This is a genomic window from Streptococcus infantis (genome assembly GCF_047460825.1).
Taxonomy (GTDB): Bacteria; Bacillota; Bacilli; order Lactobacillales; family Streptococcaceae; genus Streptococcus; species Streptococcus infantis_V.
In genome coordinates this window covers 1-49,105 of the sequence record NZ_JASHFO010000013.1, presented here as the reverse complement: position 1 = coordinate 49,105, position 49,105 = coordinate 1, and the positions used below count along the sequence as shown (strand labels likewise).

Sequence of the window (49,105 nt, the reverse complement as noted above, 5' to 3'; positions counted from 1 at the left end):
TATTGTAGACTATATTGATTATTACAACAACAAACGAATTAAGGTAAAACTAAAAGGACTTAGTCCTGTGCAGTACAGAACTAAATCCTTTTAATAATTATTTGTCTAACTTTTTGGGGTCAGTACATTCGAGAAAGGAGATTTTTATTTTATGGTCGTCCACCAGGGCCTCCATTTCCTTGAGGGCCACCGCCAGGTGCCCCTCCGCCTCCATGCATAGAACTGACAATCTCAGTTTGTTTTTCACCATTGAGATAGATATCTCCGCCTGTGTAGGTCGCTGTTCCATCAAAGTCAAAACCAGTTTGACCAGTCATTTTGATGGTTCCTCCATTAACTGTAATATTACCATTTGAGTCAATTGGATCCGTGTCCCCTTGACCAACTTCAACCGTCAAGTTCCCACCATTCATAGTGAAGAAAATTTCACTTTGTTGAGCATTTTTGTTGGCTGCATTGACACCATCATCCGTTGAATAGATGGCGATATCTCCACCGTTGATAGTAATTGACTTACCTTCAAGCCCTTCTGTAGAATTCTTAACGGTATAGGTACCACTATCAATAACCAAATCACCTGATGCGTGGATACCATCATCTCCAGCAGTAACAGTGATGGTATTGTCAGAGAGATACATGGTTCCTACAGATGTGTCCTCATCATTGTCGACCTTAACTCCGTCTTCCTTGGCATCGATAGTCATAGTTGTGCCGGTAATGTTGAGTTCATCATTAACATTAAAGGCATCCCCGACTGCTGTGATGTTGTAGCTTCCACCTGTGATGTGAAGTGTATCATTTGCCTTGATACCATTGTTTTTCTTACCATCTACATTGAGAGTTCCTTTACCGTTGATGGTCAAGTCCACTTTAGAGAAGAGCGCTGCATCCGCTTTTTCGTCACTATTAGTTGCTGAATCTGATAGGCTATTAGTTGTGCCATCTGCTAGAGTTAGGTAAACATGACCGGCTGATGTTGCAGATATAGCAGCATTGGTATTGGTCATGGTCACACCCTTTAGAACAATATGTACATCATCAGTCTTTTCGGCTTCAATCTTGATTTGAACTCCGTCGGATTGACCAGATATGACATAGGTTCCTGCCTTGGAGATTGTAACGGTAGATCCTGATACGGCAACTCCATCACCTGATACCTTCGCTGTTGATTCTGACAAGGTTACAGTTGCTGCTGTCTTTTCATCATAAGAAGTATCATAGTCCTTGTCTGTAAAATAGCTAGTTTTCTTAGCTTCTGTAGTTGATGTCGTTTTCGTTGTCGCAGTATTGCTAGCTGTTGTATTTGAAGTTGACTGGGTACAAGCTGTTACTAGTGCTAGAGTTGCTATACTCGTTAATAAGAATGTCCATTTTTTTGCTTTCATGCTCGTTTCCTCGACTTTCATTTTACATGCTCTTAGTCTACGTGACTTTCCTAAAATAAGCCTAAACTTTTTCTGAAAGTTTTCTTAAGTTTAGTTTCAATTAAGTTAAATTTAACAAAAGTTTTAGATAAACTCTTTAAAATCCTAGACAAACAAGCTCGTCCTTGTTTAAAAATAGTATAACCTAAGATTAGAGGAGAAGGACTTATGAAACCAATCGAAACAACTTTTAAACGGATTGAAACCAAATATGTTGTCTCCAAAAAAATATTAGACAAACTGGTTCAGGATTTAAAGAAATATTTGGTAGAAGACGACTATCCAATTTCAACAATATCAAATATCTACTTTGATACAGAAGACTTTGATATTCTCCAAGATGAGCATCTTGGCGACAAACGAAAAGAAAAGGTACGGATGCGGACCTATCTCAGCCAAGCTAAAATAGATAGTCAAGTTTTTTTAGAAATCAAAACTAAGGACCAAGAAGGGATTGGTCGCAAGTACCGACTGCTCTCAACTCCTAGTTCCATCATCAATTTCATAACCAAAGGGCACTTGGATGCTAGCATTACTGATACAGTCGTCATTGAAAAAGTGAAAAAACTTCAGCATGATTACAAACTCGCTATCAAGCCTCGTATGTACATCTACTACGATCGTTATTCATTAAAAGAAAAAAAATACATCGAGGGCTACGACTATAATAAAATTCGTATCACCATTGACCAAAATCTAATCTATAGAGATGAAAATGTCAGTCTCTTTGCAGGAAATCAAGGGGCCCCTCTATTAGATGACAATACTGTGATTATGGAGATTAAAGCTCCTGGAAACAAACCTCAGTGGTTACAAGATATTCTAGACAAGTATGGTTTGATGGAGCACAAATTTTCAAAATACAGTTGTGCTTACCACAAATCTCAAGGGCTTCCTTATGCACCACGTCCCAGTATAGAAAGCGCAGGTATCGCTTATGCTTAATCTATTTAATTCCATTTTCAACAACGCCACTGCAAGTGCAGATCCCTTCCAACTACTGCTGGCACTTCTAGTCAGTCTAGTCCTCGGTTTGGCACTTACTTGGACCTACAAATATCGGACCCTCTACACCAGAGAATTTGCTATCAGCTTGACTCTGCTTCCCTGCCTTATGACCTTGGTTATTTTTCTGGTCAATGGGAGCTTGGGTACGTCAATTGCTGTAGCCGGAACCTTTAGTTTGATTCGTTTCCGTTCTGCAACGAGTGGTTCAAGAGAACTGATTGCTATTTTCCTAGCCATGATTATCGGTTTGGCTTGTGGAACAGGCTATCTCTTCTTGGCTATTCTCTTCACCCTCTTTATCTTGGGTGTTTGGTTCCTTTTGGAAAATCAACAGGTCAAAACTGACAATCAACGCCGTAGACTTTTAACAATCACGGTAGCTAATCAAGAGAAGATTCAAGATGCTATCCAATCTGCTCTTGACCAATTCTGCTCAGAAATTGACATGATTACGATCAATAGCACAAATGCAGGGGACAATCTTAGCATTGTCTATGAAGTCGAGCTAAAAGCAGAGGTCGATGATTTCCAAGTGACTAGCTATCTTACACAAAATATTGATAAATGCGATGTGGCATTGACTAAAAAAGCTAAAAAGAGAAAAAATCTCTAAAGACGAAAAACGAGGCTGGGATAAAAATTCCGACCTCGTTTTTTGCTAGCAATAAGTTTTTGATACTGAAACTGGTTAGGCTTTTCGATTTCAAAGAGCTCTTTTGAAAAAGACTTCATTTTCTCTTTCTACAACCTTTAATTTTCTTTAACTGGAATCTCTTTGATAACTCGTGCTGGATTTCCTGCCAGAACGACATTATCTCCAAAAGATTTAGTAATGACCGCTCCTGCTCCTGCAACGACATTATCCCCTAAAGTAACACCCGGTAGGACAATGACACCACCACCTGCCCAAAAGTTCTTGCCAATCGTGATTGGTTTCCCAAATTCTAATCCCGAGTTTCGTTCATCGGGATCCAGCGGATGAAGAGGTGTTAAAAACTGACAATTAGGACCAATCATGGCATTATCACCAATAGTAATCGGACATACGTCCAACATGGTCAAATTCCAATTGGAATAAAAATTTTCTCCCAGATGAATATTGACCCCGTAATCTACCATCAAGCGAGTGTTGATGTAGAGATTTTCACCAGTAGAACCAAACCATCCTTTGATGATTTCCATACCTTTTACTGGATCTACCTCTTCATTAAAAGCGGCTTGCTTTTGTCGCGCTGTTTGTGCTAGAGAACGGAGGTCTGGGTCGAATGGGTGATAGGGTTCTCCCACGATCATTTTTTGATATTCTGTTTTCATGTTTTAATTTCCTTGCTTTTTTAGATGATTGTAGCATAGTATTGTATCTCGAGCAAGTTAAAATAAGTCGCTCTTTATGAATTAAAAATGTAGGTAGAACGCAAACCTAACATTAAATACAAAAAGCGAACAAATCCAGTTTTCTGACAATCAGAATTCTGCCTTGTTCGCTTTTTTACCTAATATATAGTGTTTAAGAATCTATAGTGAATGATTAATCTTTTCATCTCAGATCTTAAGTAACATCTACTTATTCACTTACTTCAACAGTTTCAACGACTTCTTCTACAGTCGTATCAACTGGAGCTTCTTCTTGTGAAGATGCTAGGTAAGACTCTTCGTTGACTGCTTGTGGTTCAAGGTTACGGTAACGTGCCATACCTGTACCAGCTGGGATAATCTTACCGATGATAACATTTTCCTTAAGACCAAGGAGATGGTCTTTCTTACCACGGATAGCTGCGTCTGTAAGGACACGAGTTGTTTCCTGGAAGGAAGCTGCTGACAAGAAACTATTTGTTTCAAGTGAGGCTTTGGTGATTCCCATAAGGACTGGACGACCAGTCGCTGGCACTCCACCTGCGATGAGAACATCCTTATTAGCATCTGTAAAGTCGTTGATGTCCATAAGAGTTCCCATGAGAAGATCTGTGTCTCCTGGATCCATAACACGAACTTTACGGATCATTTGACGAACCATTACCTCGATGTGTTTGTCACCGATTTCTACCCCTTGGCTACGGTAAACTTTTTGTACTTCACCGAGGAGGTAAGTTTCAACTGATAAGACATCACGTACAGCAAGGAGACGTTTTGGTTGGATTGAACCTTCTGTCAATGCTGCACCACGAGAGACTTGGTCCCCAACTTCAACACGCATACGAGCTGTAAATGGTACCACGTATTCGCCTTCTCCAGTTTCACCTTTAACGAAGACTTTCTTAGTACGAGTTGAAGCATCTTCTTCAATCGCTGTAACTTCCCCTTTGACCTCTGTGATAACCGCTTCCCCTTTAGGATTGCGGGCTTCAAAGATTTCTTGGACACGAGGAAGACCCTGAGTGATATCGGTATTTGAGGCAACCCCACCCGTGTGGAAGGTACGCATTGTAAGCTGTGTACCAGGTTCCCCGATAGATTGAGCAGCGATTGTACCAACTGCTTCACCAACTTCAACCGCATCACCAGTCGCCAAGTTGATACCGTAACAGTGACGGCAGACACCATGACGAGTGTTACATGTAAATACTGAACGGATAGTTACTTCTTCGACACCAGCATTGACAATTTCACGCGCCTTGTCTTCTGTGATCAATTCATTTGGACCAATGATAACTGCACCAGTTTCTGGGTGTTTAACAGTTTTCTTAGTGTAACGACCATTGAGACGTTCTTCAAGAGACTCAATCATCTCTTTACCTTCAGTAATAGAACGGATCAAGAGACCACGGTCAGTTCCACAGTCATCCTCACGAATGATAACGTCTTGGGCAACGTCAACCAAACGACGAGTCAAGTAACCTGAGTCGGCTGTCTTAAGAGCCGTATCGGTCATACCTTTACGAGCACCGTGTGTTGAGAAGAACATTTCGAGTACTGACAAACCTTCGCGGAAGTTTGAAAGGATTGGCAATTCCATGATACGTCCGTTCGGAGCAGCCATCAGACCACGCATACCGGCAAGCTGTGAGAAGTTTGAGATGTTACCACGGGCTCCAGAGTCCATCATCATAACGATAGGGTTCTTAGGATCTTGGTTGGCAACCAAACGTTTCTCGAGTTTTTCACGGGCAGCACGCCATTCAGCTGTAACAGCATTGTAGCGTTCGTCATCTGTGATCATACCACGACGGAATTGTTTGGTAATTTGTTCAACACGTTTGTGTGATTCTTCGATGATTTCAGCCTTGTCTTCAACGACTGGAATATCAGCAATACCCACTGTCAAACCTGCAAGAGTTGAATGGTGGTAACCGAGGTTCTTCATACGGTCAAGTAGGGCAGAAGTTTCTGTCGTACGGAAACGTTTGAAGATTTCAGCGATGATATTTCCAAGGTTTTTCTTCTTGAATGGAGGGTTAAGCTCAAGTTTGCTGATAGCTTCCTTGATATCTCCACCTAGTGGCAAGAAGTATTTAGCTGGAACGCCTTCTGTCAAGTTGGCATTATTTGGTTCTTGCAAGTAGGGTAGACCTTCTGGCATGATATCGTTGAAGAGGATCTTACCAACAGTTGTAAGCAAGATTTTGTGTTTTTGCTCTTCTGTCCATGGTTTGTTAAGACTGTCTGTTGCGATACCAACACGTGAGTGGAGGTGAACATAGCCATTGCGGTAAGCCATAACAGCTTCGTCACGGTCTTTGAAGACCATTCCTTCACCTTCACGACCAGCTTCTTCCATGGTCAAGTAGTAGTTACCCAAAACCATGTCCTGAGATGGAGTAACAACTGGTTTACCATCTTTCGGGTTCAAGATGTGCTCAGCAGCCAACATCAAGATACGAGCTTCTGCTTGGGCTTCTTCTGAAAGCGGTACGTGGATGGCCATTTGGTCCCCGTCAAAGTCGGCATTGTAGGCTTCACAGACAAGCGGATGCAAGCGAAGGGCCTTACCGTCAATCAAGACAGGTTCAAAGGCTTGGATACCCAAACGGTGAAGGGTCGGTGCGCGGTTCAAAAGCACTGGGTGTTCTTTGATAACTTCTTCGAGGATATCCCAGATACGCTCATCTCCACGTTCCACCAAGCGTTTAGCGGCTTTAACGTTTTGCACGATATCACGCGCAACGATTTCACGCATCACAAATGGTTTAAAGAGCTCGATAGCCATTTCACGTGGCACACCACATTGGTACATCTTAAGAGTTGGACCAACGGCGATAACGGAACGTCCTGAGAAGTCAACACGTTTACCAAGCAAGTTTTGACGGAAGCGTCCTTGTTTACCTTTGAGCATGTGGCTCAATGATTTAAGTGGACGGCTACCTGGTCCTGTAATTGGACGACCACGACGACCATTGTCAATCAAAGCGTCAACCGCTTCTTGAAGCATACGCTTCTCATTTTGAACGATGATACCTGGTGCGTTCAACTCAAGCAAACGAGCCAAACGGTTGTTACGGTTGATAACACGACGGTAAAGGTCGTTCAAGTCAGATGAGGCAAAACGGCCACCATCCAACTGCAACATTGGACGAAGATCTGGTGGAATAACCGGAAGGATGTTAAGAATCATCCATTCAGGTTTGTTTCCAGACTTGTAAAAGGCATCCAAAACATCCAAACGACGGATAGCTTTGATACGTTTTTGTCCAGTTGCTGTCTTCAATTCTTCTTTAAGCTCAGCAATTTCTTTTTCAAGATCTACTTGTTTCAAGAGGTCTTGGATAGCTTCGGCACCCATTTTAGCAACGAATGATCCGTAGCCATATTCACGCAAGCGCTCACGGTATTCACGCTCTGTCATGATTGATTTGTGCTCAAGTGGTGTATCCTTCGGATCGATCACCACATAAGCTGCAAAGTAGATAACTTCCTCAAGTGCACGAGGACTCATATCAAGGGTCAAGCCCATACGACTTGGAATCCCCTTGAAATACCAGATATGAGATACAGGAGCTTTTAACTCGATGTGTCCCATACGTTCACGACGAACTTTTGTACGCGTTACTTCAACACCACAACGGTCACAAACAATCCCTCTGTAACGAATGCGTTTGTACTTACCACAAGCACATTCCCAGTCTTTTGTAGGACCAAAGATGACTTCGTCAAATAGTCCTTCACGTTCTGGTTTCAACGTACGGTAATTGATTGTTTCAGGTTTTTTGACTTCTCCATAAGACCATGAACGGACTTTGCTTGGAGAAGCTAGTGTGATTTGCATACTTTTAAAACGATTTACGTCAACCACTATTTCTTCCCTTTCTATTCTAAGTGAGCTACTTATTCTTGTTCAGTAGCTTCTTCTGTTGCTTCCGCTTTTGCACCTTCTTCAGCTTCAAAAGCAGCTTTTGCTTCTTCAGCAGCTTTTTTACGTGCTTTTTCAAGGTCATCTACGTGGATGACATCTTCGTCCATGCCCTCGTCAAGATCACGAAGTTCAACTTCTTGATCATCTTCGTCAAGAACACGCATGTCAAGACCAAGTGATTGTAATTCTTTAACAAGAACTCGGAAGGATTCTGGAACACCTGGTTTTGGAATTGGTTTTCCTTTTGTAATAGCTTCATATGCTTTCAAACGTCCGTTGATGTCGTCAGACTTGTAAGTCAAGATTTCTTGAAGAACATTTGAGGCACCATAGGCTTCAAGCGCCCAAACCTCCATCTCACCGAAACGTTGTCCACCAAACTGAGCCTTACCTCCGAGTGGTTGTTGCGTAACTGTTGAGTATGGTCCGACTGAACGAGCGTGCAATTTATCATCAACCATGTGGTGAAGTTTGATCATGTACATGACACCAACTGACACACGGTTGTCAAATGGCTCACCTGTACGTCCATCGTAAAGGATAGTCTTAGCATCGCTATCCATACCTGCTTCCTTAACAGTTGACCAAAGATCTTCTGAACTTGCTCCGTCAAAGACTGGTGTTGCGATGTGGATACCAAGAGTACGAGCCGCCATACCAAGGTGAAGCTCCATAACCTGACCGATATTCATACGTGATGGTACCCCAAGTGGGTTCAACATGATGTCGACTGGAGTTCCGTCCGGAAGGTAAGGCATGTCTTCTACAGGAACGATACGAGAAACAACCCCTTTGTTTCCGTGACGTCCGGCCATCTTATCTCCGACCTTAATCTTACGTTTTTGAGCGATGTAAACACGAACTAGCATGTTAACGCCTGATTGCAATTCATCACCGTTTGCACGTGTAAAGATCTTAACATCACGAACGACACCATCGGCACCGTGGGGTACGCGAAGAGAAGTGTCACGAACTTCACGAGATTTATCTCCGAAGATAGCGTGCAAGAGACGTTCTTCAGCTGAAAGGTCTTTCTCACCCTTAGGTGTTACTTTACCTACAAGGATATCCCCTTCTTTAACCTCAGCACCGATACGGATAATACCCATTTCGTCAAGGTCTTTAAGAGCATCTTCACCAACGTTTGGAATTTCACGAGTAATTTCTTCAGGCCCAAGCTTTGTATCGCGAGTTTCTGATTCGTATTCTTCAAGGTGGACAGATGTGTAGACATCGTCTTTCACCAAGCGTTCGCTCATGATAACGGCATCCTCAAAGTTGTAACCTTCCCAAGTCATGTAGGCAACGATTGGATTTTGCCCAAGCGCCATTTCTCCATTTTCCATAGAAGGTCCATCAGCGATAAAGTCACCTTTTTCTACAACGTCACCAACTTTAACAAGCGTACGTTGGTTGTAGGCAGTACCTGAGTTTGAACGACGGAATTTTTGGATATGGTAAACATCCAATGAGCCATCTTCACGACGAACTTCTACCTTGTCAGCATCGGCATAAGTAACTTTACCATCATACTGAGCAATTACAGCCGCTCCAGAGTCATGGGCTGCTTGATATTCCATACCAGTACCAACGTAAGGTGCTTTTGGATCAATCAATGGTACAGCCTGACGTTGCATGTTGGCACCCATGAGGGCACGGTTGGAGTCATCGTTTTCCAAGAAAGGAATACATGCTGTCGCAACAGCAACTACCTGTTTAGGAGAAACGTCCATGTAATCAACACTTGATGCTGGATATTCTTGGTTAACCCCTTGGTGACGTCCCATGACAACTTTTTCAGCAAAAGTGCCATCTGTGTTCAATTTAGAGTTAGCCTGTGCTACTGTGTACTCATCTTCTTCATCGGCTGTTAACCAAACGATTTCGTTAGTTACTTTTCCAGTTTCACGATCAACCTTACGATATGGTGTTTGAATGAAACCATACTTGTTGAGGTGTCCGTATGAAGACAAGTTGTTGATCAAACCGATGTTTGGTCCCTCAGGTGTCTCGATTGGACACATACGACCATAGTGAGTGTAGTGCACGTCACGCACTTCATATCCAGCGCGGTCACGTGTCAAACCACCAGGTCCTAAGGCAGACAAACGACGTTTGTGTGACAACTCAGAAAGTGGGTTGTGTTGGTCCATGAACTGTGACAATTGTGAAGAACCAAAGAATTCTTTGATCGCTGCAGTCACTGGACGGATGTTAATGATTTGTTGAGGTGTTAACACTTCGTTATCTTGAACAGACATACGTTCACGAACGTTACGTTCCATACGTGAAAGTCCAAGGCGTACTTGGTTGGCAAGCAATTCACCAACTGCACGGATGCGACGGTTTCCGAGGTGGTCGATATCATCCACACGACCAATACCTTCTGCTAAGTTGAGGAAGTAGCTCATCTCAGCCAAGATATCTGCAGGAGTTACGATACGAACCTTGTCATCTGGATTTGCATTACCGATGATAGTTACAACACGGTCTGGATCAGTTGGTGCAACAACCTTGAATTTTTGAAGAACAACTGGCTCTGTTACTACAGCCGCATCATTTGGAATGTAGACAATCTTGTTCAAATCGCCATCCAAATGGCTTTCAATGCTTTCAATCACGCTACGAGTCATAACTGTCCCAGCTTCCACCAAGATTTCACCTGTTTCAGGGTCTACCAATGGTTCAGCAATGGTTTGGTTAAGCAAACGTGTTTTAACATTGAGTTTTTTATTGATCTTGTAACGACCAACTGCAGCCAAGTCATAACGACGTGGGTCAAAGAAACGAGCTACAAGCAAGCTACGTGAGCTTTCAGCAGTCTTAGGCTCACCTGGACGAAGGCGTTCGTAGATTTCCTTCAAAGCTTCGTCTGTACGAGAGTCCATTGGGTTCTTGTGAATATCTTTTTCAACAGTGTTACGAACAAGATCGCTGTCACCAAAGATATCAAAGATTTCATCATCGCCTGAGAAACCAAGCGCACGAACCAAGGTCGTAAATGGAATCTTACGAGTACGGTCGATACGAGTGTAGGCGATGTCTTTTGAGTCGCTTTCAAGTTCCAACCAAGCTCCACGGTTAGGGATAACAGTTGAACCGTAACCCACTTTACCATTTTTGTCTACCTTGTCATTAAAGTAAACACCTGGAGAACGCACCAACTGTGATACGATGATACGTTCACCACCATTGATGATAAAGGTTCCCATCTCAGTCATGATTGGGAAATCACCAAAGAATACTTCCTGTGTCTTGATTTCGCCAGTTTCTTTGTTAATCAAGCGGAAGGTTACAAAGATAGGTGCTGAGTAGCTGGCATCGTGGATACGAGCTTCTTCAAGCGTATATTTAGGTTCTTTGATTTCGTAGCCAACAAATTCCAACTCCATTGTGTCTATGAAGTTTGAAATTGGCAATACATCTTCAAACACTTCCTTCAGACCATGGTCTAGGAAATCTTTGAATGAATCAGTTTGAATTTCAATCAAATTTGGTAAGTCAAGAACTTCTTTGATTCTTGAAAAACTACGACGGGTACGATGTTTCCCGTATTGAACGTCATGTCCTGCCAAGATGATTCTCCTTTTTAAATAAAGTTCCAAGCTTAGTGATCTAAGCTAGTAATTATCGTTAGATGGTTCTAAAAACCCTATCAACTTATCCCCCTCGACTAATTTTCAGAATCTTTAAATCTTTGTTACAAAGGCCGAAAAACCTGAAAAAAAGCACAAAAAGAGCAGCTAAATCCGACTTTTTCAGGAGATTTAACTGCTGTGAGCCTTGTCCGGACAATATTTCAGACAAAACCTACGACAAATGATTATTTATATTATACCCTATTTAGCTAGATTTTTCAAGGTTTTAAAATATTTTTCTCTTCCTCTAATCCGTTAATTATCTGCATCTTTCTTTGAAAAATCAAGTCCATATTTAGGAAAACGCTTGCCTTAACTATTCCCTCATGCTATACTGTTATTGAAATTAATAGACAGGAGACATTTTATGAAAACAGCTAAAACCACTGTTACAATCGTTTCTGCACTTGCATCTGTCATCTTATTGACCAGCTGCGCCACAAAATCCACAGAAACACAAACATCCGCTAATAACTCATCTGACAATCAGATTACAATGACTTACGACCAACTACGGTCTAGAGAAAATACCATGTCAACTCTCTGGTATCAAAAAGCGGCCGAAACAAAAGCCTTGTATCTACAAGGTTATAATGTTGCTACAGATCGTCTAAAGGAATTACTGAAAACAGAATCAGACAAGCCTTATTCGATTGTTTTGGACTTGGACGAAACGGTCCTAGACAACAGTCCTTATCAAGTTCAAAATGTCAAAGATGGAACAGCATTCACACCTGAAAATTGGGATGTTTGGGTCCAAAAAGCTGCAGCAAAAGCCGTCCCAGGTGCTAAAGATTTTCTTCAGTTTGCCGATCAAAACGGTGTCCAAATCTACTATATTTCTGACCGTTCAGTCGACCAAGCAGATGCTACCATTAAAAATCTAGAAAGCGAAGGTATTCCTGTACAAGGACGTGATCACCTCATGTTCCTAGAAAGTGGTGTAAAATCCAAAGAAGGTCGTCGACAAGCGGTTCAAGAAAAGACAAATCTTGTGTTACTATTTGGTGATAACCTTGTAGACTTTGCAGATTTTTCTAAGACTTCTGAAGCTGATCGTGACAAACAACTTGAAGAATTGCAAAAAGAATTTGGTGAAAAATTCATCATCTTCCCAAATCCAATGTATGGATCATGGGAAACAGCAGTTTACGGTGGTAATAAACTAGATGCCAAGGGACAAGTAGAAGAACGCGAAAAGGCTTTACAAGGCTTTGACAAGTAATGAAAACTTGGTATTCAATAAGGCCATAAGTACAAAAAGAAATGCAAAAGCTCTTTAACTGACAAAACTCAAAAAAGCGGACAAGAGAGGATTCTGATAACCAGAAAACTTTCCTGTTCGCTTTTATCATGTGAATCGTATCTTAATGAGCCAGCATTTCTTGGGCGATTTCTTGACCAGATAAGCCATCTGGATAGTAGGTTGGCCAGTTATCCATTTCTTCAAAGAGGGCTTCCTGGCTAGTACCTCCAAAGAAGATATGGAAATGCTCTGCCTTGACTGGTGCGATATTGTGGTCGCTAAACTGAACATACTTGAATTGTCCAGCATCCGCGTCTGTCGCTTCAAAAAGATAACGAACTCCTCGATTCCCTTTCTTATAAGTCAAAATTTTCTTGCCGACATACTTGTATGTATATTTCTTACTTTGGTCACCTTGGATGAATTCCATAGTGTTATCCGTGATATTAATCTTAGATACATCAGTTTGATAGCCTTTTTGATAGTAGGATTTGTATTCATCCTTGGTCATTTTGCCAGTCAATTTAGCCTTGTAGTCAAAGACTTGATCTAGAGTTCCATTTTCAAGGAAAGGATAGACTGACTGCCAGTTGCCAGCATAGTCACTCAAGGTACGATCCTTAACATCTGCATCCTCAAAGTAACCATTTTGAACGGTTTTAGTTTCCTCGGCTTTTTCTGGCTCAATTTCTGCCCCTGCCTGATCAGTTGTTTGCTTAAGAGACTTGAGATTTTTCTCCATGACAGAGATATAATTTTCTCCAGCCTTCATGTCCTCTTCGGTCAAGCTTTCAAGAGGATTCAGAACATCTAACTTCACTCCTGTTTCTTTTGAGAGGATATTCGCTAGGGCTTGAGAAGCATTTTCTTCAAAGTAGATATAAGAGATCTTATTTTTCTTGATGTATTCAGTCAATTCTGCCAAGCGGCTTGCCGATGGTTCCGCATCTGGCGAAAGCCCTGAGATAGAGACTTGATTAAGTCCGTAGTCTAAAGCTAAGTAACGAAAGGCCGCGTGTTGAGTCACAAAACTCTTTTGTTTAGCACTAGAAAGTCCTTCAGTATAGGTCTTGTCCAAGGCTTGTAGTTTTTCGATATAGGCTGCTGCATTTTGTTCAAAAGTCGCCTTCTTATCTGGATAGTCAGCTGAAAGACTATCACGGATATGTTCTACAAGTTTGATTGCACGCGCAGGAGACAACCATACATGAGGGTCATACTCGTGATGATGACCTTCTTCGCCATGGTCATGGTCTTCCTCTTCTTCACTTCCTGGAAGAAGCAACATATCTCCAGTAGCCTTGATTGTTTTTACTTTTTTCGCATCTAGTGAATCTAAAAGCTTGGGAACCCATGTTTCCATGTTCTCATTTTCATAAACGAAGGCATCAGCGTCTTGGATTTTAGCAACTGCCTTAGGCGATGGTTCATAATCATGTGGTTCTGTCCCTGCCCCAATCAAGAGCTCGACATTGGCTGTATCTCCTGCTACTTGCTTGGTAAATTCGTAGACAGGATAGAAAGTTGTAACGATATTTAATTTCCCGTCTGCTTGTTTTTGATTGGAACAAGCTACCAAGAAAACTGTCACAAGACTTGCCAAAAGTAGGCCTAGTTTTTTCATTTTCTTCTCCTATTTGATAAAACGTTTGAGTAAGCTGACTAACAAAAAGACAACTACAAAGATAATGGTAATACTTGCACTCGGTGGTGTCTCTGCATAGTAGGAAATATAAAGTCCTGCTACCATACCTAGAAAACCAATAACGCTGGCAAGAATCATCACCGAGCTAAAGTTCTTCCCTAAACGCAAAGCGATACTAGCTGGCAAGACCATGATAGTTGATACCAAAAGTGCCCCTGCAGCTGGAATCATAAGAGCAATAGCCACACCCGTCACCATGTTAAAGAGGATAGACATAGTGCGCACTGGAAGACCATCTACAAAAGCTGTATCCTCGTCAAAAGTTAAGATGTACATGGGTCTTAAAAAGAGGAAGGTCAGGATTAAAACAACCGCTGCAATGACAAAGAGTCCAATTACCTGCTCTTGACTAATAGTCACAATAGAACCAAAGAGGTATTGGTCCAGACTCATAGAACTAGAGCTCTTACCCTTACTCATAACAATGAGTGAAACTGCAAGTCCTGTAGACATGAGAATAGCTGTCCCAATCTCCATAAAGCTCTTGTAAACTGTACGGAGATATTCAAGGAAAACCGCCGCAATCAAGACAATAGCAATAGTCGAGATGGTCGGAGAGATCCCTAAAACCAAACCAAAGGCCACACCTGATAGCGATACGTGACTCAGTGTATCACTCATAAGGCTCTGACGACGCAAGATGAGGAAGGTTCCCAGTACTGGCGAAAAGAGACTCATGGCAATAACAGCCAAAAAGGCCCGTTGCATAAAATCATAAGAAAATAGATTAAGCATGTTCCACCTCCTGATCATTTTCATGGACATTGAAACAACGCCATGGCGAATCTTGATCACGAACAAGGTGGATATTACGATCTGCGTAATCCTTAACTTCTTCAGGATCGTGAGTAATCATCAAAACAGCCTTGCCATGATGGTGGGCACTATGGTGCATGAGCTCATAAAATTCATTCTTGGTACCTGCATCCATCCCTGTTGTCGGCTCATCCAAGATAAAGATATCTGGATCTGAAGCAAACATACGTGCAATGACCGCTCTTTGCTTTTGCCCACCAGAAAGAGAACCAATGCGTTTATCCCGATGTTCCCACATGCCAACTGAGTTTAAACTAGCCTTGATGTGTTCTTCATCGTGAGCATTCAAACGACGGAACCAGCCCTTTCTTGGGTAGCGACCTGATTTGACAAACTCATAAACAGTACTAGGAAAACCTGCATTAAAACTGGCGATCTGCTGAGGAAGATAGGCGATTCTTAGCTTTTTCCCATGAATATTTGTCTTTGAGATGGTTACTTTCCCAATTCGTGGTTGAAGAATTCCAAGACTAGCCTTGATAAGAGTGGTCTTTGCCGCTCCATTTTCTCCTGTCAGTGTGACAAATTCTCCACTATCAACACTGTAATTGATATGCTCAAGCACAGGTTCCTTGTCATAATAGAAGGACAAATCCTCTACTGTGATGTATCTCATTACTTGATTTCTCCTACTAAAGCAGTTAAAAACCGCTGGATAATTTTTTGTTCGTTTGGTGTGAACTGAGTGGCAACCTGCTCATAAGTCGAGAGGGTATGTTCATGATGATGGTGGTGTTCCTCAGCAATAGGTCGAGCCAAGTCTGTCAATTGATAGAAGACAACGCGAGCATCCTTAGGATCCTTAGACGTTTCTAACATTCCCTCCTTAACCAGGGATTTGATAGCTTTGGTAACGGCAGCTTGACTGACATTGAGACGACGCGCCAACTCAGAGTTGGTGAGCGACTCCTCTGATAAAAGCATGAGAATATGCTCCTGGGTATTGGTCAAGGCTACATCACTGGTACAATGACCAATGAGAATTTCATGCTGATTTTCCGCCTTGAGAATAATCTCATTTAAAAAATGATCGATATCTTTTGCCAACTGTCTCATGATTTGCTCCTTTCTCAGAACGGAATTTCTATAAATATAAGGTTTTCATACTCTTCAAAAATCAAATTCAAACCACGTCAGCTTCGTCTTGGCGTACTCAAGTACAGCCTGCGTCTCGCTTCCTAGTTTGCTCTTTGATTTTTATTGAGTATCACACCATTCCTTTACTAGTTAAGTATATCACATCCAAGCAAGGAGTCAAGAAAAAAGATGAAAACACCTGATATGTTTTCATCTTGTAGAATTATTTTTCTTGTTTACGACTAGTCCAGAGGGCTGTCGCTCCAAGAATCATACCCAATAGCATCATGAAAATAGATTGCTCACTACCTGTATTTGGAAGTAATTTTTCTGATACAACTGTCTTGTTAGCAAACTGATCTGCAACCTTATAATCAACTTTTACAGTAGATGTTTGAGCAGGAGTTGTTCCCTGATTTTTTCCTGATGGAGTTGTTTTTGTTGCTGAATCTTGCTCCGATTTAGCTGGAGTTGTCTTTTGAACTTTTCCTGGCTTAGTTGCATCATTTCCTGAATTAGCCGGAGTTGTTTCCTGAGTTTTTCCTGGTTGAGTAGGAATTATTGCTGGATCTTTTTCTGGTTTAGCTGGATCTGTTGCTGAATCTTTTCCTGGTTTAGCTGGATCTTGCTCTTTACCTTGATCTTCTGGCAGTTTAAATGTTTTTGACTCCACAGAAATCGTGCGTGAGTTTGGATTTACCTTTTCATACTGAGTCAAATCAGTTGTTTTAAGGTAATCTTCAAAGGCAGCATCCATTGAAGGGCCTTCTTCTCTGGCACCACCAAGCATGGTATAACCATCACCACCTGCTGCAAGGAAGTCATTGGTTGCTAGGTAGTAAACTTTTTCCAAATCTAGTTTTTCATAAAGACCAGTCGTACGATTCTTAACTTGAATAGCCAAGACACGTTTGCCTGCAGCTAGATTTGTATCGTAGTAGACCTTGGCTCCTGAAATCTGTAAGAATCCACCACTTGGTTCTAACAATGGTTGACCATTTTCATCCAAGACAGTTTTCCCTGCCTTATCAACCTGCAAGATAGACCCGAGTGATTTTTCAAACATGTCAAAAACTTGCTGACCAGTTACTTGAATTTGGGAAATTGTGTTCCCAAATGGTAGAACCGCAATGACATTTCCTTTTGTAATTGGCTTATCTTTGGCAATCGTTTCACGCAAGCCACCACCATTGGTCACAGCGATATCCGTCGGATGACTAAAGCCTGTTTGACCGTATTGATAGAGAGAATCTGCGACAACATTTCCAAGGTTAGTTTCACGGACACGGACATTTTCACGGTCACCGTTCAATTCAACTGGACTATTTGAAACAACTTCTATAGCATTTTCAGCGTCATACTTTTGTTTGATATCCTTGACAAGTTTTTCAATTTTTGGATTAGCTTCCAATTTCTTAGCATCTGCAGCTGCAATGAGTGAAGGATTTCCCAATAATTGGCGAGATTTGTAAGTGATTTTACCAACGTTATGGAGATAGCTTCCTGTCTGGTTGTAGGTTACATTGTCACCATAGGTAGTCGATTCTACTGTATGAGAGTGACCGTCAATCACTGTAACACGCTTACCTTTCAAAAGAGGATTTTTTGAAAGTGCTTCTGCAAGAGTAGAACCACGCCATTCTACAGGTGTTGTTGTATCAACTCCCAAGTGAGCGAGAACAACATAATGTTTGTAGTCTTTGCCTTCTGCCAAGGCTTTAGCTTGAATTTCTTCGATAACCTTGTTAACCTCGGCAATAGGCTCTGTAAAGGTTACGCCTTTAACATTTTTAGGGTGGGTCTTAGTAGCTGTTTCAGGCGTTGTCACACCGATGACGACAAATTCATCACCTTCAACATCCTTATTCTTATCAACAATTGTTGCCGCTTCAAATAAACGAGCTCCATTCACATAAGTGTTTGAGCTGAGCAATGGGAAGTTCAAAATTTCTTTGTATTTTTTAACTTCATCAAGTCCAAAGTCAAACTCATGATTTCCTACAGCCATGGCATCGTAGCCCATCTCGTTTAAGATTTTGGCACGAGCTTCACCCTTTGTAGAGTTTGAAATCGGTAGACCTTGGAAGGCATCGCCTGCATCTACTACTAGAGTCGTTTGATCGCTCTTTTCTCGCTCCTTCTCAATAACCGTTGCGAGTTTGGCATCTCCGATTACTCCTTTTTCTTCTACGATACGACCATGCACGTCATTGGTATGCAAGATAACAGTATCTGCTTCTTCTTTTTGAGGCGCAGCTTCTTCAGCTGGTGTTGCCGGACTTGTAGCAACCTCAGGAGTCTCTGTCACTACTGGTGCTTCTGTAATGCTCACAACTTCTGTAGCTTCTGAAGAACTAGTATTTTCTTCAGCATAGACCTGTCCAGCTAAAAAGGCTGGAGCTAATAGGGCTGTCGATAGGACAGGCAACAAAAAACGTTTATTCATATTGAAATCCCTTTCTCTTCTTTCTCCTACCATTATACGCTATTTAGCATCATTTTAAAACTTTTAACCTTTTTGAAGGTAACCTATCCGACATTTCATAAAAAAAGTCTGAACAAAAAGTTCAAACTCCTTTTCTATATTATTGAAAATCTTGGATATTTCCATCATAGGTTGCCCAATCTTGACTAAAGAAACGGTCATTAATTTGGTAATCAGGCGCTGTTGTTGGATTGCTCAAAAAGGGATTTACAACCTTATCAAATGCTAACCAGCCTAACCAACCGATATGAATCGTGTCCTTAACAAAGTAGGGATCTCCACCGTTTTTTGAAAAGTCAGCGATATTGGTGAAGCCTTGACTCTCCAACTGGTAACGAATTTTTTCAACTGTGTGTTGATACATCTCCTCACTTAACCCGGTATAATCCATCCATTTTTTATTGACAGGTTGAAAGACAAAGAGCACATTGACCTTAGATTTTGCAAATTGATCGAGCACTAACTGCAAATCATTGTACTCAGGTGATTTGAGAAAGTTAAAATTCTTTTGAGATCCTTCCCATTTTTTCAAATCTTTCTTTAATTTAGTATTGTAAAAATGATTATCTACTCCCAAATCATTATTGGTCGTATTTTCTTCTGCATCCTTACGTGCAATATTTTCCAATTCTTCATAAGAAAATTGATCTGGGAGACTACTCAAATATTTCTCAACGTTATCTTTGTACCTTAATCGTCCACGAATGGAGAATTGTCCAAAAAGAGCTGATTGTTTTTCATTTAATTGCGACGAAATATTAATCATACTTTGGTCGAACTCTGATAATTTTTCTCCTTTAGCTAATTTCTCAACGATGCTCTTCATAGAAACACCAGGATTTTGCTTTAAGAGTCTATTGGCAGCATACTGAGAGGCTGCATCCCCAGATTGATTCTCTAAAAAGGCAGTCAACTGGTCATTGTTAAAATAAGTTTGGAAAATAGTCGGGTCATGATCTTCTTTTGTAAACCACTGTGGAGAAATGACAAATACCGCTTGCTTATTTTCAAGTTCGGATGTAATTTGTTGTATTCCAAAATACTGACTGAGGGTAGCTGCTCCTGCCTGTCCCATAAAGTAAGGACGATAAGAACGGTCATACTTTTCAGCCAGTACTGCTGGATGCATACTATCAAAACGCATCCACTCACTAGATCCAAAAAAAGGCACAAAACGCATATCAGGATCCGTAAGAGCTCTTACTTTTTGACTTCTTTCCTTAAAGCTTTCTGCACTTATCGAAGCGGCAGAGTATTTTTCCTCCATGAGATTATGACTTGGGCTACTTGGATAGAAACAGATAAGAAGGCACACCAACAAGCCCGCTAGAAAGACAGGCCCGAAAATCAGCCACAAGCGTTTAAGCATTCTTTAACTCCGCAATTCCTGCTACGATTTTATTAGCTGTATTCCAGTCATCACGACCAAATTCTGTAACTGGGACACGAATATCAAAGCGGTTTTCGATTTCCACGATTAATTCAACTGTCCCCATACTATCCAAGACACCTGCATCAAAAAGATCTTCATCCATCATGTCAGAAACATCTTCCATAAACAATTCATCAATAATTTCAATAACTTCTGATTTGATATCCATTTTTTAATTCCTTTTATTTTTTAAACCATAAATCATTCAAAAATCCAGAGAAGATTAAGAATGAAATCATCACGACATGGAAGGTTATCACCATGCCAAGCAACTGAACCCAGCGATTCTCAGGCAAGGGAGCTTGCCCTGCTTTCTTACGTTCTTTATTGAGCGTTTTTTTCTTTCGAATCCAAGCATCATTAATCACTAAACCTAGCCCATGAAAGAGTCCATAAACGATGTAAAACCAAGTTATCCCATGCCAGAACCCCATAAGGAGCATGTTCAGGATATAGGCGACACTTGAGGTCACATTTCGATTCTTAAAAAGCTTCTTTCTCGTCATCACCATGACCATGCGCATAAAGACAAAGTCACGGAACCAGAAGGATAAACTCATGTGCCAACGATTCCAAAACTCCTTCAAATCCCTTGATAAAAAGGGTTTGTTGAAGTTGATCGGACTACGAATTCCCATCAGATTTGAAATTGCTAAAGCAAACATAGAGTAACCTGCAAAGTCAAAGAAGAGCTCCAAACCAAATGTATACATGATGGCAACTACATAATAGTTAAAGACACCACCTGTTTGTAGAGCTAAATTCTTTAGCGGTGGTAATAAAATCTCGCCTAAAATATGAGCTAGGATAAATTTATACAGAAATCCCCACATGATATATCGAACTGACTCAGCTAGCATATCTAGCAACTCATCGCGCTCTGGTATCGTCTTATAATTTTCATTAAAACGTTTGAAACGATCAATAGGACCACTTGAAAATGTTGGCATAAAGAGAAGAAAACGCAAATACTCCCACATCTTCAAATCCTTAATGACTCCGTCTCTAAGTTCGATGATGATTCCTACCGAACGAAAGGTTAAATAGGAGATTCCTACAAATCCTAGTAGAGACTGTATGCCATTAATAGCTGGTTGCACCTTGACAAAGATGATGGGAAGCAATGATAACAGACTAACGAGATAGAAAATCCATTTGCCATCTCGAATTTTTCGATACTGCTTGTAAAAAAGAACCAACAAGATTTGCCAGATTAGATATATCCCTAAGGCAGCCAATTGATTGGTCTTGCCACCCGTCAACATGGTAACGATAAAGAACAGACTAACCAGTATTTCATACCAAGCAAAGCGTTTTTTGAAAAAAAGACCGATAAAGATTGGCAAGGTAGCAGTAATCACGTACAAAAAGTACTGCGGATTCCCATACGGCTCAATATGAGGCAGCTGTTTCAGGAAATCCATCATCTATTATTCACCTCGTTAATCAATCCTTTGATGTCAATCTTGCCATTTGGAGTCAGTGGCAATTCCTCTCTGTAAAGAAACTTAGATGGCATCATGTAAGACATCATAATATCTTCCAAGTCTTCCTTAATCGCCTTGGTAATATCAATCTCGCGCTCAAATTGTTCCTTGACCCCATCTTTTAAGATAACATAGGCCAAGAGATTTTGGACCTTGTGATCCTTGTTGTAACGTGGAACTGCAACAGCAGATTCAACGTACTTGGATTTGTTCAAGTTTTGAGAGACATCCTCTAGTTCAATACGATAGCCATTAAACTTGATCTGGAAGTCCATCCGTCCACCGTAAAGAAGAAGACCTTCATCTGTCATAGTTCCAACATCTCCAGTGTGGTAGGCTGGCAAACCTTCAAATTCGAAGAAAGCTTCAGCTGTTTTTTCAGGATTATTCATATAGCCTTTTGAAACAGCAGGTCCAGATACGATGATTTCCCCTTGTTCCCCATTTGGTAATTTATTGCCTTCTTCATCAACGATAAAGGTTGGTGAATCAGGTTTGGTGTAACCAATCGGAAGACGTTTCAAGGTTGCCAACATCTCATCTGTAACAGCAACTGCTGACAAAGCCACCGTCGCTTCCGTTGGACCGTAAGCATTGATGATACGCGCATTTGGGAAACGCTCGCGCAATTTTTGAGCAGTTTTAACTGTCAACTCTTCTCCATCAAAGTAGAAATGGGTAATCCCTGGCATCTTTTCAGCATTGAAATCTTCAGACAGCATGGCCATATCTGCAAAAGATGGCGTTGAAGTCCAGATAGAAATTGGAAGTGAAAAGATAGTCGCAAAGAGCTGCTTAAAGTCTTGAGTAATGGCTGATGGGAGGGCAAAAAGGGTTCCTCCAAGAGCCAAGGTCGGTGCCCAGTACATGACAGACAAGTCAAAGGAATAGGGTGGCTGAGCCAACATTTGTGGACGCTCTGGCGTCGCAAATTCCTTGTCCGTAATCATCCAGTTGGTAAAACTGAGCAAGTTATTGTGCGAAATTTGCACCCCTTTTGGTTTCCCAGTTGTCCCTGAGGTAAAGATGATGTAGTAGTTATCATCCCCTTTGACCGGATGTTGCAAGTCATAGGCATGCTGAGCTGCATAAGTTTCACGCACTTGCTCCAAGGACATGATTGGAGCAGCTGGGGTTTCGATTGGAAACTCTGAAATGGCAATGATCAAACTTGGTTCTGCAACCTCCAATATAGCTGAAACTCGTTCCAAGGCCGAATGGCTATCGATTGGAATATAGGCATGACCAGACTTAGTCAGAGCTACAAAGGTAGCCAACATTTCATACTCCTGACCACCAAAAACAACTACTGGAGATTTTTCAGGTAATCCTAGCTGATCAATGGTTGCAGCCAAACTATCTGAATCAGCCTTTAAATCACCATAAGTGTACTCTTGCCCTAAGACATTGTATACTGGAAAGGTAGGTTGAGTTTGGGCGAAATATTCAATCGCTTCAATCATATCTTTTATCGGCTTATTAGACACGATGATTTTTCTCCTTTAAACTAAAATTCATTGTAAATAAAGCTTCCCTGACTTTGTCCTAGGTAACTAAAAAAGTAAAGCAAACCAAGTAGAACAATAAAATACAGGACCGTTTGTCCTAAAAAAACATAGATTGGTTTCTTTTTATCCATAATTAACTTCTTTTTGTAAATTCTCAATAATTTTATGCAAATATACAATTACTATTTTTTCTTGTTCCCATTTTACCACTTTAGTCTCTTCATTTTCAACTGTTTACCATTTTTAAAGAGCACATTTTAGCCTATTTTAGTTCTTTCTTCATAATTTCACTGATGTAAACAGATCACTTTAAAACGATAGTAGACACCCCACTCCCCCTTTGAGCATTTTTATGCTAAAATAGTAGCTATGGATAAAATTATTAAAACTATATCAGAAAGCGGGGCTTTTCGTGCTTATGTTCTTGATAGCACTGAAACTGTCCGCACTGCTCAAGAAAAACATCAAACACAAGCTAGCTCAACTGTAGCACTTGGTCGTACCCTTATCGCCAGCCAGATTCTCGCAGCCAATGAAAAAGGAAATACCAAGCTAACGGTTAAAGTTCTTGGAACTAGCTCTCTAGGTGCCATCATCACTGTCGCAGATACCAAGGGGAACGTCAAAGGTTACGTTCAAAACCCTGGAGTTGACATCAAAAAAACTGCAACTGGCGAAGTCCTAGTCGGGCCTTTTGTCGGAAATGGTCAATTTCTCGTTATCACAGACTACGGCACTGGAAATCCTTATAACTCTATGACTCCCCTCATCTCTGGAGAAATCGGTGAAGATCTTGCCTTCTACTTGACAGAAAGCCAGCAAACTCCGTCAGCAGTTGGACTCAATGTCCTTTTGGACGAAGAAGACAAGGTCAAGGTTGCAGGTGGTTTCCTAGTTCAAGTTTTGCCAGGAGCCAAGGAAGAAGAGATTGCTCGCTTTGAAAAACGCATCCAAGAAATGCCAGCTATCTCAACCCTTCTCGAGAGTGAAGACCATATTGAAGCTCTTCTTAAAGCCATCTATGGTGACGAGCCATACAAACGTCTGTCTGAAGAAGAAATTCGTTTCCAATGTGACTGTAGTAAAGAACGTTTTATGAAGGCTCTTTCTAGTCTTCCAAGCTCAGACTTGCAGGAAATGAAGGACGAAGACAACGGGGCAGAAATCACTTGTCAATTCTGCCAAACTACTTATAATTTTGACGAAAACGACCTGGAGGAACTCATCCATGACAAATCTTAATACACCCTTTATGATTGGCAATGTTGAGATTCCCAATCGTACCGTTTTAGCACCCATGGCCGGCGTGACCAACTCCGCCTTCCGTACTATCGCAAAAGAACTTGGAGCTGGACTCGTTGTCATGGAAATGGTCTCTGACAAGGGAATCCAATACAACAACGAAAAAACTCTGCACATGCTTCATATCGATGAAGGAGAGAACCCCGTCTCGATCCAACTTTTTGGTAGTGATGAAGACAGCCTAGCACGCGCAGCAGAATTCATCCAAGAAAACACCAAGACCGATATCGTGGATATCAACATGGGTTGCCCAGTTAATAAAATCGTAAAAAACGAAGCTGGCGCTATGTGGCTCAAGGATCCAGACAAGATCTACTCTATCATTAACAAGGTCCAATCTGTCCTTGATATCCCTCTCACTGTCAAAATGCGTACAGGCTGGTCTGATCCATCTCTAGCTGTGGAAAATGCCCTCGCTGCTGAGGCTGCTGGTGTTTCTGCCCTTGCCATGCATGGCCGTACACGTGAGCAAATGTATACTGGTCACGCTGACCTCGAGATCCTTCACAAGGTTGCACAAGCTCTGACAAAAATTCCATTTATCGCTAACGGTGACATTCGCACTGTCCAAGAAGCCAAACAACGCATCGAAGAAGTCGGTGCTGATGCCGTGATGATTGGACGCGCAGCTATGGGAAATCCTTATCTCTTCAATCAAATCAATCATTACTTTGAAACTGGAGAAATCCTTCCTGATTTAACCTTTGAAGATAAGATGAACATCGCCTATGAGCATTTGAAACGCTTGATTAACCTCAAGGGAGAAAAGGTTGCGGTCCGTGAATTCCGTGGACTCGCTCCTCACTACCTCCGTGGAACATCAGGTGCAGCTAAACTTCGTGGAGCTATCTCACAAGCAAGCACACTGGCTGAGATTGAAGCACTCTTACAGTTAGAGAAAGCATAAACGTATAAAAATTGGCAAATCCCTCAATTTGAGATTTGCCGTTTTTTATATATTTTCATCTTGCAAATCTAGTTGCTTCACTCTAGCAATATAGTATGCCATAATCAAAAACAAATTGAAGCTGACAATCCAGATAGACCATTCATGGAGAAAATGCATAGATACAGCCAAGCTAATGGCCCCCACTACGAAACTACCTACAACAATACCATAGTTCAAGGCTTGACGACGATATTCTTGAATATCTCCTTCTCCTCTAACGATGCGATACAAAGCAGTCAACATTTTTCGGTAATTTCCAGACGTCATAAAAATGACATAGGGATGATCTTCAATCAAACTACCCGTAAATGTTAGCATCATCATGCCTGTTCCAAAAGCAATAAAAGGAACTTCTAATAGAGGAAAACGAGAAAAGAAGGGCAGAACAAGGGTCCCGATAAATAAGGGAAGTAGCATCTTAACCCGCCAATAGGCTGTTTTGCGATATTCTTTCACGTGTAAGGCAAAAAGAAAGCCTAGGGAAAAGAATATAATCGAGCAGAATCGCAACATGGTATTGATGACATGTGAGTCGTGCCAATCTGATATCAGTAGGAGAATGTTCCCTGTCTGTGTCGCCACCAAACTGTGATACTGAATGTGACAGAATACATCCAAAGAACCACCGATAAAGCCAAGAAACACTCCCATGAGTCGTGTGTTTTGAGGTAAAATTAATTGATCCGTCATTGATTCATCACTCGTTTCCCTTTAATGCATTCATTATACCACTTCTCTCGGAGAAACTAAGTGAAAAACTGTCAGTTCAGGGAGACATGATTACATATACTCCTAAGTTAGTATCATCTCTGAAGTTCATTTATGACATCTTATCAACTGGGAATGCTGTAAATAATCATCAACTGAACTATTTTTAAACAAATTATTTCAATACTAAAGTCTATGGCTTAATCAAAGTAACACTTGAGACAGTGCCATCTGCACCTGTTGTAATTTGGATGACTTTTCCACCACCTACTTCAGCATTGTATTTCCCATCATCAAGGGTATAAGAATAGCTTTGAATAGAGTAGTTTTCTTTCTTGCCATCAGCAGATTCTACTGTAAATTGACCACCTGATGAAACAGTGATAGTTTCACCATTAGCACCCTTCCAATTTCCAGCTGCAGCTGAAAAATCTTTGTCCACCATAGTCAAGACACCTTTATAACGTTTGTTATGTTCTGCCTGCTTGTCTTGAAGTTTGCGATCAGTTGCTGGATCATAAGCCGACTGATTCGGTTTTGCTTGTGTTCCTTGTTGATTGGATGGGGCTTGCGAAGGGGTTTGCTTAGCAGAAGATTCTTGGTTTTGTTTTGTTTCTGGTGCTGGTGTTGCTTGCGATTGGTTAGCAGTAGTCGTTGACTGTTCAGAAGATGATGATTTAGCTTTTTCTGATGAAGTTGAACTTGAGGATTTCTGAGTCTTGTTCTCTTTACTTGAAGAACTTGCCTTAGAACTAGAAGATGCTTGTGTTGTCTTGCTAGAACTATCACTTGTGGTATTTTCTTTCTTATTACCACAAGCCCCCAATAGCAATGTTGAAGCGAGTACAGTTGCGGCCATTAATTTGATAGAAGTTTTATTTTTCATTTTATGCTCCTTTGTAACATTTTTGAAATGTTAAGAAATATTTTTGTAACATTATTGTAATATTTGTTTTTAAATCTGTCAACTATTTATCTAAAATTTTTTAGAATTATTTTTGAGTATATTTATTTCCTTTTCCCTCCTATCTTTATTATTCGTTAAAAATTTAAAAAAACAGAAAAATTCTTCTTACTGAAATGCTATCTTTTAAAAGTGTAATCGCTTGTATTTTTATTCTTGAAGGGATATAATAAAATTGAAATAGGATATTGGAGGTGTAGGCCTATGTCAAGCAAATATTACAAATATCTTCCTTGGATGATTATTGGTGCTTTCTCTTCTTATGGGGTTGCTACTCATTACGCTCAAACAACATTTGATTTGTTCTACTTAACCACTATTTTCATGATTGTTTATGTGGCTCTAATGTACTTACACGAACATTATTTAAAATATAAATACAAAGATTTATTCATTCGTTTTATGAGTAATCCTAAAAAAGATAAACATCCTTAAACAAAAAATAACAACAAAAAGAGGCCGGGAAGAATCCCGACCTCGATTTTTTATGAATCATAAACCTTTGACACGATAGCTGACTTGGCTTGTGACGCAAACTTTATTTTCTCTATTCTCAAACTTGAACCCAGCCATCGTTTGTTAAAACTTCTCAGGACTGAGACTAGGAAACCGAGACTTAATCTATCGATTTCTATCCCAAAGCTTTTTATTTCAATCGATAGGTTTTTCTTGGCTTCTTTTTAGGCACTCGTTTGAGCCCAACTTCTTCTACATACTCACCGTATTTTACGAGAAAGTTATTGCTGACGATTGGTCGTCCTGGGTTGATGAGATTGACCAATTCGGTTCCTTCATAAACAGTGAACTCCTCCTCCAGCAGATAGAGAAAGGTCGGATTCCAGTCAAGACGCCCTTGGATTCGTTTAATAGACTCTTGGATAATGGCATAATGGTCAAAGGCAAAGGCCTGCTCCTCCAACTCTAGTCCCTCTAGGAAGCACTTGCCCGTCTGAAAATCAACATCGACAAAAACCACATCCTTGGCATCATCTCCAGCTTGAACGAGATCAAGTGCGCGGCTAGGTAGATACACCAAGTGGGCGATAGTAACCGTCCAGCCCCTCGGATCACGACCTGGAGTAGACACTGTCATCAACTGTTCGATTTTTTCCAAAGGAAGGTCGAGGTCAACCTCCTCTCTCACTTCACGCTGGCAAGCATGCCTTGCATCTTCGCTCTTATCCATAAAACCACCGACCAGAGCCAAGCAGTTTTGATAAGGATGAGCCTTGCGACGGATCAGCAAGAGTTTGATTTTCCCTTCCACAAAGCAATAAGCTACCATATCCACCGTCACGCTCGGTTTTTCATACTGAGGAAGATCCTGTTTGCAGTACCAGTCTAAAAATTCCTTCTCAGTCGCATGAATCTCAAAATATTCTCTTTCTGTCATTCCATCCGGGATTATCCTTTCAGTCATCTTATCCCTCCTTGACAGCTTTTGTCCATTGGTACCAACCGACTAAACTATTGATTGTGTAAACCCAGTACATACCTTGGATATGGATATTTTCACCCCACCAGAGGTAAATACTAAAGAGATTGGTTGCAATCCAGAAAATCCATTGCTCCCGGTAAAGACGTGTCATCAAGAGCTGACCAACACCATTGGTCGCATCTGTAACACTGTCACGGAAAGGACGAGCGCTATGGATACTTTGGTAGGCAAAGCCCATACCAATCCAGATGATGGCTGTCAAAGCCAAATATTTGAGCCAATCAATCATACCAAGTTTCTTAGCTTCAAAGTGAGACTCCTCTGGTTTTCCTTGCTCATTGATACGATTAGACAACCAAGTATAGAGACCAATAGGCTGCATCACAAAGAAATAAACTGTAGTCAATACTTCACCGTAGAAAGTCGCATTCATAGCTAGGACCAAATAAATTGCAGAGTTAATAGCTCCAAAAAGGTAGTTACTAGCTCGACCTTCAGCTACTAAGATAACGCAGACAATCCCTGTCCAAGAGGCCAAGAGACCAATCCAGTCATGACTTTCCGTGTTTTGTGTAAACTCCAGAATAAGAGGGACACTTGATAAAACAATCAAATAGAGCCACTGGAAAAGACTACGTCCTACAAAGAGGTCTTTCCATAGCAAACGCATAACTCCTGCAAAACCAATTTTACGAGCTTCTGCGTGAACATTTTTAAAGTTTGCGATAAATCGAGTAATTTTTTCAGTTATTTTTTTCATTTTCTTCTCCTAATCTGCTTGCTAAATAGCATCGATAGCTACTTTTGCTGCTTCATAATTTCCTAGATAGTCATCAGCTAGATAAACATGAGGGATATTGGCTAGGTATTGCTCCCTCATCATATCCAAATGCTGAGAAAAACTATGACGGATATGGTCTTCTGCCATGGTCATGTCTCGAAAACCATCATTGACATAAGAGCCGACAGGTTGCACAAAGAGGATTAAATCCCACTTTTCCTTGGCTAAGATGGAAACGAAGAGATTATCAAAGGTTTCTACGGACAAGTCCCCCTGCTCTTCAGTTTCCATGTAGTAATCGTAATAACCCTTGGTTACCAATGAGTTGGTGTCTGCAATGACCAAGCCTCGATTAGCATTACTATCGATTAACTTGGAAGTTTGATCATATTGCCCCAATAGAAGGTAATAATAGTCTTTTGGAGTAAGCTCATCATCTCGGACGTTATTTTTTATCTGATACTCACGAGCATATTCCAGACTGACTGGCGCATCATAGAAGCGAGCTAAATCCTTGGCTAGAGTTGTTTTCCCATTACTAGCACTTCCCATAATCAACACTTTTTTCGTAAACTGACGGCGGAAAGGTTGAGCGATATATTTCCAATATTTGCTTGGATTTTCTCGAATCATGGTAGCCGAAATTCCAAATTTTCTTTCCTGTAGAACAGTCTCAAAACCACGTTTTGACAATTCTTGTTGGTATTCGGACTCTCCTACAAAAAAGATAAGTTCCTCACCAGTCTGGTCATAGGAAATGGCCTGCAACATCTGATCCAACCATTCCTGCCAGCCCATTGGATAGCGTGGAATATTGGTTTCGTCAAGTTTACAAACAGAGGTCAATTCATCATCTCGAAAAGCTTCACGAATATAGCGAAATCTCTTTTGTAGTGTAAGTCCCACCTGTTCACCACGATCTCCCTTATAACCTGAAACTACCACCCATACAGCATCACATTGACGTTTTGCTCTTTGGATTAAATCAATATGCCCTTGATGTAAGGGAGCAAAGGTGCCAAAAACCACCGCTATACTCTTTTTCATATCTGTTCAACCTTTTTATAACTTTTTATATTTTGTATTATAATTCATCTTTCTATCTTTGTCAACACTTTTTTATTATTTTTTATAAAAACATTGCTACATGATAAGATTTTTTTACTTGCTATGCAAAACCTGATCAGTAGCATTCTGCTTTGAAATCCTCAAAACAAATGCACAATCCAAGTAGCTATTTGGGCAACAACTTTTCAAAAAAGAGGTTGAAACAATCTGTTCCAACCTCACATTTTTAAACAATCTCAAATTTTAATTGACCAGCTTTAACACCAATTTTCAGAGTCTTTCCAGCTTCCAATTCACCTTTAAGGAGAAGCTCTGCTAGCTTGTCTTCTACTTCCGTTTGCAAAGTTCTACGAAGTGGACGAGCCCCCATCTCTGGATCATAGCCTTGCTGAGCTAGAAGTTTTAGGGCAGATGCTTGGAGTTTCAAGTCAATTCCTTTTTCTGCCAAGCTTGCAATCAATGGTTTGACCATAATCTTAACTACTTCCTGCATATCTTGACTTGACAAGCTATGGAAGACTACCTTCTCATCAATACGGTTGATAAACTCTGGACGATAAGCCTTTTTCAGCTCCTCAAACATCCGTTTTTCCATATTTTCTTGGTCAAAACGAATATCCTTAGCTCCAAAACCGACTGTCTTATCATCACGAAGAGCTGTCGCACCAAGGTTTGAAGTCATGATGATGATGGTATTGGAGAAGTCAACCTTGCGACCCTTACTGTCTGTCAAGACACCATCATCCAAGACTTGCAAGAGCACGTTAAAGATGTCTGGGTGAGCCTTCTCTACCTCGTCAAAGAGCAAGACTGAGTACGGTTTGTTACGAACCTTCTCGGTCAACTCTCCACCTTCTTCGTAGCCTACATAACCTGGAGGAGCTCCGTTAAGACGGCTGGCTGCGAATTTTTCCATATATTCACTCATGTCAAAGCGGATAAGAGCAGACTCATCATCAAAGAGAACTTCCGCCAAGGCCTTGGCCAACTCAGTCTTACCAACACCTGTTGGTCCTAGGAACATAAAGGAGCCAATTGGACGTTTGTTATTGCGAATACCCGATTGATTTCGGCGAATGGCACGACTGATACTAGATACAGCTTGTTCCTGTCCGATAACACGCTTATGCAGTTCAGCTTCAAGATTGAGATATTTCTTGGCATCTGTTTGGGTCAATTTTTGAACTGGAATACCTGACAAGCGACTCAAGGTGGTCAAAATATCTGATTCTGTCACCAAATCTTTATAGACTGGAACTTCCTGTTCTTTTGCAATGAGTTGAGCAGCTTGCTTCCATTTACCATCCATCAAGGCCTTATCAGCTGGTGTTAAACCTGACTCATCTTGTTTAGCGTGTTTCGATTTATTTTGCACTGTTGCAGCTGCTTCATCCAAAAGATCGATTGCTGAGTCTGGCAAATGACGACTCGTCAAATAACGATGTGCCATTTTGACAGCTGTTTCTACTGCATCGTCTGTAATTTGGACATGGTGGTGTTTCTCGTAAGTTGCTTTCAAGCCCTGCAAAATAGCCATACTATCTGCTAAACTTGGCTCTTCAATCATCACTTTTGCAAAGCGACGAGAAAGGGCTGCATCTTTTTCGATGTGCTTTTGATACTCTTCCTGAGTGGTCGCACCGACAGTTCTCAGAGTTCCACGTGCCAAGGCAGGTTTCAAGATATTGGCCGCATCCAAGGTCGAATCAATCCCACTTCCCGACCCCATAATGGTATGAAGCTCATCGATAAAGAGGATGACCTTTCCATCTTCCTCAATATCTTTGATGATATTGTTCATACGTTCTTCAAAGTCACCACGGAAACGAGTTCCCGCAACCACATTCATCAAATCAAGTTCTAAAACTCGCATCTTAGCCATTTCATCAGGTACATCCCCGTTGGCAATACGTTGAGCAAGACCAAGTGCTAGAGCTGTTTTACCGACACCTGCATCTCCAACTAGGACTGGATTATTTTTTGTCTTACGGCTCAAGATTTGAATCATACGAGAGATTTCTTGGTCGCGCCCGATGACTGGTTCCAATTTACCCGAACGAGCTTGCTCCGTAAGGTCATGCGTATAATCTTCCAAACCTCCACTTGGTGTCTGAGGCATACCCATCATATTAGCCATGGAATTTTGCTTATCCGCTACCGTACGATGACGCTGGCGAAGGGCCTTCAAATCTTCTCTAGTCCAACCAGCACGCGCTTCAAGACTTCGACGAAGTCCAGCAATCTTGACCTGATCCTTCTGATCTTCGTAAGAAAATCCCGCTTTTTCTAAAATGCGAGTAGCTAAGGCATTGCCATCATGTAAGATAGCATAAAGAACATGCTCTGTTCCCAATACCTTGGCATGTACGACAGAAGCAACGTGCTCTGCTTCCAACAACAATACCTTCAACCGGTGTGAAAAAGGCAGCTCCTGATAATGTTCCTTATCGCTATACTTTGTTTCAGTCAGCTCTACAGCAACTTCCTCCAGACGATCAATCTCATATGGAAATTCGTTTAAAGTCGCCCCAGCCACACTGTAACCATGATTGGCCATAGCAATCAATAGGTGCCATGACTCTAGGTATTCTGCCCCAAAATGACTTGCGACCAGAAAGGCACTTTCTATACATTCTCTCAATGCTTTTGAATATTTCATTTAGTTCTATTTTCCTTTTCTATCTACCTCTTGTAATAACTGACGGAGCATATTGGCACGGATAAGATTGGCATCATCGCCTAAAACTCGGTCTGTCGCCATCGCTAATAATAGATTCATCTCCTGACGAGTCACCAAATCCTGCTCAAACAAGAGTCTTAAAACATCTTCAAAGATAGCTAGGCTAACTTCTTCACCTACCGAATACAGTAGATCTCGAAGCATATCATGATGGTTAGAGAATTCAATTCGACCAATGCGAATATAACCTCCACCTCCTCGCTTACTTTCAACTAAATAACCTCTGCTTTCAGTAAATCGAGTCTTAATCACATAGTTGATCTGACTAGGCACGACTTGAAAGGTATCCGCTAATTGGCTTCGTTGCAATTCAACCATACCCGACTGCTCCAAAATCGCCTTGATATAGGCCTCTATATGGTCTGATGTATTTTTAAATCTCATAGAATGCCACCTCTTTCTTTGAACCTTGACTATCTTTGACTATTATACCGAATTTTTCGATTTTTTAAAAGAAAAAGGGGCTGGTAATGAACAATCCTCACCAACTCCCTGTCTTTCTAATTATTTAATCCCAATTCCGCTAAGATTTGGCGTTTATAAGCAATTTTTTGAACTTCCTTGTCTTCAGCTTCAGACCAATTAAGTTTGACTTCAGAAACAATCTGTCCAGGCCTATTTTTCAAGATATAGATACGGTCACTAAGATTGAGGGCTTCCTCGATACTATGCGTGATGATGAGCGTCGTCAACCCTAGCTGTTTGTGAATCTCCAAATACCAAGCGTGAAGTTCCATCTTAGTCATCTCATCCAAAGCGCTAAAGGCCTCGTCTAGAAGAAAGAGCTTATGCCCGAAAAGGTAGGTACGGAGTAAAGCAACACGCTGGCGCATCCCACCACTGAGTTCATGAGGGTACTTATCCCTTACAGCCGTCAACTGAAAGGTAGCAAGAATTTCATCTGCTTTGGCAATGGCTTCTGCCTTGTCCACCTTTTGAATCAAGAGGGGCAAAATGATATTACCAAGGACAGTCTTATGTTCCAAGAGCAGATCCTTTTGTAACATATAGCTCACGCGCCCCTTGGGATTTTCTTCACCGTCAAGAATGATTCTCCCAGACTGGACTTCTAAAATGCCTGCAATCAGGTTAAAGAGAGTGGTCTTCCCTACACCACTGGGGCCTAGGATAGAGACCACTTCACCTGAAGTCACTTGTAGGTTAATGTCCTCTAAAATCTTTTCATCATCGTAGGCATAGCTTACGTGTTCTAGTCTAATTTCTGTCATTATTTTACAAATTCGTTAGTAAATCCTTTATCAGTCAAATCTTCCTTGAGGATACCATTTTCTTTATCCCATTTGTAGAAGGCATTCCAGCGGTCAGCATCAAACTGTCCCCATTTTTCCTTGTCGCTAGCATACTCTTTTGATAAGTATTTCTGAGATTCGATGACAAAGTCACGTTTATCCTTTAACTCAGGTGCATTCTTGATCAAGATATCAGCCGCTTCTTCTGGGTGATCCATAGCGTATTGGTAACCTTTTTTAATAGCTTGGATGACTTTACGAGCTTCTTCTTTGTTGTCTTTCAGATAGTCATTGTTAGCGATGATAACTGGTGAGTAGTAGTCAAACTCTTTGACGTAGTCTTTCAAATACATAAAGTTGGCATCCACACCTTGCGATTTGGCAAGGATTCCATCCCAACCATAATAAATCCAAGCAGAGTCAAAAACGCCATTGGCAATCGGTGTGATCGAGTTCGAGTCGTTGTTTGGTACTTTTTCAACCTTCTCGAAGTCTCCACCTTGAGATTCTACCAAGGTTTTCAGCATAGCAAGCTCAGTTGGGTCATTCCAAGTTCCGTATTTCTTACCAACCAAGTCTTTAGGACTATTGATATTGTCAGACTTACGAGAGATAATCCCTGATGTATTGTGCTCAACGATCGCTGCAACGGCAGTAATTCCTGCCCCTTTTTCCAATTTCTTAGCCATGTAGTCTTGGAAATAAATAGCAAACGGTGCCTTACCATTGATCACCAAGTCAGATGAACTTTCTTCTGGTGGCAATTTCAAATCAACATCCACTCCAGCTTCTTTGAAATAACCTTTTTCTTTGGCTACATAAAGCCCTGTATGGTTGGTATTGGGTGTCCAGTCTAGGATAAAGTCAATTTTTTTGAGTTCTGCTTCTTTGTTATCCTTAGAAGCTGTTCCTTGGCCACAAGCCACAAGCACGACAGCTAGAAAAGCTGTTACAATCGTTAAAAACACTTTCCATGTTTTCTTCATTTTTATTTCCTCTTTTCTTTTTCCAAAACAATCTATTTTAAGCACGTTTCCATTTAATCACATATTTTTCACTGATATCGACTAGCTTCATCCCCAGAAGACTGATCAGCGATACCAGAATAATAATCGCAAACATGGTATCATACTGAAACAGTTTTTTGGACTGAATCATGTAGACACCTAGTCCTTCAAAGCCTCCCAACCACTCAGATACAACTGTTGTGATGAAAGCATAGGAGACACTGACCCTCAGACCTGCATAAAAGTAGGGCAGGCTGACAGGGATTTTAAAATGCCACAGGATTTGCCAAGGATTCGCTCGCATCAGACTAAACAAGGTCAGCATGTCCTTGTCGCAATGCCTAAAACCATCTAAAATACTAACGATGATAGGAAAAGTAGTCGTCAAGATAATCAAGACAATCTTGGGCATGATTCCATAACCCAACCATAAAACTAGGATAGGGGCTATGGCAATGGTCGGTATAGTCTGGACAACCACCATCATGGGGTAAATCAGGTCATTGAGCCATCCCAAACTATCCATAAGGACGGCCATAATACAGGCTATCAAAACACCCAAGACCAAACCTAGCAAAGCTACTCTCAAGGTTGCCCAGCTATGGTACCAGAGAAATTCTCTGTCTCGAACAAAAGACTGGAGAATCTCAAGTGGTGTCGGCAGGATAAACTTTGGTAAGAGTTTTAAGAATCCCGCCACCTGCCAAACGGATAAGACACCCAAAAATCCTAGCAGACTAATATGTCGTCTCATTATACTTTTCAAGTTTCTCATCGATGCTTAAAATCTCTCCTATATTTATTTTCACATTGGCAAAAACATTGTCCGCTCCTTGCCCCGCCACTTCTAGCGCTTCTTTGAGAATGCGCATAAGCTCATCAAACTCCCCCTCCAAGACCGTTTCAAATGGTGTCACCACCATGGTCACTTCTTGAGCTTGCAGATAAGCAATGACCTTATCAATTACAGCTATGCGGTCAATCCCCTGTGACAGGGGCAGGACTTGTAAAGCAATGCTTGCTTTCATTAAAACCTCCTTCTAAATTACAGTTTTTCTTTGTAAAAAAAGAAAAACCTCTTTCATATATGAAAAAGGTGCAAAATTAGGCCAAGTATCGTTCCCTACGCTGGCATTACCCAGATCAGGTGCGGTCGAAGTTTAACACTTCCTCTCAGACTGTACACAGACTCCCATATATTATATGGACATATGATAACGAAAAATAAATAAGATGTCAAGGAAACTGCTTACAGAAAAAGAGACGGCAAACCTTCTCTTTCTCTAATTATAAAGATGAACTAGCTCTTTCAATTAAAGCATAGGGGCGAATAACTGAGCTACTTCTTTGATTAATGTTTGATACCAAGTAGGCTTGATTGTTCCAGGAAAAATTTCTTGCGATACTTCAAAAATCTCTTCAAAGTCCTTACGAATATCTGCAATCGATGGTGTTTCGTACAATAAAACTGCATTTTCATAGTGGTGAACCAAGCTGCGATAATCAAGGTTTATGGTTCCAACAACCGCAAATCGATCATCAACAATCATTTGCTTACTATGGATAAAACCAGGAGTATACTCATAGATACGTACACCAGCAGACAAAAGATCAGGGTAAGACCCTCGAGTTACTAACTGGATGAGCTTTTTATCTGGGATAAATGGAGTTATAATTCTCACATCTACACCTCGCATGGCTGCATTTTTTATATCCTCTGTCAAATCATAATCAATAATGAGATAAGGCGTGGTGATATAGACAAAATCTTCCGCTTGATTAATCAGATTTTGGTAGACGATTTTCCCCACCTTCATTTTATAGATAGGCTTAGGGCCACTTCCATACGGGATACAAAGACCGCTACCAAATCGTGTCTGATTTTCCAAATGATACTGATCAAAGTCACTGATTTCCCCACGGTTGATGTACCAGTTCATGAGAAATAGTCTGGTAAATGCTTGAGTCGCCGGACCATCAATCCGAATTCCACTATCTTTCCAGTGTCCAAAACGTTCAATCTGATTGATATATTCGTCTGCAAGATTAATCCCGCCAGTATAGGCAATCTGCCCATCAATGACCAAAATCTTACGGTGGTCACGGTTGTTATAGGCCACTGTCATACGAGGAATCACCTTATTAAACTTATGAGCATCAATCCCTTTAGAACGCAAATGAACAGTATAATCCCCAGGCAAGGTCACCATACAACCAATATCATCGTAGAGCATCTTGACCTCGACTCCCTGAGCAGCTTTTTCTTCAAGAATTTCAAGCATACTATCCCACATCAAACCTTCGTCGACAATGTAGTATTCTAGAAAAATAAATTTTTCAGCCCTCTTCAGATCCTCCAGCATCTGTTGCCACATTTCTTCTCCATTAGCAAAGAATTGTGAGTCTGTATGGTCATAAACCTCTGCATTACTATCCATATGTAACAAGGCATTGATAATACCGTAGGCAGATTTATCAGTTTCTTGTAGGATCTGATGAAGACTATGCTCTCGCTTTTCATGAGATGCAATAGAACGAAGTTCCTGCAGTTGTTTGAATTCCTTTTTTGATAACCGACGCTCACCAAACATGATATAAAGTAAGGGACCAAAAACAGGGACAAAAGTGACAATCAACCAAGTCACCTTGCTCTCAGGAGACATGGAACGATTAACAATGGCTAAAACAGTTGCTACGCTGATCAAAAATACAAGAGTCACCCAAATAATTGGAGCAATCTGGCTCATGTAAAGAATGACTGCAAAAACTACAAATAATTCTATCAGAATTATTGCAATGCTAAAACCATACTTGGACATCAATAGTCGCAATTTTCTAGTTCCCATAACTCCCCCTCAATTTCTAAGTCTACTCCCTAATTTAACGTCTGAAAACGCTTGTTACCTTCTAGTATACTTAGTTTAGAAGAACTTAGCAAGTCTTTTCTGTTTAGGCCGATAGTTCTCCAACTGAGGTGAACAATAAAAAGCAGGCCACATACATGCCTGCTCTTATATTACAATTTTAATGCCAACATATTGACCGTCATACCAGCTGCAGTTCCCATCAGGTAAACTACATCGCCTTCTTTGGCCAAGCTATGGTCTAAAGAATAAGCTAAACCAAATGGCACAGAGACTGAAACCATATTTCCATAATCACTAACAAGGTTAAGGTACTTGTCTTCATCTACACCCAGTTTTCCCATGACCAAAGGAAGAGCGCGACTAGCTTGGTGGGGAATAATATAGTCTACAGCATCTTTAGAAATCCCAGATTTCTCTTGGAATTCTTGGAACATTTCTGGAATGACACGAGCAGAAAGCAAGAGAATTTTCTTGCCTTTCATATCAAACATAAAATTTGTCTTGGTCTCTTCAGAATACTCTTTTGGCTGATAAGAAGTCAAGCCTCCTCGAATCTCTGTATCGTGAGCCCCCTCTGACCAAGTACGTTGAAGGCTTGCTATCACTCCTTTGTCCTGACTACTTTTTTGGAAAATAAAGGCTGCTGCCCCATCACTAAAGAGTTCAAAACTTTCTTTTTGCTTTGGATTAAGACCCAAGCTACCAACTTCACTAGATACAATCAAAACACGACAGTATTCCCCAGCTTCAATCAAATGTGACATGGTTGATAAAGCAGAGATAAAACTTGTACAAGTCGTATTGATATCCATAGCTGGAATAGAGAGTCCTTTTGCCACGCGCTCATGAATCAAAGCAGCTGTACACGGAATAGGTTGAACACCAACCGCACTAGCTGATACAAGGCAATCAATATCTTTAATATTCAAATTTGCATTTTCAAGTGCACGTTGGATAGCCGCTTCTGCCAAATCTAGCTGTGTTTCTTCATTTTCTACGACACGGTAACGGGTTTGGTCTTTAAATTGCACTGTATTTTTTGGAAGGTAAACTCCATAGCCTGCAATTTCTACATGTCTTTTCACTTCTGTCATAATCTTTTATCCTTTCATAAACGTTGGATACGTTTGAGTTTACGACTTGTATCCCAGTGATAATCTGAAAATTGTATTTCAGGTGCTTTAAACTCTTTCTGTTGAGCTAAGAGTCTGAATTGCTCTGTGATTGCTGTTTCTACTTGCTCGTCCCTTCGACTCAGACAAACTTCCACTAGCTTCTCAGAATGTTGTTTAACTTGGTAATCTCCGACATTCTCCACAAAGAGAATGCAACGTCTGATAAAGTCAGGATAAATCGTGACCTGACCTCCATCTTGTCCATCAAAATAGAAGATGTCGTCAGAACGCCCCTCAACCTTGTCAATCCTTGTATAATGAGATCCACAAGGACAAGGTTCAGGATTTTCAACCAAGATATCGTTGAGCTGATAGCGATAAACAGGTTGACTGCTCCGCTTAAAATCCGTAATCACTGGATAAAAACGTCGGTCATCCAAGTAGTGTTTTTCCACAAAAATGATGTCTTCGTTGAGATGAAGATTCCCAGCCGAGCACGTACAAGCTAAGAAACCTTCCGTTGCTTGATAAACCTGATCAATAATCGGTAATGCAAAAGCGTTCGAAATTCGCTCTTTGTCACTATCTTCCAAGATTTCAGCCACCGAAACGATTTTTTGTGGGTGAATGACTAACTCCCCAGCTTTTAGACGCTTGCTCAATTCAATCAACATAGAAGCAGGCGCCACCACAATGGTCGGTTGATAATTGTTGAGACGCTCGGTATGCTCATCTGTATTCTTGAAAATATCAAAGTACTCTAAACGAATAAGCGCCGTATTGATGGTCTGATACAATTCATTATCCGCTCTGAGGAAAAAGGCTATGCGGTGCCCAAAAAGGTGACCTTTGGATAACATCTTTGCCAAGATAGCCGCTGCCCACATACTTCTCTCTTTTTCAGTTGTGATAAAGAGTCCCCGGTGTCCAGATGTTCCAGAAGACAGCCCAACAGCTATTTCTCCTTTGAGTTCTGTAAAATTACGGGTCTTCTCACTTTCGATAGCCAATGCCAAGGCCTCGTCTCGATCCACACCTTGAGTATTAAGCTCATTGAAATGCGTCATCATAAATGCTTTATCCATATGGTCAAAGTCGTTAGGTACACCATTTTTAAAATAAGGCGACTCACGTTTGAGAAAGTCCATATAGGCAGCCAACTGCTTTTTCTGATAGTTTTCTAAGGCTTTTCGAGATTTAAAATTATGTAGCCAACGAGTTTGGAAAAAAGTTTTAAGAAAGGTTATTTTTTTCATATAAAATCCGCTCAATCCTTTCTACAGGGTCATGGCTAACTAGCACTTCTATTCCATCCTTTAAAACTTCTTCCAAGAGCTCTGTTCCTTTGATATAGTCAGCCTTACTATCTTGCACCAAGGAAGGAATCAGATGCATCTGTTTAGTGTAAGGCAAAAGGTCAATTCCCCAACAAAGGTCTGCTGCGATAAAGAGATGATAGTCTGGAATAAAGAGGCAAGCTTGTCCCTTGGCATGCCCATCAATAGAAGAGACAAGGATACTTCCGTCTCCAAACAAATCATAGGTAGGACGGTAATTAAAGTTGGAGTTTTGCTGATCTGCCTTGATGACTGTCAGTCTTTCCTCGAAGTCACTCGGCAAAAATTCTTTAAAAATTAAATCTTTTAGTTTTGGTTTCTTGTAAACATCATAGACTTCCTGGGTCAGGATAAAGTTTGCATTCGGAAAGAAGCTAGCTCCTCCCAAATGATCTGGATGTAGATGAGACAACAAGACATAGTTGATTTCTTCTGGCTTGATTCCTTGAGCCTTCAGCAAATGCGAAATCTGATCCTGCTCTATCATTTGAACGGGCGTCCCCAAGCGATATAAAGCATATCTTAGTTTTGTCTTAATATCGTAGTGATAGCCAGTATCATATAGCAGATAACCTTTATCCCTGTGCTTAATCAAAAAGACACCTGCAGGGAAAGTCATCTTTCTATTCTTAACACCTTTAAAGAGCAAACCGGCATAACTCGTACAATATCCCGCTGGGAAATACTCAATGCTTTCGATAATCTTGGACATATTGTTCAATCCCTTCTGAAATACTAATTTTCGGACGATACCCCAATTCCCTCTCAGCCTTGCTAATATCTAGAGTTTGACTATAACGAAGTAGATAATAGGTATATCGTGTTAAAGGCGGTTCCCCTTTCAGATTCAAGGACTTGTAAAGAAACTCTAAACTACTTGCAATTCCTGCTAATAGAGATGCTGGAATTTTTCTATATTTGATTGGGAAACCCAAACCTGTCAAACTTTCCTCTAACAAATCTCTAAAAGCCCTCGGTTCACCATTAGTAATGTTATAGACCTCACCTTTTGCTTCTGAGACTTCTAAGGCTAAACGAATTGCGAGAGCAACATTTTCCACACAAGTCATGTCCATGAGCTGACGCCCATCTCCAATTAAAGGAATACCAATTTTTTGACTAAGATTGATCACCCGTGGCAAGATGCTGGTATCTCCAATCCCAAACAGTCCCCGAGGCCTCAAGATAATACTAGGAACATCTGGATAATCCTTAAAGAGTCTCTCCGAAGCCAATTTACTACGTATATAGTTATTGAGATTATTTTCCTTTGGTGCATCACTTTCTTTGATTTCCAACTGATCCTTAGGAGCAGCGTAGATGCTTGGTGAGGATACATAGACTAAACGTTGAATATCTGTTTGGCGACATGCCTCGAGAACATATTTGGTTCCTAAAACATTAGCCTGATAAAAATCTTCCCATGGCCCCCAAATAGTTGAAAGAGCCCCGGCATGAACAACCATGTCTATCCCTTGACATGCCTCTAGCACATCATCAGCTTTGGTCAAATCACCCTGAAAAAAACTGACAGAAGAGTCTTCCAAGGATTGCCCTACCTGACTATTTCTACCAAAAGCTCGCACTTGGTAACCATGCTCAACTAGTTCTTCTACAACATATTTACCCAAGAAACCAGTGGCTCCTGTAACTAATACTTTTTTCATCATTCTTTCTCCTTATCTGCTAACAGACGGTGGATTTCGCTTTCCAAAATTTCTGTTGGATGATAGGATTGTGCAGCCTGGCGTAAAATTTCTAATTCTGACCAATCTTCTTTAGCAATTAATTTTTCAAATGCCTGCCCAATCTCCTGGCTATTATCTCTTTTAGCTGTGAAAGCAACACCCGCTTCCACACCACGAACAGCATAATCATATTGGTCGTAGTCATGAGGCAAAATCAAAGCCGGTTTACCATAAATGATACACTGATAAAAAATTCCCGCTCCACCATGATGAATCACATAATCCATCTGAGGAATGTATTCTTTGTAAGGAAGATAAGAAACAAGGGACAGATTCTCCATCAGATTCTCACACTGAAAAGGTTCTCCACCAACTCCACGAGTCACAAAAAAGTGAAAATTAGGATGCGCTTTTACTAGTTGCTTCGCTTGAAAGATTAGATTATCTTTGGCCCATGCCAGTTGTGTCCCACAAGTAACCAAAACCTTTTTTCGATTAGGGAAAACCGACAAATCTAAAGGATAATCCTCTCCTGCCTCAACCGAAGCACCAGAAGGACCAACCCACTTGTAGTGTTTTGGGAATCCCTTTTTTAACTCTACTTCTTTCATCCCTATACCAAGGATTGAATATGGAGAATAAATAGTCTCTTGGTCCAGCTGATTATAGAGTCTAAAATTATATCTCTTTAAACGATCACGAAACGAAAAAGATACAATCCGTTTTACTAACCGAGTTCCCTTTCTACCTAAAAATTGTACTGCAGACTCCCAGACATTCTTGGGACTCCCCATCCCACCAATTAAACAGGGCGGGCCATCAGTAGTCTCTAAAACAAATTGTGTAGCCATGGTAGTAATCCAAGGAATTCCAAGCTGATCTGCCACGAGCCCACCTGACAAAGTTATAAAATCAGCAATAACAATATCTGGGCGATTCTTTTGCCACTCTTTCATTAATTGATCAGAAACTAAATTAATTAAATCAATACTAGCAGAAAGTTGATGATAGGCTGATAAAATCCCTAATTGTTCAGAGTTATTTGCTGCCTTTTCAAATTCCTCAATATGATCTTCTAGTATGGTAACTACATTAAAACCTGCAGCCTCAGCAACAGTTTTCTTCTGAGGGCCTGTAAATAGACGAATCTCATACTGAGGATTTTGTAATAGTGGTGCAAGTAAATTCATAGTTGGATACAAATGTCCACTTAAAGGAACAATCACAACATCGATTTTGATTTTCTTCATAATCCTAGCATATCAAATTTTCCAAAAAAGAACTATCACAAGGATAGTTCTTCTTAAATATTATTGGTTTTAAATCATAGGAATAGTATTTGATTCCCTAATACATTATTTGAATATTCGGGAGGAATTCGTAATGTAAGAATCTTAAATTTACTATCCCTAAAAAATTCTAAAGTAGCTTTGCTTAGAATAATTCCTTATAGAAAGCAATGGTTTCTTCCAAAGTTGGCATGAATGGATTACCTGGTGCACAAGCATCAATCAAGGCATTCTTAGAAAGGTATTCAAAGTCAAAGTCTTTTTCTTCGATACCAAGTTCTGTCAATTTCTTAGGAATACCGACAGTTTCAGAAAGTTTTTCAATTTCAGAAATAGCATAAGCCGCACATTCCTCATCTGATTTTCCTTCGATTTGCATACCCAAGGCCTTAGCAACATTACGGAAGGCTACAGGTACACGTTTGGCATTTTCACGCTCAACAACTGGCAAAAGCATGGCACAGCAAACACCATGAGGCAAGTTATAGACAGCACCCAATTGGTGAGCCATTGAGTGAACATAACCAAGTCCAGCATTGTTAAAGCTCATTCCTCCAAGGAAGATGGCATTAACCATACCTTCACGAGCTTCGATGTCGTGACCGTTTTCTACTGCACGTGGAAGATATTCTTTGATTAGTTCGATAGCTCCGATAGAGAGTTTCTTAGTCACATCATAAGCACCTGGTGTTACCAAAGCTTCAACAGCGTGAGTAAGAGCATCCATACCAGTAGCAGCAGTCAAAGCTTGAGGTTTTGAAACCATCAATTCAGGGTCATTAACAGAGATAAGAGCAAGACTGTTCTTATCAACCATTACCATTTTAACCTTACGTTCTTCATCAGTGATAACGTAGTTGATAGTAATTTCTGCTGATGTACCTGCAGTAGTATTGATAGCTACAACAGGAAGGCCTTTTTGAGCAGACTTATGCAAACCTTCATAATCCTGTGGCTTACCGCCATTAGTAGCGATTACAGAAATACAGCTAGCTGCATCCTGTGGAGAGCCACCACCGACAGAGATGATAAAGTCACAGTTATGCTCTTTCAAAGCAGCGACCCCATCCATGACATTTTTACAAGTAGGGTTAGGTTCAACATCACTAAAGATAACGTAAGCAATCCCTTCATCATCTAAAGGTTTTAAAATTTTTGGCAAGATATCACTTGATTCGATATACTTATCTGTCACCAAAAGAGCCTTAGTATAGCCCAACTCCTTAACATAAGGACCAACTTCATTTACCACACCTTTACCAATAAGGTTGACTGCTGGAACGTAAAATGTTGCCATATTTTTTCCTCCTTGCGTTTTTCACGCTTTATATTTAGGTTAATTATATAATATATTTCCTATATTTTCAAATATTTGTGATTTTTTTAACAAATAGGAGATTGAAAAAATATTTTAATAAAATTTCATAAGGAAAAGATAACCAGACAAATTTGAGATGGATTATTTTATTGAAAAAAGGCTCTATAATATTTGTAGTGGGTGAATCCCCTATGGATATTATGGGCCTATTTTTGTGTAGAAAAAAAGTCCCATAAGATCTATAATGAAAAGCGACCAAACCATCATTAGAAAGAATCATATGGAACAATTACATTTTATCACAAAACTACTCGATATTAAAGACAAGAACATCATAATCTTGGATTATCTTGATGCTGGAACGCATAAAGAAGTCATCGCTAAGCTAGATTATCCTGCTCCTAAGTGTCATCACTGCCTAGGGCAAATGACTAAATATGACTTCCAGAAAGAATCTAAAATTCCCTATCTAGAGTGTGCAGGCTATAAGACACTCATTCGATTGAGAAAACGCCGTTTCCGTTGTAAAGTCTGCGGGAAAATAGCTGTCGCAGAGACTTCCTTAGTCAAAAAGAATCACCAAATCGCTACCATCGTCAACCAGAAAATCACTCAAAAATTAATCGAGAAAGTCCCTATGACGGCTATCGCAGAAAGTCTATCTGTATCTACTTCGACAGTCATTCGTAAATTGAAAGAATTCAAATTCAAGACAGATTTATCTTTCCTTCCAACTCACATGTCTTGGGATGAATACAGCTTCAAGAAAGGTAAGATGAGTTTCATTGCACAGGATTTTGATTCCAGAAAGATCGTAGTTATCCTGGATGGGCGAACTCAAGTGACTATTCGCAATCATTTCCTTCGTTATTCTAGTCAGGTGAGAAGTCGAGTGAAAGTCATTACCATGGATATGTTTAGCCCCTACTATGATATTGCCAGAAAACTTTTTCCTAACGCTAAAATCGTTCTCGACCGCTTTCACATTATCCAACATCTCAGTCGAGCTATGAATCGTCTTCGCATCCAAGTCATGAATCGTTTTGATCGCAAATCGCACGAATATAAGGCACTAAAACGTTACTGGAAACTCATTCAACAGGATAGCCGTAAACTCAGCGATAAACGATTTTATCGCCCGACTTTTCGCTCACACTTGACCAATAAAGAGATTCTCGAAAAGCTCCTTGCATACTCTCAAGAACTTAGATAGCACTATGAACTCTATCAACTATTACTGTTTCATTTCCAAGAGAAACAAACAGACCATTTCTTTGAACTGATTGAAGAAACGATTTCTTGTGTAAATCCTATTTTTCAAACTGTTTTTAAGACCTTTTGGAAAGACAAGGACAAAATCATGAACTCACTGGAACTGCCCTACTCAAACGCAAAACTAGAGGCTACCAATAACCTCATTAAGGTCATCAAGCGCAATGCTTTTGGCTTCCGGAACTTTGAAAACTTTAAAATTAGAATCCTCATTGCTTTGAATATCAAAAAGGAGAGAACCAAGTTGGTCCTCTCCAGGTTATAACTTTTCATCAACCCACTACAGTTGACAAACATACTAAGATTAGTAGTGAGAAAATCTCCGACGGGAGAGAGTACTCACTACTTTTTCTTTATGTTAAAGTAGAGGTGTCTTGTAAAGTCGTAGGGCTCTTTGGCGCTAGACGTCGCTTGACAAACTGGCAAGACACCTTGTTTTAGGTGGAATTTGATCAAAGTATGTGGGACGCTAGACGTCGCGTATTGAAAATAAAATCACTAAAACACGGAATTATTCAAGACAAAAGAGGTAATATCATGCGTACAGTATTTGGGATTTATATGAGTAAGGCAAGTTCTGAGGTGGCAATTTTAGTCAACGGTGAAAAGATTCATGGATACACTATGCTCAATGACGCCATTGGCTTCAATCATCTTTTGAATGACTTGAAAACTGTTCATAATCCTGAGATTATATTTGAAGCTACTGGTGTCTATTCTCGGCGTCTTCGAGCCTTTCTTGAGGAATACGGCTACGCTTATACACAGCTGAATCCTCTGGAAGCTAAGAAGCAACTGGACAGTCTGCGAGTTCGTAAAACAGACAAAATTGACGCTGAAAAGTTGGCTCATTCTCAGTTTATACTCAATCGTAAACCAACTTATGCGCAGGAAGAAGTTTATCAACACCTGCGTGATTTAAGCCGTTTCTATCAAAATCTTACAGAAGACATTGTTAGAGCTAAAAATCGTCTACACAAGGTCTTACAAGTCACCTTTCCTGAATTGGAAAATCTCTTATCCACACCAACTGGAGAGCAATATTGGAATTTAGTGATGGCTTTTCCATGCAAAGAGTTTGTAGTAAACCTATCTCAAAATGAATTGTGTAAGATCATCCGTCAATCTACCTCCAAACGAATCTCTGAAAAGCGTATTGCTTACCTGACTGATAAACTTATAAAACTCGCTAAACAATCTTTTTGTGCGGTCAAGAAAATCTCCCCAATGCTTGAAGAGGTTCGTTACTATGCTCAAGAATTGCTTCGTCTTTCTGAGCACAGACAGGTTGTCTTAGACGACATGGTAGCTCTAGCTCAGCCTTTACCAGAGTATGACATCTTACGATCAATTCCTGGCATCGCAGAAATCACAGCGACATCTATCATTGGCGAATTGGGAGATATTCGTCGCTTTCAGTCTACCAATCAAATCAACGCTTTTATTGACATTGACCTGAGACACTATGAATCTGGGACCTTTCTCGCCAAGGAACACATTACTAAGCGAGGTAATCCCTATGCCAGAAAAATCTTGTTCAAGCGCATTCATAACACCGCTTCAGCTAGTCATACCAATCCCTGCCATATCGCCGACTTTTATGAGAAACGAAAAAGACAATCGACAATAGCTTCAACCAAGCCACATGCGATTACCTCTATACATCGTCTCATTCGAACAATGTATTACCTCATTACGCATAACAAACTTTACGATTACTCTTTGACCCAAAATCGATAAGGTCATCTATGCCATATTATTATAACACCTTGTTGCAAAAAATACCAGATGAGGTGTTTTTTAGCATGCCCTTTTATGGATCAATAAGTGGTAAAAATAAGACAGTAACCTCAGAATAGCTACTGTCTTATCTCTTTTTTTACTTAAGGCCCTTGATATACTTGACAAATCGTAGAAAAGAGCCTGAAAAAAAGATTAATAACAAATAAAAAAAAAGAACAACCATTGTTCTTACTCTGTAATATCAATCGGGAAGACAGGATTCGAACCTGCGACACCTTGGTCCCAAACCAAGTACTCTACCAAGCTGAGCTACTTCCCGAGTTAAATAGAAAAAATGCACCCTAGAGGAGTCGAACCTCTAACCGCCTGATTCGTAGTCAGGTACTCTATCCAGTTGAGCTAAGGGTGCTCATTATATGCCGAGGACCGGGATCGAACCGGTACGATCGTTACCAATCGCAGGATTTTAAGTCCTGTGCGTCTGCCAGTTCCGCCACCCCGGCCTCTCTAAGCGAACGACGGGATTCGAACCCGCGACCCCCACCTTGGCAAGGTGGTGTTCTACCACTGAACTACGTTCGCATCGACCTCTTGGTTATATTAAAAAAATGCCGGCTACATGACTTGAACACGCGACCCTCTGATTACAAATCAGATGCTCTACCAACTGAGCTAAGCCGGCTTATTTCTATTATGCGGGTTAAGGGACTTGAACCCCCACGCCGTTAAGCGCCAGATCCTAAATCTGGTGCGTCTGCCAATTCCGCCAAACCCGCAATGATGACCCGTACTGGGCTCGAACCAGTGACCCATTGATTAAAAGTCAATTGCTCTACCAACTGAGCTAACGAGTCTAAAATAACTTTCGTTATCTTAAACGGTCCCGACGGGAATCGAACCCGCGATCTTCGCCGTGACAGGGCGACGTGATAACCGCTACACTACGGGACCTATGGGAGTTAACGGGATCGAACCGCTGACCCTCTGCTTGTAAGGCAGATGCTCTCCCAGCTGAGCTAAACTCCCTTTAGCTAAGCGACTTCCTTATCTCACAGGGGGCAACCCCCAACTACTTCCGGCGTTCTAGGGCTTAACTTCTGTGTTCGGCATGGGTACAGGTGTATCTCCTAGGCTATCGTCACTTAACTTTGAGTAA

At 40.7% G+C, this 49,105-nt stretch carries 40 protein-coding genes, 9 tRNA genes, 1 rRNA gene, 1 pseudogene and 1 riboswitch; of the genes and pseudogenes, 9 read left to right on the top strand and 42 right to left on the bottom strand.

Going from position 1 to position 49,105, the window contains the following annotated elements:
• Nucleotides 1-94: IS3 family transposase (locus tag QM911_RS05460; protein WP_414313348.1), on the top strand; the 94-nt coding region annotated here is incomplete at its 5' end.
• 55 nt (nucleotides 95-149) lie between these two features.
• On the opposite strand, the gene QM911_RS05455 is transcribed toward QM911_RS05460, so the two are convergent.
• Nucleotides 150-1,385, bottom strand: coding sequence for a carbohydrate-binding domain-containing protein (locus QM911_RS05455; RefSeq protein WP_414313346.1), 1,236 nt, complete (start codon nucleotides 1,383-1,385; stop codon nucleotides 150-152).
• A gap of 207 nt (nucleotides 1,386-1,592) precedes the next feature.
• On the opposite strand from QM911_RS05455, the gene QM911_RS05450 reads away from it, so the two are divergent.
• Together QM911_RS05450 and QM911_RS05445 are read left to right on the top strand one after the other, a co-directional pair.
• Complete coding sequence (locus tag QM911_RS05450) at nucleotides 1,593-2,369, top strand: polyphosphate polymerase domain-containing protein (RefSeq protein ID WP_414313345.1); 777 nt, start codon at nucleotides 1,593-1,595, stop codon at nucleotides 2,367-2,369.
• Nucleotides 2,362-3,045, top strand: a complete 684-nt coding sequence (locus tag QM911_RS05445) for a DUF4956 domain-containing protein (protein ID WP_070461114.1) — start codon at nucleotides 2,362-2,364, stop codon at nucleotides 3,043-3,045. Before QM911_RS05450 ends, QM911_RS05445 begins: the two co-directional genes overlap by 8 nt.
• Nucleotides 3,046-3,182: 137 nt before the next feature.
• Here QM911_RS05445 and QM911_RS05440 read toward each other — a convergent pair whose 3' ends face one another.
• The 3 genes from QM911_RS05440 to QM911_RS05430 all read right to left on the bottom strand — a co-directional run bounded on the left by QM911_RS05440 (nucleotide 3,183) and on the right by QM911_RS05430 (nucleotide 11,294).
• On the bottom strand, nucleotides 3,183-3,746 hold the full coding sequence (locus tag QM911_RS05440; RefSeq protein WP_414313344.1) for a sugar O-acetyltransferase: 564 nt from the start codon (nucleotides 3,744-3,746) through the stop codon (nucleotides 3,183-3,185).
• Between the two features lie 250 nt (nucleotides 3,747-3,996).
• A complete protein-coding gene (gene rpoC / locus QM911_RS05435; protein WP_414313343.1) occupies nucleotides 3,997-7,659 on the bottom strand; it encodes a DNA-directed RNA polymerase subunit beta' in 3,663 nt (1,220 codons plus the stop codon).
• A 32-nt stretch (nucleotides 7,660-7,691) separates the two neighbouring features.
• On the bottom strand, nucleotides 7,692-11,294 hold the full coding sequence (locus tag QM911_RS05430; RefSeq protein ID WP_414313342.1) for a DNA-directed RNA polymerase subunit beta: 3,603 nt from the start codon (nucleotides 11,292-11,294) through the stop codon (nucleotides 7,692-7,694).
• A 430-nt stretch (nucleotides 11,295-11,724) separates the two neighbouring features.
• Here QM911_RS05430 and QM911_RS05425 point away from each other — a divergent pair, with 430 nt between their 5' ends.
• A complete protein-coding gene (locus QM911_RS05425) occupies nucleotides 11,725-12,582 on the top strand; it encodes a 5'-nucleotidase, lipoprotein e(P4) family (protein ID WP_414313341.1) in 858 nt (285 codons plus the stop codon).
• 142 nt (nucleotides 12,583-12,724) lie between these two features.
• On the opposite strand, the gene QM911_RS05420 is transcribed toward QM911_RS05425, so the two are convergent.
• From QM911_RS05420 to QM911_RS05375, 10 genes are all read right to left on the bottom strand, one after another.
• Complete coding sequence (locus tag QM911_RS05420; protein WP_414313340.1) at nucleotides 12,725-14,227, bottom strand: zinc ABC transporter substrate-binding protein AdcA; 1,503 nt, start codon at nucleotides 14,225-14,227, stop codon at nucleotides 12,725-12,727.
• 9 nt (nucleotides 14,228-14,236) lie between these two features.
• Nucleotides 14,237-15,043, bottom strand: coding sequence for a metal ABC transporter permease (locus QM911_RS05415; protein WP_061863957.1), 807 nt, complete (start codon nucleotides 15,041-15,043; stop codon nucleotides 14,237-14,239).
• Nucleotides 15,036-15,740, bottom strand: a complete 705-nt coding sequence (locus QM911_RS05410) for a metal ABC transporter ATP-binding protein (RefSeq protein ID WP_001269493.1) — start codon at nucleotides 15,738-15,740, stop codon at nucleotides 15,036-15,038. The genes QM911_RS05415 and QM911_RS05410 overlap by 8 nt, the downstream gene beginning before the upstream one ends.
• Nucleotides 15,740-16,180 (bottom strand): zinc-dependent transcriptional regulator AdcR, encoded by a 441-nt coding sequence (gene adcR, locus QM911_RS05405; RefSeq protein WP_049527233.1) that lies wholly within the window; start codon nucleotides 16,178-16,180, stop codon nucleotides 15,740-15,742. The genes QM911_RS05410 and adcR overlap by 1 nt, the downstream gene beginning before the upstream one ends.
• A gap of 244 nt (nucleotides 16,181-16,424) precedes the next feature.
• Nucleotides 16,425-18,647, bottom strand: a complete 2,223-nt coding sequence (nt5e, locus tag QM911_RS05400) for a cell surface ecto-5'-nucleotidase Nt5e (protein ID WP_414313339.1) — start codon at nucleotides 18,645-18,647, stop codon at nucleotides 16,425-16,427.
• A 139-nt stretch (nucleotides 18,648-18,786) separates the two neighbouring features.
• Nucleotides 18,787-20,055 (bottom strand): D-alanyl-lipoteichoic acid biosynthesis protein DltD, encoded by a 1,269-nt coding sequence (gene dltD, locus QM911_RS05395; protein WP_414313338.1) that lies wholly within the window; start codon nucleotides 20,053-20,055, stop codon nucleotides 18,787-18,789.
• Nucleotides 20,048-20,287: a D-alanine--poly(phosphoribitol) ligase subunit DltC gene (gene dltC / locus QM911_RS05390; RefSeq protein WP_036757952.1), complete on the bottom strand. Its 240-nt coding sequence runs from the start codon at nucleotides 20,285-20,287 to the stop codon at nucleotides 20,048-20,050. The genes dltD and dltC overlap by 8 nt, the downstream gene beginning before the upstream one ends.
• Before the next feature lie 13 nt (nucleotides 20,288-20,300).
• Nucleotides 20,301-21,545 (bottom strand): D-alanyl-lipoteichoic acid biosynthesis protein DltB, encoded by a 1,245-nt coding sequence (gene dltB / locus QM911_RS05385; protein ID WP_414313337.1) that lies wholly within the window; start codon nucleotides 21,543-21,545, stop codon nucleotides 20,301-20,303.
• A complete protein-coding gene (gene dltA, locus QM911_RS05380; RefSeq protein WP_414313336.1) occupies nucleotides 21,542-23,092 on the bottom strand; it encodes a D-alanine--poly(phosphoribitol) ligase subunit DltA in 1,551 nt (516 codons plus the stop codon). Before dltA ends, dltB begins: the two co-directional genes overlap by 4 nt.
• A 20-nt stretch (nucleotides 23,093-23,112) precedes the next feature.
• Nucleotides 23,113-23,244 carry a teichoic acid D-Ala incorporation-associated protein DltX gene (locus tag QM911_RS05375; RefSeq protein ID WP_000358457.1) on the bottom strand — a complete coding sequence of 44 codons (132 nt, stop codon included), beginning with the start codon at nucleotides 23,242-23,244 and terminating at the stop codon, nucleotides 23,113-23,115.
• Nucleotides 23,245-23,482: 238 nt separating this feature from the next.
• Here QM911_RS05375 and hslO point away from each other — a divergent pair, with 238 nt between their 5' ends.
• Complete coding sequence (hslO, locus tag QM911_RS05370; RefSeq protein ID WP_075228389.1) at nucleotides 23,483-24,355, top strand: Hsp33 family molecular chaperone HslO; 873 nt, start codon at nucleotides 23,483-23,485, stop codon at nucleotides 24,353-24,355.
• Nucleotides 24,342-25,322: a tRNA dihydrouridine synthase DusB gene (gene dusB, locus QM911_RS05365; RefSeq protein ID WP_075228388.1), complete on the top strand. Its 981-nt coding sequence runs from the start codon at nucleotides 24,342-24,344 to the stop codon at nucleotides 25,320-25,322. Before hslO ends, dusB begins: the two co-directional genes overlap by 14 nt.
• Before the next feature lie 45 nt (nucleotides 25,323-25,367).
• Here the strand turns inward: dusB and QM911_RS05360 are convergent, their stop codons facing one another.
• Both QM911_RS05360 and QM911_RS05355 read right to left on the bottom strand, forming a co-directional pair.
• Nucleotides 25,368-26,054: a YoaK family protein gene (locus tag QM911_RS05360; RefSeq protein ID WP_075228387.1), complete on the bottom strand. Its 687-nt coding sequence runs from the start codon at nucleotides 26,052-26,054 to the stop codon at nucleotides 25,368-25,370.
• A gap of 211 nt (nucleotides 26,055-26,265) precedes the next feature.
• A complete protein-coding gene (locus QM911_RS05355) occupies nucleotides 26,266-26,958 on the bottom strand; it encodes a hypothetical protein (RefSeq protein ID WP_075228386.1) in 693 nt (230 codons plus the stop codon).
• A gap of 282 nt (nucleotides 26,959-27,240) precedes the next feature.
• On the opposite strand from QM911_RS05355, the gene QM911_RS05350 reads away from it, so the two are divergent.
• Entirely contained in the window at nucleotides 27,241-27,471 is a 231-nt protein-coding gene (locus tag QM911_RS05350; RefSeq protein ID WP_045762774.1) for a hypothetical protein, read from the top strand.
• A gap of 211 nt (nucleotides 27,472-27,682) precedes the next feature.
• Here QM911_RS05350 and QM911_RS05345 read toward each other — a convergent pair whose 3' ends face one another.
• From QM911_RS05345 to QM911_RS05270, 16 genes are all read right to left on the bottom strand, one after another.
• On the bottom strand, nucleotides 27,683-28,456 hold the full coding sequence (locus tag QM911_RS05345; protein WP_075228385.1) for an NUDIX domain-containing protein: 774 nt from the start codon (nucleotides 28,454-28,456) through the stop codon (nucleotides 27,683-27,685).
• A gap of 1 nt (nucleotide 28,457) precedes the next feature.
• Complete coding sequence (gene pnuC, locus QM911_RS05340) at nucleotides 28,458-29,234, bottom strand: nicotinamide riboside transporter PnuC (RefSeq protein ID WP_075228384.1); 777 nt, start codon at nucleotides 29,232-29,234, stop codon at nucleotides 28,458-28,460.
• 21 nt (nucleotides 29,235-29,255) lie between these two features.
• Nucleotides 29,256-30,302: an AAA family ATPase gene (locus QM911_RS05335; protein WP_414313335.1), complete on the bottom strand. Its 1,047-nt coding sequence runs from the start codon at nucleotides 30,300-30,302 to the stop codon at nucleotides 29,256-29,258.
• Between the two features lie 247 nt (nucleotides 30,303-30,549).
• Nucleotides 30,550-32,982 carry an ATP-dependent Clp protease ATP-binding subunit gene (locus QM911_RS05330; RefSeq protein ID WP_075228382.1) on the bottom strand — a complete coding sequence of 811 codons (2,433 nt, stop codon included), beginning with the start codon at nucleotides 32,980-32,982 and terminating at the stop codon, nucleotides 30,550-30,552.
• Between the two features lie 6 nt (nucleotides 32,983-32,988).
• Entirely contained in the window at nucleotides 32,989-33,447 is a 459-nt protein-coding gene (locus QM911_RS05325; RefSeq protein WP_315640078.1) for a CtsR family transcriptional regulator, read from the bottom strand.
• A 116-nt stretch (nucleotides 33,448-33,563) separates the two neighbouring features.
• Nucleotides 33,564-34,292 (bottom strand): ABC transporter ATP-binding protein, encoded by a 729-nt coding sequence (locus tag QM911_RS05320; protein WP_414313334.1) that lies wholly within the window; start codon nucleotides 34,290-34,292, stop codon nucleotides 33,564-33,566.
• Nucleotides 34,292-35,299, bottom strand: coding sequence for an ABC transporter substrate-binding protein (locus QM911_RS05315; RefSeq protein ID WP_414313333.1), 1,008 nt, complete (start codon nucleotides 35,297-35,299; stop codon nucleotides 34,292-34,294). Before QM911_RS05315 ends, QM911_RS05320 begins: the two co-directional genes overlap by 1 nt.
• Before the next feature lie 37 nt (nucleotides 35,300-35,336).
• Nucleotides 35,337-36,095: an ABC transporter permease gene (locus QM911_RS05310; RefSeq protein ID WP_075228378.1), complete on the bottom strand. Its 759-nt coding sequence runs from the start codon at nucleotides 36,093-36,095 to the stop codon at nucleotides 35,337-35,339.
• The gene (locus tag QM911_RS05305) at nucleotides 36,058-36,348 is read right to left on the bottom strand and encodes an MTH1187 family thiamine-binding protein (protein WP_075226824.1); all 291 of its coding nucleotides are present in this window, start codon (nucleotides 36,346-36,348) and stop codon (nucleotides 36,058-36,060) included. Before QM911_RS05305 ends, QM911_RS05310 begins: the two co-directional genes overlap by 38 nt.
• A gap of 75 nt (nucleotides 36,349-36,423) precedes the next feature.
• Nucleotides 36,424-36,526, bottom strand: a riboswitch (TPP riboswitch).
• 107 nt (nucleotides 36,527-36,633) lie between these two features.
• A complete protein-coding gene (gene cls, locus QM911_RS05300) occupies nucleotides 36,634-38,166 on the bottom strand; it encodes a cardiolipin synthase (RefSeq protein WP_075228377.1) in 1,533 nt (510 codons plus the stop codon).
• Between the two features lie 170 nt (nucleotides 38,167-38,336).
• A complete protein-coding gene (locus QM911_RS05295) occupies nucleotides 38,337-39,281 on the bottom strand; it encodes a 3-oxoacyl-[acyl-carrier-protein] synthase III C-terminal domain-containing protein (RefSeq protein ID WP_075228376.1) in 945 nt (314 codons plus the stop codon).
• A 14-nt stretch (nucleotides 39,282-39,295) separates the two neighbouring features.
• Nucleotides 39,296-40,558, bottom strand: a complete 1,263-nt coding sequence (locus QM911_RS05290) for a F390 synthetase-related protein (RefSeq protein ID WP_075228375.1) — start codon at nucleotides 40,556-40,558, stop codon at nucleotides 39,296-39,298.
• Complete coding sequence (locus tag QM911_RS05285) at nucleotides 40,536-41,351, bottom strand: MBL fold metallo-hydrolase (RefSeq protein ID WP_075228374.1); 816 nt, start codon at nucleotides 41,349-41,351, stop codon at nucleotides 40,536-40,538. Before QM911_RS05285 ends, QM911_RS05290 begins: the two co-directional genes overlap by 23 nt.
• Nucleotides 41,326-42,306 carry an NAD-dependent epimerase/dehydratase family protein gene (locus tag QM911_RS05280; protein WP_414313347.1) on the bottom strand — a complete coding sequence of 327 codons (981 nt, stop codon included), beginning with the start codon at nucleotides 42,304-42,306 and terminating at the stop codon, nucleotides 41,326-41,328. The genes QM911_RS05285 and QM911_RS05280 overlap by 26 nt, the downstream gene beginning before the upstream one ends.
• A complete protein-coding gene (locus QM911_RS05275; protein ID WP_414313332.1) occupies nucleotides 42,306-43,577 on the bottom strand; it encodes a glycosyltransferase in 1,272 nt (423 codons plus the stop codon). Before QM911_RS05275 ends, QM911_RS05280 begins: the two co-directional genes overlap by 1 nt.
• 184 nt (nucleotides 43,578-43,761) lie before the next feature.
• Entirely contained in the window at nucleotides 43,762-44,913 is a 1,152-nt protein-coding gene (locus tag QM911_RS05270; RefSeq protein WP_049503855.1) for an iron-containing alcohol dehydrogenase, read from the bottom strand.
• Nucleotides 44,914-45,214: 301 nt separating this feature from the next.
• On the opposite strand from QM911_RS05270, the pseudogene QM911_RS05265 reads away from it, so the two are divergent.
• Both QM911_RS05265 and QM911_RS05260 read left to right on the top strand, forming a co-directional pair.
• A pseudogene (locus QM911_RS05265) lies at nucleotides 45,215-46,471 on the top strand (ISL3 family transposase).
• A 272-nt stretch (nucleotides 46,472-46,743) separates the two neighbouring features.
• Nucleotides 46,744-47,946 (top strand): IS110 family transposase, encoded by a 1,203-nt coding sequence (locus tag QM911_RS05260; protein WP_414313331.1) that lies wholly within the window; start codon nucleotides 46,744-46,746, stop codon nucleotides 47,944-47,946.
• A gap of 248 nt (nucleotides 47,947-48,194) precedes the next feature.
• On the opposite strand, the gene QM911_RS05255 is transcribed toward QM911_RS05260, so the two are convergent.
• The 10 genes from QM911_RS05255 to rrf all read right to left on the bottom strand — a co-directional run bounded on the left by QM911_RS05255 (nucleotide 48,195) and on the right by rrf (nucleotide 49,095).
• Nucleotides 48,195-48,268 (bottom strand) — tRNA-Pro (locus QM911_RS05255).
• Between the two features lie 16 nt (nucleotides 48,269-48,284).
• Nucleotides 48,285-48,358 (bottom strand) — tRNA-Arg (locus QM911_RS05250).
• 8 nt (nucleotides 48,359-48,366) lie between these two features.
• Nucleotides 48,367-48,452, bottom strand: a tRNA-Leu gene (locus QM911_RS05245).
• Between the two features lie 7 nt (nucleotides 48,453-48,459).
• Nucleotides 48,460-48,531 (bottom strand) — tRNA-Gly (locus tag QM911_RS05240).
• Between the two features lie 27 nt (nucleotides 48,532-48,558).
• Nucleotides 48,559-48,631: transfer RNA gene (locus QM911_RS05235), tRNA-Thr, on the bottom strand.
• Between the two features lie 12 nt (nucleotides 48,632-48,643).
• Nucleotides 48,644-48,725 (bottom strand) — tRNA-Leu (locus QM911_RS05230).
• Between the two features lie 5 nt (nucleotides 48,726-48,730).
• Nucleotides 48,731-48,803 (bottom strand) — tRNA-Lys (locus tag QM911_RS05225).
• 24 nt (nucleotides 48,804-48,827) lie between these two features.
• Nucleotides 48,828-48,900, bottom strand: a tRNA-Asp gene (locus QM911_RS05220).
• A gap of 2 nt (nucleotides 48,901-48,902) precedes the next feature.
• Nucleotides 48,903-48,975 (bottom strand) — tRNA-Val (locus QM911_RS05215).
• A 4-nt stretch (nucleotides 48,976-48,979) separates the two neighbouring features.
• Nucleotides 48,980-49,095, bottom strand: a 5S ribosomal RNA gene (rrf, locus tag QM911_RS05210).
• Between the last annotated feature and the right edge of the window lie 10 nt (nucleotides 49,096-49,105).

What these genes read in the sequence shown, in the direction of transcription:
- QM911_RS05455 (WP_414313346.1), bottom strand. Translation starts at nt 1,385, where the DNA reads ATGAAAGCAAAAAAATGGACATTCTTATTAACGAGTATAGCAACTCTA.
- QM911_RS05450 (WP_414313345.1), top strand. Translation starts at nt 1,593, where the DNA reads ATGAAACCAATCGAAACAACTTTTAAACGGATTGAAACCAAATATGTT.
- QM911_RS05445 (WP_070461114.1), top strand. Translation starts at nt 2,362, where the DNA reads ATGCTTAATCTATTTAATTCCATTTTCAACAACGCCACTGCAAGTGCA.
- QM911_RS05440 (WP_414313344.1), bottom strand. Translation starts at nt 3,746, where the DNA reads ATGAAAACAGAATATCAAAAAATGATCGTGGGAGAACCCTATCACCCA.
- QM911_RS05425 (WP_414313341.1), top strand. Translation starts at nt 11,725, where the DNA reads ATGAAAACAGCTAAAACCACTGTTACAATCGTTTCTGCACTTGCATCT.
- QM911_RS05420 (WP_414313340.1), bottom strand. Translation starts at nt 14,227, where the DNA reads ATGAAAAAACTAGGCCTACTTTTGGCAAGTCTTGTGACAGTTTTCTTG.
- QM911_RS05415 (WP_061863957.1), bottom strand. Translation starts at nt 15,043, where the DNA reads ATGCTTAATCTATTTTCTTATGATTTTATGCAACGGGCCTTTTTGGCT.
- QM911_RS05410 (WP_001269493.1), bottom strand. Translation starts at nt 15,740, where the DNA reads ATGAGATACATCACAGTAGAGGATTTGTCCTTCTATTATGACAAGGAA.
- adcR (WP_049527233.1), bottom strand. Translation starts at nt 16,180, where the DNA reads ATGAGACAGTTGGCAAAAGATATCGATCATTTTTTAAATGAGATTATT.
- nt5e (WP_414313339.1), bottom strand. Translation starts at nt 18,647, where the DNA reads ATGAATAAACGTTTTTTGTTGCCTGTCCTATCGACAGCCCTATTAGCT.
- dltD (WP_414313338.1), bottom strand. Translation starts at nt 20,055, where the DNA reads ATGCTTAAACGCTTGTGGCTGATTTTCGGGCCTGTCTTTCTAGCGGGC.
- dltC (WP_036757952.1), bottom strand. Translation starts at nt 20,287, where the DNA reads ATGGATATCAAATCAGAAGTTATTGAAATTATTGATGAATTGTTTATG.
- dltB (WP_414313337.1), bottom strand. Translation starts at nt 21,545, where the DNA reads ATGATGGATTTCCTGAAACAGCTGCCTCATATTGAGCCGTATGGGAAT.
- QM911_RS05375 (WP_000358457.1), bottom strand. Translation starts at nt 23,244, where the DNA reads ATGGATAAAAAGAAACCAATCTATGTTTTTTTAGGACAAACGGTCCTG.
- hslO (WP_075228389.1), top strand. Translation starts at nt 23,483, where the DNA reads ATGGATAAAATTATTAAAACTATATCAGAAAGCGGGGCTTTTCGTGCT.
- dusB (WP_075228388.1), top strand. Translation starts at nt 24,342, where the DNA reads ATGACAAATCTTAATACACCCTTTATGATTGGCAATGTTGAGATTCCC.
- QM911_RS05360 (WP_075228387.1), bottom strand. Translation starts at nt 26,054, where the DNA reads ATGACGGATCAATTAATTTTACCTCAAAACACACGACTCATGGGAGTG.
- QM911_RS05355 (WP_075228386.1), bottom strand. Translation starts at nt 26,958, where the DNA reads ATGAAAAATAAAACTTCTATCAAATTAATGGCCGCAACTGTACTCGCT.
- QM911_RS05350 (WP_045762774.1), top strand. Translation starts at nt 27,241, where the DNA reads ATGTCAAGCAAATATTACAAATATCTTCCTTGGATGATTATTGGTGCT.
- QM911_RS05345 (WP_075228385.1), bottom strand. Translation starts at nt 28,456, where the DNA reads ATGACTGAAAGGATAATCCCGGATGGAATGACAGAAAGAGAATATTTT.
- pnuC (WP_075228384.1), bottom strand. Translation starts at nt 29,234, where the DNA reads ATGAAAAAAATAACTGAAAAAATTACTCGATTTATCGCAAACTTTAAA.
- QM911_RS05335 (WP_414313335.1), bottom strand. Translation starts at nt 30,302, where the DNA reads ATGAAAAAGAGTATAGCGGTGGTTTTTGGCACCTTTGCTCCCTTACAT.
- QM911_RS05330 (WP_075228382.1), bottom strand. Translation starts at nt 32,982, where the DNA reads ATGAAATATTCAAAAGCATTGAGAGAATGTATAGAAAGTGCCTTTCTG.
- QM911_RS05325 (WP_315640078.1), bottom strand. Translation starts at nt 33,447, where the DNA reads ATGAGATTTAAAAATACATCAGACCATATAGAGGCCTATATCAAGGCG.
- QM911_RS05320 (WP_414313334.1), bottom strand. Translation starts at nt 34,292, where the DNA reads ATGACAGAAATTAGACTAGAACACGTAAGCTATGCCTACGATGATGAA.
- QM911_RS05315 (WP_414313333.1), bottom strand. Translation starts at nt 35,299, where the DNA reads ATGAAGAAAACATGGAAAGTGTTTTTAACGATTGTAACAGCTTTTCTA.
- QM911_RS05310 (WP_075228378.1), bottom strand. Translation starts at nt 36,095, where the DNA reads ATGAGAAACTTGAAAAGTATAATGAGACGACATATTAGTCTGCTAGGA.
- QM911_RS05305 (WP_075226824.1), bottom strand. Translation starts at nt 36,348, where the DNA reads ATGAAAGCAAGCATTGCTTTACAAGTCCTGCCCCTGTCACAGGGGATT.
- cls (WP_075228377.1), bottom strand. Translation starts at nt 38,166, where the DNA reads ATGGGAACTAGAAAATTGCGACTATTGATGTCCAAGTATGGTTTTAGC.
- QM911_RS05295 (WP_075228376.1), bottom strand. Translation starts at nt 39,281, where the DNA reads ATGACAGAAGTGAAAAGACATGTAGAAATTGCAGGCTATGGAGTTTAC.
- QM911_RS05290 (WP_075228375.1), bottom strand. Translation starts at nt 40,558, where the DNA reads ATGAAAAAAATAACCTTTCTTAAAACTTTTTTCCAAACTCGTTGGCTA.
- QM911_RS05285 (WP_075228374.1), bottom strand. Translation starts at nt 41,351, where the DNA reads ATGTCCAAGATTATCGAAAGCATTGAGTATTTCCCAGCGGGATATTGT.
- QM911_RS05280 (WP_414313347.1), bottom strand. Translation starts at nt 42,306, where the DNA reads ATGAAAAAAGTATTAGTTACAGGAGCCACTGGTTTCTTGGGTAAATAT.
- QM911_RS05275 (WP_414313332.1), bottom strand. Translation starts at nt 43,577, where the DNA reads ATGAAGAAAATCAAAATCGATGTTGTGATTGTTCCTTTAAGTGGACAT.
- QM911_RS05270 (WP_049503855.1), bottom strand. Translation starts at nt 44,913, where the DNA reads ATGGCAACATTTTACGTTCCAGCAGTCAACCTTATTGGTAAAGGTGTG.
- QM911_RS05260 (WP_414313331.1), top strand. Translation starts at nt 46,744, where the DNA reads ATGCGTACAGTATTTGGGATTTATATGAGTAAGGCAAGTTCTGAGGTG.